Below are 57671 nucleotides of genomic sequence, written 5' to 3'. Positions count from 1 at the left end.
AAGCAGATTTAATAATCGGACGAGATAAAGAAAAGGCAGAGCTTCAACGTTGTATAGACTCAGATCGCTCTGAACTTGTTATCGTTTATGGTAGAAGACGTGTCGGCAAGACTTATCTAGTAGATGAATTCTTTGGTCGGAAGTACGACTTCACTTTCGTTGGAGGACACAATCTCCCCCAACGCACCCAATTGCGCAGTTTTGCCAAAGCATTAAAACACGCCATGGGCGAGACATCAGCTCGCAAATTATCAGATTGGTTTGATGCCTTTGATGTTTTGGAAGAATATCTGTCATCCTTGCCAGAAGACCGCAAAAAGATAATCTTTGTAGACGAAATGCCTTGGATAGATTCCTTGCGTTCCGACTTCACCCCAGCATTTGAAAACTTTTGGAATGGATGGGCAGCCCGTCGTCGCGATATAGTTTTCATCGCTAGCGGTTCTGCCACATCATGGATGGTAGACAAGCTCATAGAAAACCAAGGAGGTCTGCATGCTCGCATCACTTGCCAGATATATTTACGCCCATTTACTTTGTATGAGACAGAACTATACCTAAAATCGCGGGGATGCTCTTGGGATCGCTTCCAGATAGCCCAATGCTATATGTTCTTTGGAGGCATTCCTTTTTATCTGAGTTTAATAGATCCAAGTCTTAGCCTTGTACAGAATGTTGATGCCCTGTGCTTTAACAAGGGAGGGGCACTAAGACAAGAATTTGACGAATTATATGGAGCCTTATTTACTCATGCAGACAATTACATCAAGGTGGTCAGGCTCTTGGCTAATCATAAAGGCGGCATGACAAATGCAGAAATTTCTAAAGCAGCCAAACTGGACGGAAAGAAGTTGTGCCAGATATTAAAGAATCTGGAGAGATGTGACTTCATCATGAAGTTCAGATATTATGGCAAGAAGACGCAAAACCGCCTATATAAGTTGACAGACTTTTATACCTTATTTTATTTAAAGTATATAGAGCCCAATATCGACTCCTTTGATGAGCAATGGTGGAGCAAGCATTATCTCTCTCACAGTGTTGAGGCATGGCAAGGTTTAACTTTCGAATTACTCTGTTTGTTCCATATCAGCCAAATACGCAATGCATTGAATATTGGTGGCGTGGCTAGCGAGGCTTACATTTGGTTTGACAAGGCTGACAAAACCAAGAATCAGAGAGGAGCCCAAATAGATCTCATCATAGAGCGTGCCGACCGAGTCATCAACCTCTGCGAGATGAAATTTAGTCAAGCCCAATACAAAATTTCAGCAGATTATGAGATAAAGCTGCGCAATAGGATGGAATTATTCAGAGACCGAACCCATTGCACAAAATCATTGGTAAATACCTTTGTCACAACATTTGGTGTTGCCAATGGCATCCATTCAAGTATAGTAAACAGCGAAGTCACACTAGACAATCTCTTTCAAGAATGACACATAGGAGAAAGAGAATATTTTCATCATTAAAAAAATGCAAAAAGGTTGACCGTGTCATCACAACACAGCCAACCTTTATATTTCTTTACTTACATAGGAATTTTTCAACCATAGTCAACAGTTGTTTCTCTGTAAGATTAGCGATTCCGAGACTCTCTATAAGGGAAAACTCATTCTTGTTTTTGCTTATCACAAACTTCTTTTCCCTGCCATCTATCTTTGCACATAAATGAAAGTTGCCCTTGTAGGCTTGCTCTATATGTACATCAGTCACTTGATGACCATTAATCTCTACAGATAACGTCGGTTTATCATCTTCATACTCACCCCATTCTTTCAGATGAGAAAGGATGGTAGCCTCCACTCTGCCTATCCATTTTTCATCCACTGCATATTTTACAGCCACAGTCCTAAATTGCAACAAAGCATTCTTTACATCACCTATAATACTCTCTGGCTTTCGAATACCATTATCGAATGCAAATTGCAAGACATCCTCTTTTGAAATATTACGCAGTTTGGACCTGATAAACATACAGTGGTCTTGATTGGGCTGCACTCCACCCATATTGAGGATATAGGTAAGATCATAAGCAGGTGATAACCGCCAATTACCCATCCTATCCATCATGAAGGAGAAGTTTTTGTTGTGATCATCAGTATTGTTTGCCAGCACGTTGAATATCATTCTTCTATAAACCTCTTCACAATCAGCCTCTGGCAAATGGAGCGACCTGCAAACAGAAATAAGTTGCTCATAACTATTTGCCTCAGGATACATAGCTGCCAAAGTTTGAGTATGAAGCTTCTTCCCATCTTTTCTATCAAATCTCTGCGTCATGAAGTGCTTGCTGCCATCAACCGTCAAGAGTTCAGAATGCATCATATTGATGCCAGCCTTGATGGCAAGATCGTAGTATGTCATTTCTAGTTCGGCAGAGTTGAAATCAGCATTTCCAAACTTCAACAAGTAGTAATCATATCCATCAAGATCCGAGATTTGTCCACTTCTTATCTCACCATCAGCCGAATTGATAGCAATAACAGCCTTAGGCTGCCTGCCACCAGCAGAAGTTCCCACAGTCAAGAGCGACTGCATGGTAAGAGATTCCTCTGGTAAAATCTGAGCCTCCTCTCGTTCAGTAAATATGCGTTCAGCAAGTGCAACCAAGGAATTGACATCAATCCTCTCTGATTTCTTACTCCTCTCATACTCTGGGACAAACTCCAAAGCACCCATTCCTCTTCTACCGATAAATGACAACTTATCAAGAGGAGAAATTTCCGTATTGGAGAGATGATTCTGCTGTCTCCAAAGATCAAACAACTGATTGCCCCAAGAATCAGGCAATGAGTCAGCCAGGAAAGCAGGAAGTTTTTGATAAATTCTCTGTTCCTCTCCCCAAATAGGCATAAGTCCTCGATTGTTGTGTATGGATGCCCATAGAGGAGATATATCAATACCCCTATGCACAAAAGTTGGATTATAAGTGAAGTAGGACATTTGCCTTTTGTCGTCCCACGACAACCTACCAACTTCCTCATCCCACAAGATTACTTTTAAAGTCTTAACCATAAATCATTCGCTATTATCAGTGTCTAATTCTTTGTACCTTTTTATCTCCCTTGGTCATCAAGTAAGGGGATGGTGGCAATTCGGGCATTAAGTTATCAAGCGCATTGATCTGTCCCACCACCTTGAGCAAGAGAATCAATGTAGAAAGTGATATGTTTCTAGCACATCCATTCTCAAACTTGTGGATAGTAGTCATACCAATGCCTGTCAGTTCTGCCACTTCCTTCTGTGTCAAATTGCATCGCATTCTGTATTCCCTAAAGCGATTTCCCAGCAATCTCACCAGTTCCGGAGTAGAATATTCATACAAATCTTTCATATACTTAACTATCATTTAAGTGAACATTAAGCCATAAAATAGCCATTATATATCAGTATAGTGATATTTAAGCGCAAAGATACAAAAAAGAAGTGATACAACCTCAAAAATCAGAATTATTTTTTATTTACTGACTCACATTTAACATATTGCAAGACAAATGTTACAAAGCAAAAAGGTTGACCGTGTCATCACAACACAGCCAACCTTAACGACTAACATCTTTTTTCGGTTAATCTTTGTATGATAAACCTAAAACTAATGTCTTTTAGAGTAATTACTTGGCTTCCTTCCAATATTCTGGAGCACCAAGACCTACAGCGAAACCTGCATAGGTATGCTTGCGGAGATAGTTGCTATCCCAAAGACCTGTAGGGCAACCTGCACGCCAACCTGAATCCTTAGGAGAATCAGTAGCACACCACTGAGTGATACCATACTGCTGAGCCTGTGGAATCAGCTCGAAGTACTTCTGGATGATGAATGTATAGAAGCTACGCATCTGCTTGTGCTGCTCCTCAGTCATCTTGTCGAAGGTAACAGAAGTACCAGCCTCATCCTCATAAGCCATATCAAGCTCAGAAATCTTGATGAGCTTACCAGTCTTAGCCAGCGACTTAAACATCTCTTCGATGTCGCTCTTAAGCTTAGCCTGCTTAGTTTCATCACCATAGCATGTTACGTGCATCTGTGTACCAATACCATCGATAACAACAGGCTCCTCTGCATTAGGATCTTCCCACAGACCAATCCAGTGGATCAAGCTATTCAGCTTAGCGTGCTGATCCCAGTAACCTTCCAAGTTGTAGTCATTGATAAAGAGCTTCAACTTAGATGGATCACCATTGTGCTCAGCAAAGCTCTTACGTGCATCTCTTACGGCTGTACGAACATAGTCGATATCACCGAGATAATCCTGCCAGTAGAAGCTATTGGCTACATCAGAAGCAGGAGCATTAGTTGCATGCTGCAACTCATTGAATCCATCAGCACCTTTCTTACCAGAGATCGCCTCGTTCACAACATCCCAAGATGTAACATAACCATTAGTAGCCTCCATCATACCATCAATCCACTTGCCCATTGCATCAGTAAGAAGAGATTTCTTCTCTTCATCCGTAAGAGGAATGGAATTAGCAGACTTCGTGTAGTAAACTTCAAAATCATCAATATAGAGGGTACCCGCATATTTACCGATATTCAGCAGCAGGCGCAAGGCATTGTCACCATTACATTTGGTAGTCACATCAACTTCCTTCCAATCAGTTGTAACCTTGATGGTAGGGAAGTCACCACAGCCTTTGTATCCGTCAGGATTCTGGAATCCAGCACCAAATTCACCAGCTACAGAACCCTTGATTTTCATCTTCAAGTGATAGGTTGTACCATTCTCGAAAGCGAAACCTGGTTCATAGTTAACCTGTGCATTCCAGGGGTCTGCCTTGGCTGCGTTGTTACCAACCTCACAAACACCATTTACAATCTTTGGCGTATTATCCATACCCCAACCACCGAGGTTGTTATCGTCATCGAAGGTAAGATGACCAACCGTAACAGGAATCTCCATGACTGGAGCCTCAGAATGAGTTACCTTTACCCACTTACAAGAAATGTCTCCTGCAAAAGTTCCTGGTTGGAAAACGACAAAAGCTTTTTCTGTTGTTATTCCACTAAATGTTACAGATTGCTCTTTCCACTGTGTAGAAACAGACATTTTCTGGGATGTTGTTGCTCCCCAGTTACCCGTCTGCACATCAATCTGTCCATCTTCTGAAGCCTTGATCATAGCTGTTACCTTATATTCTCTCTTGGCATCAACATCTACAGGATAATTGTCAACTACAAAATACTGATACCAATCTCCAGGATATTTGCTAATCAAAATTCCATCTTTGATTTCAGGAGTATAGCCCATTACATAAAAAGGGAAACTATTCATGGTAGAAAAGTCGGTATAAGCATCTTCCTTATCAACTTTCTGACTAGGGTCTACCTGAATTTCCTTATCTGCAATAAGTTTACTAAGATACTTCTTGTTCTGCTGAGAATGCCAAGCAAGCGTATGACCATAGATGGTCAAACCTGCATCCTGTGCATTTGTAACGAAATCCTTAACAGTATTAAAGTCAAAGGTTCCATCATTTTTTACACAAGAAGCATACTTCATGGCGTTGCCTGCTGTCATCTCCTCGAAGTTGCTACCAGCCAAGCAATATACAAGCTCCTGTTTGTTGAAGTCGGGCGCAGCCAATGCAATACCCAACTTAAAGTCGGGATTGCACTTGCCAGAAGCCTTCATGTCTTCGACATATTTCTTCAAAGGCTCGTAGTTGTTAAGATACTGATATTCCTTCAAGTTCTTGGTCATATCAGTTCTGTACTCCGAGAACTTGTCATCAGCACATGATGACAAAGCCAAGAGAGCTACCAAGCCTAAACCAAAATTAATATTTTTCAATTTCATAATAATCTACCTATTATTAGATGATACTTAATTGATAATTACCGCAGCTTACTTTACGATATACTGAGTATCGAAAAGTAATATACCATTGGTATTACCACGAGTTTGAGCTACAAACTGGTCGGTTGTCTCTACCTTGACAGCACCGAAGTCTACGGTATACTGGAGAGTCAGGATGTCACGATCCTTGTTGCCCCAAGCCAGCTTAGCGCCCTTCTCCACAAACTTACCTGTACCAGTAGCAGTTACGCCCTCAGTCTCGGAAGAAACAGAGCAAGTACCATCGTTAGCAAAGGTAAGCTTCAAGTTGCAAGTATAAGACTTGAGGATATCCTTACCCTCAGCATCCTTGCCCACAACTCTCTTGACTGTGAGAGGATAGATAGCCTCTGTAAGGCTCTTGGTAGTAATCTGGCAAACCTCGTCCTTCTCAATAGTTGCACCCTCACGCTTCTCTTCTGTGGTCTGACCATTCTCAGTAATCCTATCTGTACCACGGCGCAGATAGAATCCAGCCCAAGGGTTCATGTATTTCACACAATAGAGCACATAGTTCTGAGGCAATATCTTCCACGCATCGCTATTGGTCAGCGCAGGAGTTTCACCCTCCTGGAAAGGAGTACCCGTCAAGATCTTGCCAGCACCCTTCTGATCTTTGATGATCAGAGGGATGACATAAGTATTCTTTACAGAGGCAGGATCAGCGAAGAAAGCATCGTTGAGCTTCACCTGTAATTTTCCCTGCAAGTTGCCACCATAAGAGATGGTGTTACCTGCCAAGGTGTAATACTCTGCAGGCATAGGCTTTACAGGAGATACGCCATCAGAGAAATAGAGGTTGTCACAAAGCGAATTATCTACAGCCACATCCAGTGTGATGTCCTTACCATTGTAAGCACCACCCATGGTAGACACGATGTTGATAATATGCTCGTTGTCCTTGGTATTGTCACGATTCTCGTCATTGCCCAACACCAATATACGCTCCACGTTTTGGTGGGCGAAGTAGACTGATGTGCCACCCTCGTAGTCGTCAAACTCAGGCGTGCCGTTCTCACAAGAGCCGAGAGTCAGAGCCAAGGCTCCGAGTGCAGCCATTGAGAAATATTTATTCATCTTCATAGTTTTCATCATTATAAAATGTTAGTCGTTTGTAATTTCCATCCTGCATTCTGCTTCAGCTGATCCCACTTGAGGATTTCAGTCTGTGGCACAGGACCGTAATACATATAGTCGTCGTATTTTCTTTCCTCTACTGTGATATCCTTGAACTGTGGAATACCAGCCTCTGTAGAAATCTCCACGCCATGAACAGCCTCATTGATAGGAGCCTTCCAGCGGCGGAGGTCATTGAAGCGCTTGTTCTCGAAGCAGAGCTCAATACGACGCTCATTGCGAATCAACTCACGCATCTTAACCTGGTCGTTAGCGCACTCATCAAGATAAGAATCATTTGTGATGCCTGCACGATGACGTATAGCCTTGATCACATCGTATGCAGAATAAGCATGTGTGCCATTGCCCTTAGGTCCCCAAGCCTCATTGGCAGCCTCAGCATAATCCAAGAAGATCTCGGTATAGCGGATATACACAGGATAGTGATACTGTGCGTTCTTGGCATTTGGATTAGGATTACAATCCTCACGAAGAAGCTTCTTCATATAGTAACCAGTACGCGTAGAGTTACCAATCTTATTCAGTCCATTGTCATTGTTGGCAGTGGTGATGTCGGTATTGATGGTTGCACCCTTATACTTGCAGCCATTATAGATAATGTAGAGATCCAAGCGTGGATCACGCTTGCTGTAAGGATCCAAGTCATCATACTCACTGCGCTCATCTGTGATAGGATAACCATTGGCAGCAGGGAAAGCATCCACCAAGTTCTGGGTAGGATTGATACGTCCCTTACCATAGAGAGATGGAGGGAAGTTATCAGCCTCCTGGTTCAAACCGAGGTCCCAATCATCTGCACCATTAGTCTTATTACCACGCCAGATGATTTCCTTAGGACATTCACCAGACTGCAAATTATTAATCTCATTAGTCTGAGCATACCAAGAATTACCTGTTTTAGACAAGCCGCTTACGCCACCAATCAAGTCGAGCAAGCTGGCTGCATCATCAGCAGCACGCTTATAATCCACATTGGTACCTTTATTAAAAGCAGGGCTGGCAGCAAGGAGAGAAACCTGTGCACGGATAGCCTTGGCGATACGACCGCTCACACGACCACGCATCAGAGAACCCAATACACGGTTATAGTCCTGATAGTTGTCCACACCCATAGCAGTGTATTTTTCTGGCACAGGATCTGACTTAGTCAAATCATTGTAGTCCAAAGGCAGCAACTGCTCAGCCTGGTCCAAGTCGCTATAAATTTGATCCAAGCAAGCTTGGAATGTGGCACGTGGCTGATTGAAATCAGAAGAAGTATCCTCTGGCTTTGTCAAGTTTGGCACACCCAGGAGCTGACCATCCTCAGTCCAACCACCATGGTTCATCAAGAGATAATACATATTGAGAGCTCTCAAGGCATAAGCCTCACCCTTACGGCTCTCACAGAACATCTGCTGCGCACCCTTGTCCTTAGCCCAGTCTACCTTGTCCACTTCCTGAAGGAAGATGTTCAAGTACTGGATGCTAGCACGACAGCTAGCCCACTTGCTCATAGGGTCATCATAGGCAGCCCAAGAACCAGTAGCCATTTTCAGGTAGCTGTTAGACAAATCATTGCTTACAGCATCATCGGTTGCCACATCAGTTACACTTTTGGTATTATAAGGAAGCATGGCATAAGCATAGCCGAGAAGTCCCTGAGCATAAGTAGGCTCTTCGTAAATCTCGTCCAAGCTACGGTTGTTTTCCTGTGCAGGCTCAAAGAGATCTGAGCAAGACACCAACGAGAGTGACAATGCAGCTAATATAAATAACTTATTAATTTTCATTTCTGTATACATTTAATAATGATTAGAATGTAGCCTTCACACCTATATTATAATAGCGTGTCTGAGGAGCACTACCTATGTTCATCTCCAATAACTCACGGTTCTTAGAGATAGTGAGCAAGTTGGCACCGCTTACAAAAGCAGACAAGCCCTTAACCCAAGTCTTCTGGAAGAGCGTGCTAGGCAGGTCGTATGTAATCTGTACCTTAGCCAAGCGGAAAGCGTCTGTGCTGTACATCCAGAAGTCTGATGTCTGATAGTTGTTGCTACCTGAGAGTGTGGTAAGACGTGGATAAGTAGCAGTCTCCTTGGTTGCCTCAGTCCAGCGATTGCGAACCACAGCTGAGTACTTGCCGTCACCCTTTACCCACCAGTAAGAATTGTTCTTCAAGCCATAAGCACCGAAGTTGCCAGTACCGAGGGCGAAGAATGTGAAGTTCTTCCACTTAGCAGTGAGGTTTACACCCAATGTGAATGGAGAGCCATACCAACCACCCTTGCCCAGGAACACCTGGTCGTAAGTGTCGATCTTGCCATCACCGTTTACATCCACATACTTCATATCGCCAGGCTTCACGTCACTACCCAAGCGGCTCTGGTCTGGAGAGTTCTTGATTTCTTCCTCACTCTGGAAGAAGCCAGCAAACTTATAACCCCAGATACCATCGATAGCCTTGCCCTCACGGTTTTGGTAATCCCATACGTTCAACTCATCACGCTTGGTAGCCTTGGTGTTATAATAAGTACCTGTTACGCCGAGCTGCAAGTCTACATCACCCACCTTCTTATTGAAGTTAGCTGCGAAGTCGAAACCGATGCGGCGATTATTGTTAAAGTTGAGCACAGGCATGAATGAAGCATCAGGATAGCCTGGCTTAAAGTGAGAAGGATAGAACGTTGGAGTAGAAATCAGATAACCCTCCATCGAGTTAACGAAGAAGCTAGCATCCAATGTTACCATCTGCTGCCACAAGGAAGTCTTGAAGTTGACAGAAAGTTCCTTACGCTTGATGAAGTCGAGATCCTTGTTGGCAGAACGCTTAGAGAATGTGTACTTGCCAGCAGAACCATCATACCATCCATAACCATCAGCTGTCTGCCAGTTGGTGTCATAGAGATAGTATCTGTTGTCATTTACTGCCAAGTCAATATCCTCGTTGATGATGCTACCAGATACACTGATCATCATATCGTCTACCACCTTGCTGTTCTTCAAGAAGTTCTCGTTCTTGAGTCTCCAACCCAATGAAAGTGAAGGAGAGAAGCCTACACGATGACCTGGAGCCAACTGTGCAGAGTGGATAGCTGCCAAGCCGAAGTCTGCATAATAAGTCTTGGCGTAATCATAAGATGCATCCAAGGCAAGATTAGCACTTGATGTCTTGTGATACTCACCTGATTTAGACTGCTGATAGCCAGAGGCAATCAACATCGCAGAGAGGTTATGTACCTTATTAAATGTATTGGCGTAATTGAACTGAGCAGAGAAGAGCATGGTCTGATTGTCCACACTATTAGCGATGTTCTGTACACCAGACTTCTTATCCTCACCTTCCTTCTTCAAAGCTACGATCATATCCTTGCCGTCGATGTTTGACCATGTTGGGATATAGATGGCATAGCTATTATTGAAAGATGTGGTGTAAGAGGTAGCATAGTCTACTGCGAAACGAGTCTCGAAAGACAAGCCCTGCAACAACTTGTGCAGATTGATGTTAACACCTGTATCAAACTGGAACTGGCGGCTAGTATACTTGCTCTTACCAGCAGCATAGTAATCTGCGAAGATGTTAGAAGAGTTAGCCTGTGTACCAGCCAAGAAGTACTTGCCATCCACCAGCTTAGCCACACTCATCAAGTCCCAAGCAGCCTTGGCATTAGGAGCTATCATGTCTGTAGAGATCAATGGGCTAGCATTCTGTGGGAAGTTAGGACGCCAAGTAGCAGCTGCATTCCAATAATCACCAATAGCAGAATGTGAATCATAGAATGTGGCATTGGAGTTGACCCAAGCCTTGATGTCATCTGTGATGTTGACATCTACATTACCACGTACACTGAAACGCTGGGTATTATTGTTCTTAGCCTCACCAAACTTCAGGAAGTCGCCCTGGCGATAATAGTTGATGTTGCTATAGAAGTGAGCACGCTTACCACCACCGCTGATTTCTGCAGTAGCCTCATAACGGCTGTTCATCTTTCTGAGATAATCAGAAGAGTACATATCGAGATTAGGATAACGATATGGGTTGGTGCCCAAGCCATGATTGTAGATATCCTCAGCAGAGTAGAGAGGAGTCAAACCGTCATTGGCACGAGCCTCGTTGTAGAGAGTCATATACTCAGCAGAGCCCAGATACTCAGGGAATGACTTAGCCACATTGAGACCAGCGTTAGCCTGCACCTCAACCTTCAAGCCATCGTTCTTGCCACGCTTGGTGGTGATGAGCACAGCACCCTTAGCTGCCTTGCTACCATAGAGCACTACAGCTTGCGCACCCTTGAGGAATGTAATCTGGTCAATCTCGCTAGGCATCACGTTGGTTGCCTCACGAGGCACACCATCTACCAATACCAAGTATCCTGCATTGTCAGCATCCATACCCCAGAGAGAGTTGCCATTCCAACCACCCACGTAGCCCTGCATGTTGTCAAGGCTATAAGTGTGGTAGTTTTTCTTCATCAATCCCTCTACATCGACTACCGAAACGCCGCCCAAGATGTCACCCTTGGCTACCTTGCGATAAGCCACATTGACCATCTCCTTGTCGGCAGCAACGGTATCGGTTTCGTTCTCAGCAGCAGTTTTGGCATCGGCAGCCATAGGAGCCAATGACACAAGACCTGCCAACAGGAACTTTGAATTATATGATTTGAATTTTGAATTCATACTATCATTCTTATTTTAGTATTACTATATAATGTTATTTTACCAACCAGGATTCTGACTAAGCTCTTGATAGAGATAAACATCCTTGATAGGCAATGGGAACCAATAGTGCTTGGCTGTGAAGTGACGAGTCAAGATCGCTTCCTGGTGGAAGCCAGCCACCTGAGCATCAGCTGGGTCATTATTCTTGTAGAAATCGGCACCCTCCACACGGTCAAACTCATCAGAGTACTTTACATTGTAAGGAGCCTCGGTCAGGAGCAACCAGCGCTGCAAGTCGTTGAAACGGAAGCCCTCGAAAGCAAGTTCCACCTCACGCTCACGGCGAACCTCGTCCATGAACTTATGTGGCTCAGCTACATACTCTGGAGCCACATGACCAGCGCCACAACGATCACGAAGGGTATTGATGGCATCCTCAGCAGTCTTGCTAAAGTTAGTAGCCTTGCCAGAAGCACCACCAAACGCAGCACAAGCCTCAGCATACATCAGATAGATGTCAGCCAGACGCATATATGGCAAGTAACAGTGGAATGCTGAACCCCAATCGTAGTCGCGATCCACCTCATTACATGTATGAGGCACCAACTTCTGGATGAAGTAACCTGTACGGCTGCCATTAGCCACTGGACGCATATTGCCACCTGTATACAACTGGCAGTACTGCAAGTTAGCCCACTGACCAGGAGTACCATTCAGATACTTGAAGCCATCAAACACGATGTCGTGATAGAAGCGTGGGTCACGGTTCTTATATGGATGAGTAGGATCGAAACCACCTGCTATGTTAGGAACCAACTTGCCATTCTCTACGATGTAAGCGGGCTCACCATTAGCCATACCGTAAGCAGCTATCAAGTTAGCTGTAGGCTGGTGAATCACATTGTCATGTCCAACCACTTTGTCAACCTTAGGACCAAACACCTTAGAGGTATTCCAGTTAGAGCCGTTGAAGTCTGCAGATGGACCACGGAAGATAGCCTCAATAGATCCAGGCATTTTCCAGTTCTGCTTCTTGGTATAGAAGATATCAGAGAAGCAAGAGTTAGCATCGGCAGAACGCTCATGATTGTAGACGTCCTTATATTTGAACTCAGCCAACCCATACTGTGTCTGGCCACCCTCAACCAATGTGAGCAACTCACCGAAGACTTCAGCTGCCTTCTTGGCAAACTTCTCATCATAGTCGTATGTCTTGCCATTCTTGCTAGCTCCTACCTGTGCGCCATCCTTCATCAATGGGCTGGCAGCCCAGAGATAAGTCTTGCCCAGATAACCGAGTGCCATGATCTTGTTGATACGAAGGTCGTTCTTGCCCTGTGTGGCAGCACCATCATACTCATTGTCCCAGTTGATAGGCAACAAATCGGCAGCCTTGCGATAATCAGCAGCAGCCTTCTCTGCACACTCCTGATAAGAGAGACGAGGCAAATTGAGCTCTGAATTGAGATCCAAATAGGTATCAATGTATGGCAAACCACCAAAGTACTGCATCAACTCAGTGTGCCACCATGCACGGAAGAAGTAAAGCTGACCAGCAATGAGGTCTTTCTCTGCCTTGCTAGCTACCAACTTATCGAGATTAGCCAAGCCCTGGTTAGCCTTACGAATGCAATACCAAGCATGTGGCCAAAGTGAGTGGTTGAACTTATCTGTAGATGTAGGGTTGCTGCCATCCTTGTAAAGCCAGTTACCAGTGGTCTGCCAAGCACGGAAGTTGCCCAAGTCTACCTGGTGTGTCATACGGCCATCAGCCTCTGGGTTGAAGATTTCATCATCACCCCAGTTCCAAGAAGGACACCAGTTACATTTTTCCTTATCAGGGATACAGTTGTAAATTTCCTCTACGTAACCCTGAAAGTTACGGAAGTTTACAAATGCGTCATTTTCTGAGACTGTAGAATCGGCCTCCTTGTCAAGATAGTCCTGGCAAGAGTTGAGCGAAGTGCCGAGAGCCAGCGAGACGCATCCCATCAACAAAAAATTCTTTATCTTATTTTTCATTTGAATGTTCATTTTAATATTACAATGAGAATTTAACACCTAAGTTGAAGCGGCGTACTGTAGGATATGCTCCAAGGAAACCGCCACCACCGAGGTTAGCCTCACGGTCATCAGGCATACGAGTCCAAAGCCAGAGGTTGTTACCATTCAAGTATACCTTGAGGTAGTTCATACCGAGAGCCTTGATCCATCCCTTGGTCCAAGTATAAGCAATCTCTACGTTCTTCAGACGGATGTATGAACCATCATAGAGGAACTGAGTACCATTGCTGTAATCAGACTGGGTAGCACCCCAGCGAGGAATGATAGATTCTGGAGAAGACTCATTCTTGTCCCACCAAGTACCAGTGTCATAAACATTGTCCAACTTATTGCCAAAGCTTGTCAAGGTTACGTCACGAGTTACATTGGTTACACCATAGAACTGAGCGAAAGCAGAGAAGCCCTTATACTCGATACCGATAGTGGCATTGTATGTATTCTGAGGGCTTGAGCTATAACCTACTGGAGCTGAGTCCTTGCTATCTACCACACCATCACCATTGAAGTCTACGATGTAGTAATCGCCTACCAAGCGGTGGTTGTCGTTAGACTCATGAGCTGGAGAACCTATCAAGTCATCGATGTCGTTGATAAAGCCACGATCAATGTATGAGTGATACTGACCCATAGAGTAGCCTGCCTCCTTCTGATAGTTAGGAGTGAGCTGAGCGTCATCCTTCAAAATTACCTTATTCTTGGCATGGGTCATATTGATGTTACCCCAGAGGCGGATGCCATTGGCAAATTTCTTGTTGAGCTTCAACTCCAACTCGTAACCACTGGTACGAACCTTACCCTTATTGATAGTAGGAGCTGTAGTACCAAAGTAAGATGGGATGGAGCGGTTATCACCAAAGATCAAAATGTCGTTACGACGGTCGCAGAAGAAATCGAGCGAACCGGTAATCAAACCACCCAAGAAACCATAATCAATACCGAAGTTGGTCTTCTTCACAGTCTCCCACTTCACATCTTTATTACCCAATGTATTCTGGCGATACCATGTGTAGATACTGTTGGTATGGTCAAGATCCATCACTGTGTTGCCTCCGTATGCCCACTGGTTCATGTAAAGCCAACGACGAGAAGAGTCGAATGGATCGCCCAGGTTATCATCACCAATCTCACCGTAAGATGCACGGAACTTCAACATATCAATGATGTGCTTGTCACGAAGATACTTCATGAAGTTTTCCTCAGTGATGGTCCAACCGATAGCTCCAGAATTGAAGAAGGCGAAGCGATTGTCCTTGCTAAACTTTTCTGATCCGTTGTAAGCACCGTTATACTCGATGTTGTAACGACCAGCATAGCTATAAGTAGCACGGAACGCCCAGTCCTCACGGTAAGTAGGCATCACACTACCACGTGCATTCTCCTGACGAGAGAACAAGCCCATGGCTGTAACATCATGCTGTCCGAACTTGCGAGCCCAGTTGAGCTGCAACTGATAGTAAAGATTGCGAACAGTCTGGTTGTTATCAACCGAACCACCTGAAGTACTCCAGTTAACGCCCTGTTTCCAGTCGAACTTATTGTTTGACTCATATACCTGACCATATGTTATATTGCCAGTCTCCGGATCAACATACTTGGTCTGAGCTGTATTGTTCAAGTCATTGATACCACGGCTCGTCTCAACAAACACGTTGTCCCAAGAAACGGTACCACGCAAGTTCAAGCCCTTGGTGATGAAGTCGAGTTTCTGCTCCAAGGTAAAGTCGGTATTGATACGAGTAGTAGTAGCCTGCGCTGTACCACCGATGGCGAGATTCTGAGCAGAGTTACTTACGTTAGACGCATTTGGATAATAACCCCAAGAGCCATCGCTATACTGAGGCAAGAATACATCTGGAGCGATGTTATAAGCACCAGCCCACTGCTGTCCTATCTGCCACTCGCTATTGCTCATGTTGCTCCAAGGAGCTTTTCTTACGCCATTGCTACCAGCCACATTTACCTTCAAAGTAGTGCTACTTGTGATGGCAAAGTCCAAGTTACTACGAACATTGATACGATTGTATCCATAGCCAGAGTTGTAGTTACGACCATTGTCATACTCACGGAAGAGGTCACCCTCGTGTACAAAGTCGGCAGAAGCAAAATACTTCACGAAGCTTGTACCACCGCTCACATTGACATTGGCATTATATGACATGGCGCTCTTCTTGAAGAGGGCATCCTGCCAATCCACGTTAGCATAACGCTCACGCTGCTCATCCGTAGTCTGGTTACGATAGTTCTCAATAAATGATTGAGGACGGATGTAAGACCAAGATTCAGGAGAAACACCCAACTCATGCTCCACTGCCCTGTTGCGGAACATCAAGGCATCGTATGAATCATACTTGTTAGGCAACTTAGAAGGAGCCTTCAATGTAGCGTTGAAGCCTACATCAATCTTAGCCTTGCCTTCCTTACCACGCTTGGTAGTAATCAAGATGACACCATTGGCACCCTTCACACCATAAACGGCAGTGGCAGATGCATCCTTCAATACGGAGATGCTCTCTACAGAACCAATGTCTACACTACTCATAGGACGCTCGATACCATCGACTAGGACGAGAGGGTCACTGTTGTTCCAAGAACTAGCACCACGAATGATGATCTGTGGCTCCTCCTCACCAGGCATACCATTGCCCTGAACAGTTACCACACCAGGAAGGTTACCAGTTAAGGCAGCACCAATGTCGCTGACACCGGCAGCACGTTCCAGCACCTCACCTGTGGTCTGTGCAATAGAACCTACGACAGAAGCCTTCTTCTGCTGACCATAACCAACGACTACAACTTCGCCGATGGCATTGTCGTCTTCCATTGAGAGTTTGAAATCTCTCTTCTTACCAATCTTTACTTCCTTGGTCTTCATACCTACGTATGTAAATACGAGGATAGAATTCTCTGAAGGAACACTGATACTGAAATTACCATCAAAGTCGGTGACCGCACCGACGCTGGCATTACCTTTCACTTTTACAGTGGCACCTATCAGAGGCTCACCTGTACCGTCAACAAGATTACCCTTGACCTGGATATTCTGTGCCTGAGCATTCAGGCTGCAGAAAGCTCCCACCAAGCATAAGGCTGCTGTCCGTTTCATTGTTAACACTTGTTCAATCATGTTCTATTCATTTTTGATTTATGCTTTAAAAATTTAGGCGTGCGCTAAAACTGTTTATTCACGGCGGCAAAGGTATGGATTTCTTTCGAAACAAACTTTGCGTGGTGTAACAGAAAGTTTATCATTTTAGAAAAACCTTGCGAGAACGTATTTTTCCATTACTTAACAGTTGTTTTATTATATAAACACCTGCAGTTGGCTTTTCAACCTCTTTTCCTTCTATATTATAATATAAGGTGGAAACCACGTCTGCCGGGGTTTCTAATTGTTTAATTTCTGTTGTATTTTGTTTCAAATACCACTCTTTATACCAGTTCATACAGGCATAGCCGCAACATTCTTCGAACAATCCGTGTTTCTTGGCATTCTGGAAACCAGGAATCACCTTGCCCGTTCTAAGATATTCATCAATATCGTAATATTCCTGTGGATGGGTAAGGGTCATACCGATATTGCCAAAGTGGTCGTGAACTGCTTTCCATGCCAATCCCCATTTCGAGGTAGATGCTGTTGCCCAGCTTCCCAAGTTAGGTTGTGTCCACTGTCCCCACTCATTGTAGTGACCTTCGCTCGCCTTGTCAGGATCTTCCGGACTCCAGTCTATCTCCGTTACCATGATAGGCTTCGTCTCTACCATCGGCACCTGATTTTTGAAGTTGCGGATGAAAGTATCGTGATCGTAATTCTTATCGGTCATATTTCCATACCATCCGGAATAAACATGTACTGCATAAGAGAAGTTGTCCTCGCTATCGGTGATAGGATACTTGACGTAATTCTGATATTGGCTCTGATAACCTGCACCCGGAACCCAGATAATACCCTTGAAGCCAGTGGCACGAATCTCATCTACCACAGGCTGGAAGAAATCATGGAGAGCCTTGTCTGATTTAGAGCCATTTGCCAGCAACACATTAATAGGCTCATTGGCTAGCTCGATGCTCACCTGTCCAGCATTCTTCTGGATGGTGGCATTGGAAGCGAAGAGTTTCCACACCTTCTTAAGATATGCCTGATATTCATCTCCCACCTTGATATTCTGTGGACAAACGCCAGGAGGGCGAACGATTACATATAGTCCATGAGCCAAGGCTTTCTCCACAAGCTTGACATAAAGTCTGCTCAAGAATATCTTGTATCGAGCCTCACTAAAATACTGGATATTGTTTTCACCCGTTCCTACTGGCGCATCATAGTTGGTCCAGCATGGGTCCATGTGCAGACGGAAGATGGTGCAATAAGCTCCCTGCTCCTTATCAGTGATGGCGGTAAACATCTTCTCGAAATAATTGAGACAAGGTGTAATGTCGGGGACATTGTATCCGCCCGTACCCCAACGATTGCCGTTGAAGTAGCGGTTTGGCGTATCCATCACACCATGCAAGACAACAATCTTACCATTGGCATCCACCAGGTTCTTACCCTGCACACGGAGTGCCGGCAGATTATCTGCAGCCAGCCCCGCCATTGACAGCATAGTCATAGCGAGTGATATTAACAATTTCTTTCTTTTCATTGTTATAATTATTTTTAGATTTATCATTTATTGTCAGTCACCTTATTATATTATGAAGGATTGCCAGGTTCCAGTTTACAGAAAAGGATGCTGGTCTTTTAAAATAGAATGGCGCGTAATCACTACGCACCATTCCCGAAAACCAATTAATCATGATTCTATATAAAAACCATAATATCTAAATCCTTTGAAAATCTTAAACCTAATTTCATAAACCTATTTATAAACCTAACTAACCTACATAATCAAAACTGTTAAAAAACAACCTAATTAAAAACGATGCAAAGATACTCCTAATCTTTCATATACACTTTATGATAAGTAACCAATACTTTTGCTGCCGTATCACACGTAGCATTAACTTTACCCTACGTAACATTTTAACATCTTTTTTGATACATTCTCGTAAAAAACTTACTCTTCCATGCATTATTCTCCCATTTATTTTGTATTTTTGCAAACGAATATAAAAAAATCGAAAGACAATGAAACCAAAAATCATGATGATTTCCATGAAATCAAACCTCAGAATAGTGAGATACATCGCTCTTTTACTGATGTTTATCTTCTGTCTCACTGCACAGAACATGATGGCGCAGAGAGGAAAATTTTTCAATTCAGACAACCAGCTTTCGAGCAACCTTGCCACTCAGGTGTTCCAGGATTCAAATGGTTTCATTTGGATTGCCACCCGTAACGGCTTGAATATCTATGATGGCTATAACTTTATGGTCGTCAGAAAAGCCTACAACAACTGTAACGGGCTCAACAGCAACTATATCAACTGTATAACACAGGATGAAAAGGGGCGTATTGTGCTGGGAACAAATAAGTCGCTACTTATACTTAATGGTAAAAGGTTCTGCAACGTACCTATGCTCGATTCAAGAAATAAGCCTATAAGCACTTACGTTACCCAGGTAAGCCGTTTGCACAATGGCGATATTGCTGTCGTTACCTCCGGTTACGGCATCATGACCAAGAAAATAGATGCAGACGCCTGTTACACCATGAAAGGAGAAGTGGAGAACCTGAAATACATACATAAGATTCTGGAAGACAAACAAGAAAGGCTCTGGATTATCCTGGAAAACGGAAAGCTGTTACGGAAAGAAAAGAACGGCAAGCTTGTTTCACGCATCATGGGAACAGAGCAACTTAACACACAAGATATCAGGCAAGACGACAAGGGCAACATCTATCTTGCTACCAAGAATGATGGTATTTACCTTCTCAAGGCAGGTTCAACCATCTTCACCAAGATAGCCGGCATAGGCAATCTTCCTATTGACAACATCTATATCAGCCGCGACCAGCGCTTGTTTATCGGTTGCGATGGTATGGGTATCTTCGTGTATAATCCTGTAACAGGATTCTTGCAAAATAATCCTCTGTTCAGCCGTGAAGTAAATCTTGCCAAGAGCAAGATTAACAGCATTATAGAAGATTTTACGGGAAACATCTGGGTGAGTATGCTCCAGAAGGGCGTATTCATGCAATCGCAGGCTCAATGCGATTTCAACTATATGGGCTACCGTTTGGGCAACCGCAACGTGATAGGCGAAAACAGCATCACAAGCCTGTGTGTCAACCAGGGCGATCAAGTCTGGGTAGGCACCGACAAGGATGGTCTTTACCTCTTTGACATAAAAACCGGTAGTATCAACAGCCATTTATTAAGCAACACCACGGTACTGTCACTCTGCAAAGACCAGAAGGACAGAACATGGGTAGGAACCTATACTGACGGTATCGGATTTATAGATGCGGGGGGATCTTTCCATCCATTCAGCCTAGGCATTGGCAACCAGGCGGGCATCTTCGATATCCAGGAAGACCCGCAGGGCAATATATGGTTTGCTACCATGGGCAAAGGACTTTTCCGCCTTTCTCCAGATGGAAGCATCAAGCAATGGAAAAAACAAGATGGTGCCGACAACAACCCGAAAAAGAATAGCATTCCTAATGATTACCTCGTAAAACTTAGCATCTCAAAAGATGGTAAGCGGGTTTTCGTAGCCACTTCTGTGGGTCTGGCTTGCTATGACCAGCAAAAAAACAGCTGGACTTCCACTTTCGGTGGCGTCAACTGTCTGAGCAAGGGCAGTTTCTCACATTGCGTTTATTCTGACAGCAAGAACCGCGTATGGTTTGGCACTGAAGACGGCGCAATCTGCTATGATCCGAAGAACGGATATGCTCATCCGAAGATCTATAACACAGAACTTGGACTTTCAGACAACAGCGTAGCCAGCATCATAGAAGATTACAAGGGCAGAATCTGGATAGGAACTACCTGTGGCTTAAACCAGGTAGATACAGAAAAAGGTACCATCAACAAGTACTACTCAGACAATGGCTTGCAGAGCAATGAGTTCAGCGATGCAGCAGCCTGCACGCTCTGGGGAGGAAAGATGCTGGCGATGGGCGGAACCGGTGGTATCAACTGGTTTGATACGGACAAGGTGAAACAGCATCCTTGGCAGGCAAAAGTTACCATATCAGGACTTCTTGTGGGCAACAAACCTGTATACCAGGATATGAAATCGGGCATCTATACTATCACCGACAAAGACGCCTACAACAGCGACGAGTTCTCCTTATCTCATGAAGACAACACCTTCACCATCCACCTGTCTACTCTTACATATAATAATGTAGAGCAGATCAGTTACGCCTACAGCATCAATGGTGAGGATTGGCGAACCATACAGTCTGGCATGAACGAGCTGTCATTCTCACACATGCCAGCAGGTACCTATAAGTTCCGTGTCAAGGCCATCTGCAACGGATACGAAACCCCTGTCAAGGAGTTCTCCATTATCGTTCACCCAGCCTGGTACGCCAGCATCTGGGCAAGACTCTGCTATCTGCTTGCCTTCCTGGCGCTCTGTCTGCTCTACATCAAGCACCGCAAACGCAAGATGGAAGACCAGCTTATATTGCAGCAGCATATCCATGCGGAAGAGATGGGCGAAGCAAAACTGAAATTCTTCATGAACATCAGCCACGAAATCCGTACCCCATTGACCCTTATCCTCACTCCGCTGTTCACGCTGATTAAGGAAGACAAAGACGCTCACCGACAGGGCATCTACGATATGATGCGTAAGAACTCGGAACGAATCCTGCACCTGATTAACCAGATGATGGACCTGAGAAAGATTGACAAGGGACAAATGGTGATGCACATGAGCGAAACTGATATGGTTGCCTTTATTGGCGATGAATACAAACTCTTCTGCCAGCAGGCGATAGCCAAGAGTATCCAATTCACCTTTGAGCACGAAGACGAGACCCTCCCGGTATGGATAGACCGCGACAACTTTGACAAGGTATTGATGAATGTCCTGTCAAACGCTTTCAAGTTTACACCGACAGGCGGCAGAATCCGTATCACCCTCTCCCACTCGCCTCATCATGTCCGCATCGCCATCAAGGACAGCGGCAAGGGCATTCAGGAGGAAAAGCTCGAAACGATTTTCCAGCGCTTCTATCAGAGTACCACCACTTCTACTGACCGGAATGTAGGTACGGGAATCGGTCTCGACCTGACGCGCTCGCTCGTGGAACTGCACTACGGAACCATTACAGCCGCCAACAACAAGACACTTGATGAAGCCGACTGGAAGGAAGGAAGCCAGTTCCTCATCACGCTGCCTCTGGGCAACGAGCATCTGAAACCGGAAGAAATGATAGATGCACCGGAGCCACAGGCTGCTGAAGACATCAGGGAACTGGAAGAAAACATGGAGGAAGGAAAAAAGGAGAATAGTGCCGATACAGCCAATGACGCCGAAGAAGATTTCATAAGCAAGGCAAAGAGCACCATCGCTGTGGTAGAAGACGATGAGGCAATACGTAATTTCCTGAAGACCCAACTACAGGAGACCTACAATATCCTTACCTTCTGCAACGGAAAGGAGGCGCTGCCGGAGATTATCAAGCAGAAGCCAAACCTCGTTATCACAGACATCATGATGCCAGAGATGGACGGCAATACGCTCTGTACCAAGATCAAGAACAATGTGAACACCAACCACATTCCGGTGATTCTGCTCACAGCGATGAGCAGAGAGGAAGACCAGCTGACCGGTTTGCAGTCGGGTGCCGATGCCTATTTGGTGAAGCCGTTCAATATGGACATTCTGCGCCGCACCATCATCAACCTGCTTAACGTGCGCCGTACTTTGAAAAACAAGTTTATGGGCAACGAGAGCCAGAGCGACAGGCAGATCGCGATAGAAAAAGGTCTGTCGCCAAAAGACCAGCTGATGGAACAGGTGATGAAGGTAATCAATGATAACATGGATAATGAGGACCTGAGTGTGGATATGATTGCCCGCGAAGTAGGACTGAGCCGTGTGCATCTGCACCGCCGAATGAAGGAACTGACCAACCAGACTCCACATGCCTTCATCCGCAATACCCGTCTGCAATATGCCGAAAAGTTGCTGAGCCACTCTAACAAGACGATATCAGACATCATGTTTACCTGCGGTTTCTCCAACCCAGCAAGCTTCAGCACCATGTTCAAGAACTTCTATGGCTCTTCGCCTCGCGATTATATGCAGGCTCACCGGAAAATCTAGCCTTTTCACTGCAGAAAAGGCCAGATGTTTCCAAAAATAAAGTATTTGTTACAAATAGAGATATTTATGATACGCCTCGCAAAGTGTTGGTAACATGCTGTGGGGGTATATTTAAAAGGAAAGCGGTAACTTTGCAGCAGTAATCTGAATACATGTTTCAGCCATGAGTTCAGATACTCATTCTGTAAATTTTAATCCTATAATAAAATGAAGAAAATTGCAATCTTATCGCTTTCCCTGACGCTTGCAGCCGCTGCACAGGCGCAGACAGCTGAGTTTGACTATTTCAAGTATGCGGGAAATGACGCTCGCTTCAATGTTGAAATCGACAAGACTCACCAGTATTACAACCCGGTACTGGCTGGTTTCTATCCAGACCCATCCCTCTGTCGCGTGGGCGACACCTACTATCTGGTAAACTCTTCGTTTACCTTCTTCCCAGGTGTGCCTCTCTCAACCAGTAAAGACCTGGTCAACTGGCAGCCTGCCGGTCATGTTCTCGACCGCACATCACAGGTTCCATTGAAGGGCCAGCAGGTATCAGCCGGTATCTTCGCACCAGCCATCAGCTATAACAAGAAGAACAAAACCTTCTATATGATTACCACCAATGTGGGAGCCGGCAACTTCTTTGTGAAATCAAAAGATCCTTCCAAAGGCTGGAGCGAGCCTATCTATCTGAAGAAGATTGACGGCATCGACCCTAGCTTCTTCTTCGATGACAACGGAAAGGGATATATCGTGCATAACGGTCCGGTAGTTGGCGGTGCCGACTATGAGGGTCAGCGTGCTATCCGCTGCTTCGAATTCGACGTGAAGGGCGACAGCATCAAGGGCGACTTCAAGGAGATTCTGCGTGGCGGAACCCATGTAGAGGCTCGTCCTATCTGGATTGAAGGTCCTCACCTCTTCAAGAAGGGCAAGTTCTATTATCTGATGTGCGCCGAAGGTGGTACAGGCGGATGGCACAGCGAGGTTATCCTGCGTGCCAAGAAACCGATGGGACCATGGGAGGAATGCCCTAACAACCCTATTCTTACCCAGCGTACCGGTCTCGACCCTAACCGCAAGGACCCAGTATCAAGTGCCGGTCATGCAGACATCGTAGAAGATGGCAAGGGTAACTGGTGGGCTGTATTCCTGGCTTGCCGTCCTTATGAAGAGGATATGTACAACACAGGTCGCGATACTTATCTCCTGCCTGTAACCTGGAAAAACGGATGGCCAGAGATTCTTGCCAAGAATACTCCTATCTCTACCGTTGGAGAGAAGGCTGGTTTGAAGCCTGCAAAGAAGAATGAGTTCTCAGGCAATTTCTCTTATGTGGATAACTTCGATGCAGATAACAATAAGGTGGGTCTGAAAGAGTTGAATCCACGCTGGATGTTCCTCCGCGACTTCGTTGACTGTTACAAGGTAGAAAACGGCAAATTGAAGTTCAACCTCCTGCCAGGCAATATCTACAAGCGTGAGCCGATGTCTGCCATCTGGGCACGTCAGCAGCACGGCACCTTCACAGCTGAGACAGAAATCAACTTTACTCCTCGCAACGACAAGGATATCGCAGGCTTGGCACTTCTCCAGAAGGAAGACCACAACTTCGTATTGGGTAAGACCATGAAGAATGGCAAGCTGATGATTACCCTGACCCGTGCCGAGAAGAACAACGTAACTATTGCCTCTGCTCCTATCAAGGGAGGTAAGCTGAAGCTGAAGGTAGAAGGTCATGACAGATATTATGATTTCTATTATGCTGAAGAAGGCGGCAACTGGCAGCTTCTTGCCAAGGGTGTAGATGCCTCTAACCTGAGCACCCAGAAAAGCGGCGGCTTCATCGGTGCCTGCATCGGTCTCTATGCTTCTTCCAACAAGGAATAAGGATTTGAGAAAAGATTAATATTTTAGGAATAGATAATAAAAGAAAAGGTTGATACCTCGCGTTTTGCCTGGTATCAACCTTCTTCTTTAGTATTGACTTCACTTTAAAAAGTGGAATCAACTTTTTTTTTACCAGAAAAGTTTCACAATAGAAAAAGGAGGTATGAAACATGGATTAGAGCTGACGTAATTCAAAAAAATCTGTGTAAATCTGTGAAATCCGTGGGACATAAAAAAATCCCACAGATTACACAGATTTACACAGATTCTTTATTGTTTACTTTATTAAAGTGGGCTCAGTATTATTATTTGATTTATTAAAACCGTTTATCTTATAGTTGTACCTTTACTGCCTTCCCGTCATATTCCACGCTCTTGCTTGCCTGCATAGGCTGATCGCCTGTTCCGCTATCAGCTCCCACCAGCACGATGTGGAATCTGCGATGCTTGAGCATTCCCTTATAACTACCCTTACGGGAGGCGATGCTCAGGGTTCTTCCTGCTTCATCCCACACAAACTTGATTTCAGAGAATTTACCCTTTTCGTAGTTATAGTTGTCGCCCTCGTCCTCATAGAGCGTAAACGTTCCATTGGCACCAGGATAGACACGGATTTCAAGCTCATCCCAAGGTTTCTCAGAACTGTATTGTACATCAGGACCGAATGGCAGAATGGTACCAGCCTTGATGAATACAGGCATGATGTCGATAGGACAAAGGCGCTGGATATCCTGGCCACCCTCATACAGAGCATTGCTCCAGAAATCATACCATTTATTACCCTTTGGCAAGTAAACATTCACAGGCGCAGCTGCCTTCCTTACATCAGGATAGATGGTATGGCCCTTCTTCTCCTTATCCTTCCAGGTGTATAAAGGATCGGTTACCGGCTTCACCAGAATGTTGCGGCCGAAGAGATACTCATCGTTCAGGCGGGAAGCCTTTTTGTCTGCCGCATAGTCCATCACCAGGGCACGCATCATGCTTCCGCTATTCTGCACGCAGTCGCCTGCTGTACTGTAAATATAAGGAAGGAGACGATAGCGCAGCTTGATGCTCTTAATCATGGCATCATAAGCCCAGTCGCCAGGCTTTCCGAATTCATACAGTTCGCTTACCATCGGTGCAGAACAGTGGTTGCGCATCAATGGCATGAAGGTTCCCCATTGCATCCAACGGGTCTGCAATTCCTGAACAGCAGGATTCTTAGGATTCTGTTCAAACTCCCAGTAGAAGAAACCACCCAGGTCGGTATTCCAGAAAGGAATGCCACAGAGCGAGAAGTTCAAACCCGATGGAATCTGATTCTTCATCTCGTTCCAGGAAGCTAACACATCGCCGCTCCAGCAGAGAGTGCCATAATGCTGTATACCAAAACTGCCGCTTCGGGTCATCTGGAGCGAACGCTTTTCGTTACCCTTCATCGCTCTCTGATGCTCATAGATGCTCTTGTTATGCAATAATGGGAAGGCGTTTTTCACTCCAAGCCATGAACCGTCGTAGGTCTGGTAGTTCTCATCACCCGGCTTCTCAAAATGGTCTGGTTCCGTAGAATCGGTCCACCAGGCATCGAATCCCATTTGGTAGAGATGAGAAAGATATTTCCAATAGAGGTCGCGAGCCTTCGGATTGAAAACATCGTATGGCATCACGCCATTGTTTCTTGGCCAGGTATCGAAAGGAAGGAGAGCATTCATCTTCTTCAGCTCACGATACTGTTCGGTCCAAGGACCAAAACTTGACCAAATGGAAATCATCAGGTGGGCATCGTTCTTATGAACATACTTCACCATCTCCTCCGGACTCTTCAGTCGAGGCTCTCCCTGTGCCTTCATCTGCTTCATATCAGTAGGAAGATACTTGGCATAAGCTGGGTCGCCCACCTTATTAATATAATATGGGTTCTGGAACTTCATCGCATTCCAGTTGGAATCGCATCCCCAATATTGCCAATCCTGCACGATGGCATCAGTAGGAATCTTCAGTTCACGATACTTGTCCAATACGCCTGCCAGTTCATCGCTGGTCTTATAGCGCTCGCGGCATTGCCAGAAGCCCATTGCCCATTTCGGGAACATCGTAGCCTGTCCGGTGAGTTCACGGATGCTGGCGATGACTCCATCCTGCGTACCATCCTTGTACATGAAATAGTAGTCAGCGCAGGTTCCCACTTCGCTGGTAAAGGAAGTGCATGATGGCTGGTTGCTATTGTTCCTGGATGCTACCACATCATTGAAATAGGTTTTTCCCGCATTGTCCCAGTAAAGACCATAGCCTTTCTCGCTGGTGAAATAAGGGATAGCAATGTAAGTGTTATGATTCCAGAGTTCAATATTCTGGCGGCCACGCTGATTCATGTAAACATCACGCAGCTGTCCCAAGCCATAGATGGCCTCGTCGTCGGCAAGACGGAAGTCCTGCTCTATGCGGTACTTACCCTTGTTGGCTTCATCCTTGCGGGCTTCCAGACGGGTCTTCGTATCGGTAAGAAGCAGTTTTCCATCCTTCGAAAGGAAACGGATTTCGCCTGTCTGCTGATTCAGTTCGACGGAAATGAAACTAGACTTAATATTTACAATATCCCCGTTTTCCTGTATTTGAATACCCTTCATCTGCTGAGGTTTCAAGATGACAGAATAGCTTTTCTTCTGAACGGAAGCACCAACACCGGCATCTGATTTCAAGATACGGACGATGGATGGTGAATAGAATTCGATGGTTACATTCTGCTGAGCCACCTGACGGGTGATGGACTTGGCAGCCGCACCTTTCTGGGTGCTTGCCACCTTTACGCTCTTGGCGCTGAGTTCACTTGGAACACCAACGGCAGCGATGCCCAAAAGGGCAATGAGAGATAAATTTCTTAGCATACTTTTGTTTATTTTATTAGAGGGTTTATGATTTATCCAATTCCAAATACATAGGATTGGATTTCTGCTGCAAAGGTAATGCTAAATGTTAGAAAAGGGATAAAACAAATGATGATTCGAGTGATACATTTGTTGAATCATACCGAAAAAGCCCCTTCCAAGGCTATTCCGGCACGATTTATCTATATTCTGAAGGCAATACGCCAAATTCCTTCTTAAAACACTTTGTGAAATAACTGGGCGAACTGAAGCCCGTCCTCTCCGCAATTTCATTCACGGTGAGTTTGCCTTCCTGAAGCAAAGAAGCTGCACGATGAAGGCGGATACTGCGGATAAATGCAACAGGTGTAGTATCGATCAGAGCCGTCAGCTTTTTATAAAGTCCCGTCCGCTCCATGCAGAGGTCCCTCGCCAGTTGCTCTACACCATATTCGCCATCTTCAAGATGCTGTTCTACCAGAGCACGCACCTGAAGTATCAGCTCGGGCTCCTGATTAAGAGTTTCGGCTGTTTCCTGCTGCTGGCTATCCGCTGGCAATAAAGGAACTTCATCTTTAATAGAATCAGTATTTATTACATTTATCCTCTTTCTTCTACGAAGATAAAGAGTGATAATGCCCACCAAAGTCGCAAGGAAGACAACAAAGCCAGCTATCGCCCATCCCGACTTCCACCAGGGCTGGTCTATCGTAAAAAAGAGACCCAACATAGGCGAAACATAGATTAAACCATCGTGATAGGTTCCCAGCCAGATGGCTCCTTCCTTATCCCGATAAACTGTATTGATGCCCGTGGTGAGCGATTTTCCATCAGGTAAAGACAATTCCCTTACCTCGCGTGGAGTAGTTCCCAACTTGAAGTCGAACATCAGATAACCATGCTGACTGCTGATCAAAGCCTGATTGTCTGATGACATATTCAATGTATGCAAGATGTAATCGCATGCGAATATCCTGGCAAACTTCCGGGTTTCCGGATTAAAATGCAGGAAAATGGAAGCATCCGCCTTGTTCTTCTCACCACGTCCGGTCCTAATCTGGTAAAACTGTCCGCTCAGCGTCTGAATAGTGAGCGAGGTATTCCGATAATGCTGAGCTTCGGCTGTTGAATAGGCAGAAGCGGCATAAACAAGCTTATCTTTCTGAAAAACCGCCACGATTCCCGAATCCATGAAAGCATAAACCTGTTTGCCATCGGTATCCAAATCCTGCAGATACCCCCATTCCTTCTTCAAATGAATCAGATTACCATCCTGCGTATTGAGCAGCGAATCACCCATAACAACCCAGACATTCTTCCTGCTATCTACAAACAGGTCCTGAATAGCATTCCCAGTAGGAGTGTTTGGGATTATCCTCATCTTATTCTCTTTTCCATTTTCTGGCAGAGAATCAAGGGGATGCTCCTGAAGTCTGCCCTCTGCAAGCTGAATACAGAATATCTTCTGATATTCCTTTACCCAAAGTCTATCCTGGCTATCAGCATAAAGATGCGTCTGCCCCTTGTATTTCGTGATGCTTTCTGCCTTTTCTGCAGGAAGAGGGATAAAGGTGAAACGCCTTCCATTGTAGAGATTGATGCCCTTGCGAGTTCTCACTGCCAACCTGCCATCTGCCAACTGTATCATCTGTAGGATACAATTATCAGAAAGGCCCTGTTGGGTATTGAGCACATAGAAATAATCGTTTGTCTCTACCTTCTGGGCTGAACCGGTAAGTATCCAGCCCCAAAAGCAGAGGAAAACGATGCATAGTTTGATGATATATGGTTTATAACTTCTCATGGATTCTTAAGAAGGCTGACACCTCGCGTTTTGCCAGGTATCTACCTTCTTCTTTTATTTATTCTTTACGATATCCAAAGTCATCTTGCCAACCCAGATAGCGCTCTTGCCGTTCTGGTCGATTGGCACCGGTTTGCCATCGAGATTATTCAGATACTCCAACTGCTTGAAGTAGGTATGGCTATGACCGCCCAGTATCAGGTCGATGTCACGGGTGGCTGGGGCTACCTCAGAATCGTCGATGCCATCTATCTTCCAGCCCAGGTGGGAGATGCAGATGATGACATCACACTTCTCTTTCTTCTTCAATATCTCTGTCATTTCCTTTGCCTTGGCGATAGGATCGAGATACTTGATGCAGCCATAGTTGGCTTCAATTACCAGACCGGCAAGTTCCGGACACAAGCCGAAAACGCCAATCTTCAGTCCCTTGCGCTTGATAATGGTGTAAGGCTTTACGATATTTGCCAGTTCGGTACCGGTGAAATCATAGTTGGAGCAGACGATAGGAAACTTCGCCATCTTGAAGATGCGCACCATGTTGTCGATTCCGAAATCAAACTCATGATTTCCGATGGTAGCAGCATCATATTTCATCTCGTTCATCAATCCTACTTCCACATCTCCCTTGAAGAGAGAGTAATAAGGTGAACCCTGTGAGAAATCGCCACTGTCAAAGAGCAGCAAGTCGGGATTCGCCTTACGTTCCTGACTGATCATCGCCACCCTACGGAGGAAACCGCCACGATTGGCGGTTGCCGTATCTGCGAGATTCGGATTGATGGGCATCACGCATGAATGCGTATCGTTGGTATGGAGCACTACGAGCTGCTTTACCACCTTTGCCTCTTTCTTAGTTTTAGCCTGAACGGCTGCCGGCTGCATCATGAAGGATGCCAGAGCCAGACCTATATATAATAATGTATGTTTCATCAGAATTATCAACTATAAACTATTAACTATCAACTATTCTACCACGCAGCGGCCTTCAATCTTAGATTCCACCACCTTGCCCTGTGCCTGCATCTCACGGAAATAATTCATGATGATGTAGCGCACATTGTTCTCTTTCTGCTTAGGAGCAAAGACATCGGTTCCGCTCTTGAAGGCTACGAGCTGGTCATTACCTTCGGCAAGATAATCGAGGGTTGCAACACGGTAACTCTTCTCCGGATCAACTGGTTCACCGTTCAGCGTAACGCTCTTCAACTTGCCATCCTTGGTGATAACCATTCTTACAGCATGGCTCAAGCCTTCGCCGCCACGATGAGCTATCTGCTGGAAAAGCTCCAGAACCTTATCGCCCTTCAGGGTCAGGAAACAGATTTTGTTCTCGAAAGGAGCCATATCGTTCACATCGCCTACAGTAACCTTACCCTTGGCAAGATTAGAACGGATGCCACCCATATTGTAAACAGCGAAAACCGGCTGTTCTTCAAACTGCTTGCCACCCCATACCAGGATGTCACAGAGCAAGTTACTGAGTTCGCTCTCCGGACGGTGACGGGTCATATCATGAGCAATATGACCAACAACAGGGCCCATGATACTATCTACCTTACTCTTATAAGGAGCGATAAACCTGGCAGCCTCAGCATCAGGCTGTGCATCCCATTTCTGATCAACCAATATTCGGGTTCTCTCCACCTTCGCCACCTTGTATTTCTGGGCGAAAGCCGGACTTGCCATCAGCAGCATCACCGTTGATGCAAGTGCCACCTTCATACCATTCTTTTTCTTCATATTTATTGTTATCTTAATGTTTTGGAGTGCAAAAATACAAAATAAATCTGTGAAATCCGTGAAATCTGTGGGAAAAGACGCTGACCAGAAAGAAAAATAGTTAAATCTGCGAGAAAAAAGAAAGAAAGTGTCTGAAAATTTGCGAGATACAAGAAAAAGTAGTAACTTTGCACCCGCTTTTCGGCGTAACCGCTGTTGTCTGGGCAGAAGTGTTGTCCAAGTCCATGTTGCGTTGGAACGACAAACAATTTTTAATTTTATACAAAAAATGGATTTGATTAAAGTTGCTGAAGAAGCATTTGCAACCGGCAAGAAGTTCCCTGAGTTCAAGGCAGGTGATACTATCACAGTCGCTTACAAAATCGTCGAGGGTACTAAGGAGCGTATCCAGCTCTATCGTGGTGTTGTTATCAAGATCTCTGGTCATGGTGACAAGAAGCGTTTCACAGTTCGCAAGATGTCTGGTACTGTAGGTGTTGAGCGTATCTTCCCTATCGAGTCACCAGCTATCGATTCTATCGAGGTGAACAAGCGTGGTAAGGTTCGTCGCGCTAAGTTGTATTACTTGCGTAAGCTTACTGGTAAGAAGGCTCGTATCGCTGAGAAGAAGACTGTAGCTAAGGGTGCAGAATAATTTTTCTTAGGAGACCTAATCAGAAAAAAATAAAGGGAATCCAGTCTCACGACCGGATTCCCTTTTTTATATCTACAATCTTATACCGAAAAACAACTATTCTTTACAATAAAATAAATCATGGCAGCCTACTAAACCAACCATGCTCCATTCTTTTATTTTTCGCCCGCATCATAATTCACGAGCCCATCCTCCGTGCCGTGTAAAGCACCTTGGAAATCATCCCAACTCTGGAATCCGGCAAGCAGCGCCAGCTTGTCCAAAGTCTGGCGGGAAGGCTTCTCCTTCCCTTTCAAAACATCCCACATTTTGTGGAAAACATGCGCCTTGCCAACCTTCTTTTCTATGTGTTCAGCAAGGACTTTCAAATCCTGTTTCATAACAATCCTCTCATATTTACTAACTGGGAACAAAAGTACTGAAAAAGAATGAAACTGAGTACATTTTTCCCGACTTTTTTATGTTTTGGGGTAAAAAAAGTGCTTTATATCATAAAAATGCTGTTTTTTAGGGCTTTTTACGAAACAGAAGTCCAATATCTCAATCATTTTTTGTAACTTTGCGCCAAATTCCAAAATACATTTCTTAGAAGATGAAAGAATTAGCACTTAAGTACGGATGTAATCCAAATCAGAAACCTTCTCGCATCTATATGGATGACGGAAGGGAGCTTCCTATCGAAGTGATCAACGGCCGTCCTGGCTACATCAACTTCCTGGATGCCTTCAATTCCTGGCAATTGGTCAAGGAGCTCAAGGCTGCTACAGGAATGCCTGCTGCCGCTAGTTTCAAACACGTTTCTCCTGCCGGTGCAGCTATCGGCTTGCCTCTGAGCGACACATTGAAGAAGATTTACTTCGTTGATGATGTCAAGTTTGAGCTCTCTCCATTGGCTTGTGCCTATGCTCGTGCCCGTGGCGCTGACCGCATGTGCTCTTATGGCGACTTTGTTGCGCTGAGCGATGTATGCGACGAGGCTACAGCCCTCCTCATCAAGCGTGAGGTGAGCGATGGTGTCATTGCTCCAGGCTATACTCCTGAGGCTATCGAGGTTCTGAAGGAAAAGCGCAAGGGTACCTACTGCGTTATCAAGATTGATCCTGACTATGTGCCAGCTCCTGTCGAGCACAAGCAGGTGTTCGGTGTTACCTTCGAACAGGGACGCAACGAGGTGAAGCTCGATGATCCTGCTCTCTTCGAGGATGTTCCTACCAAGAACAAGACTTTCACTCCTGAGGCTAAGCGCGATCTGATTATCTCGCTCATCACCCTGAAGTATACTCAGAGTAACTCTGTATGCTACGTAAAGGATGGTCAGGCTATCGGTATCGGTGCCGGTCAGCAGAGCCGTATCCACTGTACCCGTCTGGCTGGTTCTAAGGCTGATGAATGGTGGTTGCGCCAGTGTCCTAAGGTGATGAACCTGCCTTTCAAGGAGAAGATCCGTCGTGCCGACCGCGACAACACCATCAATGTCTATATCTCTGATGAGTGGGAGGATGTATTGCAGGACGGCGTTTGGGAGCAGTTCTTTACTGAGAAGCCTGAGCCATTGACCCGCGAGGAGAAGAAGGCTTGGATTGCACAGAACAAGGGTGTATCATTAGGTAGTGATGCTTTCTTCCCATTCGGCGACAATATTGAGCGTGCTCACAAGAGTGGTGTTGAATACATAGCAGAAGCAGGCGGTAGTATCCGTGACGATAACGTTATTGATACCTGCGACAAGTACGGCATCGCTATGGCGTTTACTCACGTTCGCCTATTCCATCACTAATTTATTATATAATTAAGGTATATGAGTGACATTGACGATATTATCATGGGCGGTATGGTCTTCAAGGGCGGTGGTGGTCCTAAGAAGGATGACGACGACAAGGTGAAGACCAAAGCCAAGAAGAAAAAGTACATAACGGGTGCTCACGGTAGTGGCTCTGCCCGTCAGAAGGCAAAGTATCGCCAGCAGAGAGCCAATCGTAAATCCCAGAAGAAGAAATAATACTTCTCTATCATAAATACATGTTTCGCCCGTGTGCTGTATGATAACAGCGCACGGGCGAACTGTTTTCTGATAGCAGGAGCCATGAATAGAGTACTGGCAAGCGAAAGACAGGATACTAGTATTCGAAGAACAGCCCACTAGCTACATAGACGCTAGTGGGCTGTTCTTCTTAAACAGTCATCAAATTCCAGGGGAAGAGTAAAACGGTTACTGGTTCTTTACACTCTTAACGCCCCTGCCCTTCGTTAGATGAAGGGTTACAGGCTTCAATTGATGCTTGCCGTGGTCATAAATGATGGCTGGGTCCAGTCGTCTACCATCAAAGCTAACCTCGAAATGAAGGTGCTCTGTGGTTGCCCTACCGGTGCGGCCCGTCAAACCGATTACCTGACCAGCCTTTACCTTATCGCCCTTCTTCACCTTGTTCCTACTCTGATGGCTGTAGAGCGTCTCGAAACCATAAGCATGCCTGATACGGATGCAGTTGCCGTAACCATAGTAGGGACCTGATGCAACAACCGTACCGTCAAAGGCAGCCACAATCTCATCATTCGGGCACGTCTTGAGGTCAACCCCAGAATGGCGGCGCTTGCCACCATAAGGACTGATTACCTTGGCACCCGGCAAAGGATAAGCCCAGGCTGTCTTTTCTATCTTCTCCAAATCAAGCTCGAAAGTATTGGTAATGGTAAACGGATCATGAACCTCATCAGGGTCGAGCGTCATTCCATCTCCTATTCTACCCTTTTTCTTGCCAGATGCCTCCTTGTCAGCCTCAGCATTTCTTCCTACAGAAGAATCCTTGCCACCGATAACCGAAGCGATGACACGGGCACCATGCTTGCGGAACTGCACCGTCTGGCGGCGCAACTTATGTGATTTCAACTCTACGAAAGTTTCAGGATTCAACCTACCGCCATTCACCATAATAGAGAAGTCGCAATAAGTTTCACCCTCCTTAGAGCCAACAATGGCAATCGTCTGTCCGGCATCCACATGCTGTCCTACCTTAACCAGGTTCTCGGCATTGTTGGCATAAACGGTTTCCAGACCGCAATCGTGGCGGACCACGATGACATTACCCATTGATTCCGACTTTCTGGAAAGTCGCACATAACCTTCGAGCATCGCCTTGACAGCATCGCCTTTAGAGGTAGAGATACGCAACACATGATTGTTCAGAAGGGTTGCTTTGCCCACAGGAAGCGGGAAGGAATATTCCTTAGCACGGAATATCTCAAAGTCTACATTAAATGCCTGACTCTGGGCAAAGAGACCGGGTGTTGCAATACTCACCTGCTGCTGTTCGGCTGCCGTGAATACATTTTTAGCGGGCATAAAACTGCTCAGCGAGAACACCATGAGTCCTGCCACAGCCAATAGCCGCAATCCTTTTTTCATTCTTTTCATTATTTACTTTTTCTTTCGGATTTTCAAAATATTCTATAAACTATAAACTATTAACTGAAAAACATCCATTTCTCCCTCTCCGTTCTTACAGAAAAGGAAAAATGGATGTTATCTTGAAAACTATCTGATACTTACCAGCTACCAGGCTTTTACTTCAACAAGATGCCTGTATAGATTCTGCCACTCTCTGTACCCAGCTTTCTGGCAGAGAAGTACTCATCGCTGTGGGCAAAGGTACAGATGCCACAATCCTGGATATTCTCTTCGGCCACTCCACAATGCAGAAGTATCTGTCTGTTGCAGAGCGGAAGATTGAGATGCCATTTCAGCGGCTGCACGATATTACCCTCAGCAGCCAGGCGCTCACGCTCAGCAGGATCAACCGAGAAGGCGGCATTAGGACGCTGTTCGGCAATCTCTTCCATAGGGAAAGCTGCCTGCTCGAACGCCTCGTAAACTTCATCGCCCACCTCGAAATGGTCGAGCGAAATGCCCGGACCTATCACCGCCTTCAACTTATTCGGGTCGGTATGATAGGTAAACGCCATCTCCTGAATGGTTTTATGCACGATGCGGGCCAGCGTACCACGCCAGCCGGCATGGATGGCAGCCACAGCATGATGCTCCTCATCATAAAGAAGCACAGGGATGCAATCGGCAGTAGAAACACCGATACATACACCTTTCTGGTCAGTCATCACGGCATCTACACCTTCGAGCACCATCTTGCGGATATTCTCAGGCATGGTGAGAAACTCACCGGCAATATTGCGCACCTCTACTCCATGCACCTGATGGGGCATGATGATATGGGCTGTATCAATACCCAACTCTGTGGCAAGACGCTTGCGGTTTTCAGCCACATGTTCTGCATTGTCACCGCAAAACTCATTGATATTAAATTCGCCATAGTTGCCCTGGCTTACTCCTCCCTTGCGGGTAGTAGAGAAAGCCATGACGCCAGCGGCTACCTGATATTCTTTGATCATAACATTTACTCGTATTCGAAATCATCGAGGTCGTCAACATCCTCGATTTCATCCTCATCAATATATTCTACTACATCCTCGCCCTCTGCAGCCAGTTCCTGCTGGAAGCGAGACATATCCTTGTCACGGTGAACAAGCGTATCTTCGGCAGTAATCTCCTGAAGCTTGTTGCTCTCTGAATTGAGTTCCTTCCAGAGCACGTCCTTCAGTTCCTGGATACCCTGTCCGGTAACAGACGAGATGAAGACCACCGGAAGATCGGTAGGCAAGGTTTCCTTGAGCATTTCAATCAGTTCTTCGTCGAGCAGATCGCACTTGGTGATAGCCAGCACGCGATGCTTGTCGAGCATCTCCGGATTGAAGTTCTTCAGTTCGCCCAGCAATACTTCATATTCTTTCTTGATGTCGTCAGTATCGCCCGGAACCATGAAGAGCAGCAGAGAGTTACGCTCAATATGGCGGAGGAATCGCAAGCCCAAACCTTTTCCTTCGCTCGCGCCCTCGATGATGCCAGGAATATCAGCCATGACAAAACTCTGGTGATCGCGATAATCTACGATACCCAGCGATGGTTCGAGCGTAGTAAACGGATAGTTTGCAATCTTAGGACGGGCACTTGATACGGCACTCAGCAAAGTTGACTTACCGGCATTAGGGAAACCTACCAGACCTACATCGGCAAGGAGCTTGAGCTCCATGATGATGGTCATCTCCTGCATAGGTTCGCCCGGCTGTGCATAGCGAGGAGCCTGGTTGGTAGAGGTACGGAACTGGAAGTTTCCCAATCCGCCACGACCGCCCTTGAGGAGCAGAACTTCCTGCCCGTCATAAGCCACATCGCATACAAACTTGCCTGTTTCGGCATTATAAACCACGGTACCGCAAGGCACATCGATATAAATATCCTTGCCATCGGTTCCATGACACTTATCACGGCCACCATTTCCACCATGCTCGGCAAAGAAGTGGCGCTGATACTTGAGGTGCAGCAACGTCCAGTAGTTATGGTTGCCGCGGAGATAGATGCTTCCTCCACGTCCGCCGTCGCCACCGTCAGGACCGCCGTTAGGCTGGTACTTTACGTGGCGCAGGTGCATGGAGCCCTTGCCACCCTTACCAGAGCGGCATTGTATCTTTACGTAGTCTACGAAATTGGATTCAGCCATTTATTCTTTTCTTTTTATTTATTTAATGAATAAATCTTCCCCACCATAGCGGGGAAGATTCTTTATCTTGATTACAAGTTGTCGATTACATTGCAAACACGAGCGAAGATCTCATCTACAGTACCGAGGCCCTCGATGTGGTGATGAATGCCTTCCTTCTCATACCAGTCGATGAGCGGAGCAGTCTGTGTATGATAAACATTGAGACGCTTCTTGATAGTCTCCTCATTATCATCAGAACGGCCGCTTTCCTTACCGCGGTTAATCAGGCGAGCCATCAGCTCATCCTCAGGAACAGCCAACTCAATCATCGCAGCAATCTTATGACCACGCTCAGAAAGCATCTTCTTCAGAGCCTCAGCCTGTGGAGTGGTACGTGGGAAACCGTCGAAGATTACACCAGCGTGATCCTTACCGAAGCTATCGTATACACTTGCGAGGATGTCAATCATCAACTCGTCTGGAATCAACTGACCATTGTCGATATAACCCTTAGCTGTCTTACCAAGTTCTGTACCGTTCTTGATTTCGTTACGAAGTACATCACCTGTAGAAATGTGACCGAGACCATACTTCTCGATCATCTTGTCGCTCTGTGTGCCTTTACCTGCACCTGGAGCGCCGAAAATTACGATATTTTTCATTTTTACCTTAATATATATATAAAATATTTATGTTGTGTCAGAAACTTAACTATATTTATTAACCCACTTCTGCCCCTTTGGAGACAAAAGAACTGCAAAAACAATTCCAAAGAGAACTGTTACAACGCCTAAGAAAAATAATGCATCCATTTTATGTCCCCCTATTCTTCTACAATGGTGTAGATGTCGCGGAGGTTTCTGCCTTCTTGGTCATAATCCAATCCATATCCTACGATGAAATCGTTAGGGATTTCCATAACAGCATAGTTGATATCAAGATCAACCTTCAAGTTGCCTGGTTTCACGAGGAGGGAACAAACCTCAACGCTGGCTGGGTTCATCTTCTTCAGGTCTTCAATCATGTGAGCCATGGTGAAACCGGAATCTACGATGTCCTCTACGATAACCACGTGGCGGCCTGCCAAATCCTGGTTCAAACCCATCAGGGTCTTCATGCTGCCCGTAGAGGAGGTACCCTCGTAAGAAGCATACTTCACGAATGAAATCTCGCTTGGCACGGTAATCATTCGCATCAAGTCGGCTGCAAAGATAAATGCGCCGTTCAATACTGCCAGGAAGACAGGTTTCTTGCCTGCATAATCCTTGTTCAGACGGTCTGCTACGACCTGTACTTTCTTCAGAATCTCAGCCTCAGGAATCGATGTCTTGAAGCTCTTATCCTTGATCTTTACTATGCTCATAGTCTGTTCTATAATAATATTTTCTGCAAAATTACGAAAAAAACATGAAACTTCGTGCTTTCATCAACTATTTTTTGTACTTTTGCATGAAAATAACCGTTTATCTGCATGAGTTGACAAATTATCACGACAGTTCGCGCAGATAATACTAAGATTATCAGATAATATGAAGATTTTCACAAGCGCTCAGATTCATGAGTTGGATAAATACACCATTGAGCACGAACCTATCAGTTCGCTCAACCTGATGGAACGTGCAGCCAAAGCGCTGACACGCGCCATAGAAGAGGAATGGTCTAACCGCACTCCAGTAGTTGTTTTCGCCGGTCCGGGAAATAACGGCGGCGATGCACTTGCTGTGGCGAGAATGCTCAGCGAGGATGGATATGATGTAAGTGTATACCTCTTTAATGTACAGAATAAACTGTCGGCAGACTGTCTTGCCAACAAGAAACGTCTGCTGGATGCAAAGAGAGTGAAATTTACTGAGATTACCACCAACCTGGACCCTCCTAAGCTCAATGCAGAAACGCTGGTGGTGGACGGACTCTTTGGAAGCGGACTCAACAAACCATTGGCTGGCGGATTCGCCGCGATGGTGAAATATATCAACCAGAGTCCTGCCAAGGTAGTAAGCATCGATATCCCTTCGGGACTGATGACCGAGGACAATTCCTATAATATTCATGCCAACATCATCCGTGCCAGTCTGACCCTTACCCTACAGCAGAAGAAACTGTCGATGCTGATGGCGGATAACCAGCAGTACCTAGGCAGACTGCGCGTTCTCGACATCCGACTTTCCCAGGAATTCATCCAAAATACGGAGTGCCGGTGCCGCATACTCGAAGAGAACGACATCCGTCCGCTCCTGAAATCGCGCAGCGACTTTGCTCATAAAGGCAGCATGGGTAATGCGCTGCTCATAGCGGGAAGTTACGGCATGAGCGGTGCTTCGGTATTAGCCACCAAGGCTTGTCTGAGAACCGGTGCGGGCAAGGTAACAGCCCATACCCCAAAGCGGAATTATGAAATCATGCAGATTTCGGTACCTGAAGCGGTACTGCAGATGGATGCTGAAGAAACCATATTCAGCGAACCGGTAGATACAGAGATGTTCGATGCGCTGGGCGTAGGTCCCGGATTGGGACAGAACGAGACAACAGCCATCGCCCTCATCGCCCAACTGCGCCGTGCTACCTGTCCGCTCGTCATTGATGCCGATGCGCTCAATATTCTTTCCAGCCACAGGGCGTGGATGCAGCAGTTGCCAAAGAATATCATCATGACACCTCATCCGAAGGAGTTCGACCGGCTTGCCGGCAATGCGAGCAGCAGCTGTACCGAAAGACTGATGAAGGCAAGCGAACTGGCTGAACGCCTCCAGGCATACATTATTTTAAAGGGACATTATTCTGCACTCTGCCACCCTGACGGAAAGATAGACTTCTGCAGTACGGGCAACAGCGGTATGGCTACAGCAGGCAGCGGTGATGTACTGACAGGCATCATCACCGGTCTTCTGGCTAGAGGATACAAACAGGAAGATGCCTGTAGCCTGGGTATGCATCTTCATGGTCTGGCTGGCGATCTTGCAGCCAAAGATCTGGGTAAAGAGAGCCTCATCGCCAGCGACATTATACAGTATCTTCCGAAAGCATTTCTCAGATTGGAAGAATAATGATCAAGAAATAAGAATATCCATAAAAGTCAGGAGTTCTCGGCTTCTGACTTTTTTACTTGTTTCTGCGCATCATAGAACCTTACTTCCAAGGTTCGCCTCAAATCGTCGCGACGGTCCATATTCAACTTTTTGCGGATATGGCAACGCTGGCTGGTGATATTTGATTCACTCTTATTGAGTTCTGCACAAATTTCCTTTAAAGTATGCCCCTGAAGAATCAGCTTGCATATTTCCTTTTCGCTGAACGTAAGCCCATCACAAACCTGATCCCATGCCACTCTATTCAATTCTTCATTATCCTTAATTCCGCAACACTATAATTTAATATTTTTTATAAGCACCTGAGCAACAAAAAGTTGCTCAGGATTTTGCCATGTCAGAAATTTCACTTATCTTAGTGTTGCAAATAAAAAACAAATAAAACTCTGAATGACATGGCAAAAGTACAAATAAAATCTGAGAAACTCACTCCTTTTGGAGGAATTTTTTCTATTATGGAGCAATTTGATGCTCTTTTAGCTCAAACCATAGATTCCACCTTGGGATTGAGATGCACTATGTTTGGTTATCAATATAGCGAAATTCTACGCTCTCTGATGTGCGTATATCTTTGTGGCGGCTCATGTATTGAGGATGTTACAACTCACTTGATGAAACATTTGTCTCTTCATCCAACTCTTCGCACTTGCAGCGCAGACACCATATTGCGTGCTATCGAAGAACTGACTTGTAAGAACATCACCTATAAATCTGCTTCTGGCAACTCCTATGATTTCAATACTGCAGACAAGATGAACTGCTTATTGATCAAAGCCCTGCTTGCTACTGGTCAATTGAAATCCGGTCAAGAGTATGATTTTGACTTTGACCATCAGTTCATTGAAACAGAGAAGCATGATGCAAAACCAACCTACAAGAAGTTCCTGGGCTATAGTCCAGGTGTGGCAGTCATTAACGACATGATTGTCGGTATTGAAAATAGAGACGGCAACACAAACGTGCGCTTCAACCAAAGAGAGACTTTGGAAAGAATCTTCAAGCGACTGGAGGCATCAGAAGTATATATATCCCGTGCCCGCATGGATTGCGGCTCATGCTCGGAGGAAATCGTAGATATGGTAGAGGCCCATTGCAGGCATTTTTATATTCGTGCCAACAGATGCTCTTCCTTCTACGATTCCATGTTTGCCTTGACTGGATGGAAAACTGTTGAAATCAACGGTATTGAATTTGAGCTGAATTCCATCCTTGTTGAGAAATGGAAAGGAAAACCGTATCGTCTTGTCATACAGAGACAAAGGCGAATAGAGGGAGACCTTGACATTTGGGAAGGCGAATATACCTACAGATGTATACTGACTAACGATTACAAGTCGAGTGCAAGAGACATTGTGGAATTCTACAATCTTCGTGGTGGCAAGGAACGCATCTTCGATGACATGAACAATGGCTTTGGCTGGAATCGGTTGCCAAAATCGTTCATGGCACAGAATACTGTATTCCTGCTTATGACAGCTTTCATCAGAAACTTCTACAAAGCTATTATGCAGAGATTGAAAACCCATGAATTTGGATTGCGTGCCACCAGCAGAATCAAGACCTTTGTGTTCAAGTTCATCTCTGTTCCTGCAAAATGGATTAAGACGTCACGTAGGCATGTATTGAACATTTATTCAGACAACTATGCTTATGCCAACCTGTTCAAGACAGACTTTGGTTAAAGGCCATGCTTTTCTGGTTAAACCGGCGTATTACCTCAAGTCGCTTTATGGGGTAAGGGAATTTTGTGTTTACGACGTTTCTGTTATGCCCAAGGAATATGTACAATAAAAGAATTTTTGTCGTTTTACAAGTAAATTCCCACGAAACCCTATAGGTTGCGGATTTGAGGATTATACAGATGTTCAGAAGCATGGGTAATAATCTTCTGCCGGACATCAGGAGTCAGACGCTTCATCAGGCTTTCTGCTGCTTCCGGTTCATTATCCTTCAAATCGGCAAGCATATTCAACGCCTTGTTTTCAACCCGAGCCATCCGTTTCGGCTGGCGCAACCCCTTGGTTACAATACTCATATTATATACTGCCACATAAACCAGCATCATGAAACCCAGGAAAACAGTCTTCAGACTGAACAGAGCTGGCATAAGCGGAGTGCTGAACAGGTATATCAGCAACATCGGTATCATACCTACCGTGATGATGATGCAAGTCTTATACAAGGTTTGGCTCAACGCTGTAATAGCCAGGATAAAGACGACAAACAGGTTGCAGATAACGCTCAAATCATCATTAGCAAAACCGAAATTGATGCAAAATACGCTATCAAGAGCCAGTTTGGCGAACATCAGAAGGTAAAGAGAAGAGATACCCTTCACGAAAGCTATCTTCCGTTTCCAAATCAGGAACTGCAGGATACAGAACACGAATGTATGCAAGCCACAGAGGCTTAAACCATAAGGTTCTTTCACCAGCAGAAAGAGCATAATATGATAAGGTATGATAATCAGCTCGCTTATCGTCAGAAGTAGAAAGGCGATAACGCGTCGGCGGTCTACCACGCCACAATATTGTGGGCATAAATGATGCTCTACCCTCACAATCAGGTTTACAATGTCATTCTTCAGTTTCATTTCGTTTTGGTTATTTTCTTAAATCTTGCTTATGCTTTCGTAAGTCAAACGGCTCTTTTTCTTGGAAATTGCCATTTTTTTAGGGATTTATTGATTCCAGCTGCAAAATTACAAATAATATCAGAAATCCTTGTTCTATTATCAGAAAATCGTACAATTTTAACGATTTTAAGCATAAATCAGCGTACTATTTTTATATAAAAAACCTTGCGACTTTCAATTTAATTTTGTAATTTTGCACCCGTTAGTAATATCATTAATTCCAATATAAAGATGATGGCAAGATTCATATTCCTCAGTTTCTTCATGCTGGCTGGAGCCTTAGCCCCAACCAAGGCTCAGAACAGTTTCCCATACCCTGCTCTGCCAGACAGTCTGCGCAGCGTAGAGCAACGTGCTGCATACCTGAGCGAGCACTATTGGGACAACTTCAACTTTTCCGACACCCTGGAACTGGCAAACAAGGAGATGGCAGAACAAGGTTTTGTCAACTTCATCGACATTCTGGCACGTTTCGACCAGGAAATAGCCCAGAAGGGGATTACAGCCTTTACAGCCAAAGCTTACCAGCAGAAGCCATCTAAGGAGAAGTTTGAAAGCCTCATCGAGCATTATTATGAGAACCCTGAGTCGCCCATGCGCAACGACAGGGTATATGCCCTATTTCTGGAAGACATGGCTAAATCGCCATACTTCGATGTAACCGAGAAAGAAAGAATAGGATTTAAACTGAAACAGGCAAGAAAGAACTTGCCTGGCACACAGGCTACCAATATCAGTTTTATGCTGGAAGACGGCAAGCCTCATCAGTTGAGCGATTACCGGGAAAAGAAGGTTATCTTATATTTCTACGATCCTGACTGCGAGAACTGCCACAAGATATCTGCATGGCTCGACAAACAGACAATACCAGCCGGCTTCAGTCTGCTCCGCATCGTAGCAGATAACCGCTTGAGCACGATTTACGGGCTCAAAGCCATGCCAACCATTTACCTGTTGGATAAAGAGAATAAGGTGATATTAAAAGACTGTACACCTGAACAGCTCATGGAAACGCTAAGGGGAAATGAAAACAACAGATAGTATAATCGCGAAAAAAAGATAAAACAAAAGCGGGAACCCTTTCGGATTCCCGCTCATATCTTGTGTTGTAAAATCTCGAAGATTAGTCGAGGTTAGCCAACTTATTGTCAGAATGAAGAACATCCTTGATCTTGTGGCTATAGAGGTCAACCATGTACTCACGAGCCTTACCGCAGTACTGACGTGGGTCGAAGTACTCTGGGTGAAGAGCCAATGTCTCACGAACACCTGCTGTGAAAGCAAGACGAGAGTCAGAGTCGATGTTGATCTTGCAAACAGCGCTCTCAGAAGCCTTAGTCAACTGCTCCTCTGGGATACCAACTGCATCTGGCAACTTGCCACCGAACTTGTTGATGATATCAACATACTCCTGAGGAACTGAAGAAGAACCGTGGAGAACGATAGGGAAACCAGGAAGCTGCTCCTCAACTGCTGCCAATACGTCGAATGCCAATGGAGGAGGAACGAGGTGACCAGTCTTAGGGTCACGTGTGCACTGCTCTGGCTTGAACTTGTAAGCACCGTGAGAAGTACCGATAGAGATAGCCAATGAATCAACACCTGTACGTGTAGCGAAATCTACAACCTCCTCAGGCTTTGTATAGTGAGACTCCTCAGCTACTACGTCATCCTCAACACCAGCGAGGACACCGAGCTCACCTTCTACAGTTACACCGAACTGATGAGCGTAATCAACAACCTTCTTTGTCAATGCAATGTTCTCCTCGTATGGAAGTGCAGAACCGTCGATCATTACAGAAGAGAAGCCGAAATCTACACAGCTCTTACATGTCTCGAAGCTATCACCGTGATCGAGGTGAAGAACGATCTCAGGATGGTTGCAACCCAACTCCTTTGCATACTCTACAGCACCCTCTGCCAAGTAGCGGAGCAATGTAGGGTTAGCATACTTACGAGCACCCTTAGATACCTGAAGGATAACTGGTGACTTCAAGTTTGAAGAAGCCTGGATGATAGCCTGGAGCTGCTCCAAGTTATTGAAGTTGAAAGCAGGAACGGCCCAACCGCCCTTGATAGCTCTTGCGAACATGTCCTTAGTGTTCACAAGACCGATTTTCTTGTAATCTACTGCCATAATTTTACTTAATTTATTGTTTAATGAAACATTCTTTTTTTTCTTATATATAATAAGGTGTAGAACTTATGAGGCTCTTTCCTTACCGAGTGCAAATTTACCTTTTTCTTTTGAGACAACAAAATGATAATTCGATTTTTCGTGTTGCAATCGAGTTAAAAAAGTTAATTCCGCACCAATACCCTACAAAACACAAAGCTTTTGCTAAACGCAGTTAGCAATTTAACATCTTTATATTTACATCTTTCTGCCCAACCGCCAGTTACTTCTTGGTAAGTTTATATTCACGAGCCGCATAAGCCAGAACGATGACAAATCCTACGAGCGGTACCAGGAAAGGAAGCGTGAAATGAGTACGGTCGGCGATGAGTCCCATCAACAGGAAACCGCAACCTCCTATTGGCGTCATCATCAGAAGCGAAGAGGCTGTCTTGGTAAGATTGCCCAAACCCGTGAGGGCGATACTGAAGATGGTAGGGAACATGATGGCCTCGAACATATAGTTGCAAAGCAGGGCTACCAGCGATAGCTTACCCAGATTTGACAGGACTAAAAGTATACAGACAACACACCCCACAGCGCAGATCAGCAACATCGTTGTTGCCTTGATTCGGCGCATAATCCAGGAACCGAGAAATCTGCCTACCATAAAGAATGCCAGCGCACAAGTCAGGGCTACGGAAGCCGTGCGGTCGTCCATCCATTTCATGCCCGTAACGAAATTGATGAAGTAGGAATTGATTGAAATCTCTGCCACTTCATAGCTCAGCAAAGCCAGAAGTCCAAACACGAACATCTTGTGATGGGAAAAGAGTTTGCTGATATTAGAACCGGCTGCCTCATCTTCTGCTGTAGCCACATGACTGATTTCCGGTAAATCTACACGTGAGAAGACCAGAGCTATCACCAAAACCAGAATACCCAGAATGGTATAAGGCACCACCACATTGCCGCCCTCTTCGGTCTGGTTGAAGAGGAACTGACCGATGCAAAGTGTGGCGAAAATGCCACCCAATCCATTAAACGACTGCGATAAGTTCAGTCGGCTGGTAGCTGTTTCCTTGGCACCCAGTTCGGTAACATAGGGATTGGCGGCTGTTTCCAGGAACACCAAACCGCACCCGATAATGAAAAGGCAGAGCAGGAATGCTGAGAAACTGCCCACCGCAGCACCCGGGATAAAGAGCAAGGCGCCAATACCAAAGAGGAGCAGACCGAAGACTACTCCACGGCGATAACCATACCGGTTGATAAAAAAGCCAGCAGGTATTGCCATCAGGAAATAACCCAGATAGGTGGTAACCTGAATAAGGGCGGAATGAGTAATACTGATGTGCAGAGCATTCTGGAAGTGCTTGTTGAGCACATCCAGAATGGCACGAGCGAAGCCCCACAAAAAGAAGAGCGACGTAATGAGAATGAACGGGACAAGATATTTCCTGTCGCTTGTCTGATTTGTTTCTGTCTGTTGTTCTGTTAACATATTCATAAGGCATTCATTTTAGCTGGGAACAAAGGTAAGGCTTTCCGATGGAAATTCCAAACTTTCCCAGGATTATTTGTTGTTTATATCAAATATAATTGTCTTTACTATCAGATGAAATCTCCGTTCATCGACGCTGAACGGCGGTTCAACGTCTTTGAACGGCGGTTCAACGTCGCTGAACGGACATTCAACGTCGATGAACGAAGATTTTATTCTACTGTAAATACATCTTTAACTAGAAATAGAACGTTTCTGATGTCTATTCAGAGACAACTCTTCCCGTCATTCCTTCGGAATCAAGACGGCTCCTTCCTGCTTTTTACCATCCATCAGAATTCTCATCGGGTGCTCAAAGCGCACATGACGGACATATTGCGTCTCCTCTACAGCCGGCATGGCATCCAGGATTTCCTTATTTACAAAGCCGCCTTCACCGGTATTTGTATCTACTGTAAAGTATCCCACGCCAAAAGAGGTGAGGTTCTGGAAGAAGTGAGTACCCTGACTAGGATCGATATTGTAATTCTTCAGAGCCACCTCTACGATAACCCGGGCTGCGCTGATATGCGGCCACTTTACAGGTACACCCAGATAATGGTCGCTGGAGCCCCAACGGCCAGGACCTATCAGCACATAGTTCTTGCCGTCAGCAAGGAACTTACGGTTGATTCGTTCTATATCATCGGCTACATAAAAATTATTCATCGCAGAGAAGTGGTCATCATACTTCACATAAACCACATCAACCACATCTTCGCTGATTCCATGACCCAGCGAATTGTGCGAACGCAACAGGCAGTCGGAATCAGGGATAGCCTTCACATCTTCATCAAGCATCTCCTTGGCATCAACGATAGGACGAATCTGAAGAAGATAGAATTCGCAAGTCCTGTCATTATTGATATTGCAGGCAAACTCTATCTCCACAGGTCTGCGCATAGCCCCTGCTCCATACTTCATCGACATCTGCAGTATCTCTGGCAAAGGCACCACTCCATGCTGGAGCACACTTGAGAAGGTTATCAGTTTGCGGCCATTCTCATAGACTCCATCATTGATGACCTGATCGTATGGATCAAAAGTAGATGCGATATAGGTAAGACTCTGGTCTTCTACGGCATCCTTCACCCGAAGTTTGAGAATATTAAAGCCATCGTCTACCTTGAAATCATTGCCCACATGCTTCATATCCAGCGCATAGAACTGGGTCTGGGTGTCGCGCAGAGCCAGCTCAGTTTCCGATGTCTGGAGCACCTGATTCGGATGGTAAGGACAAACACGAAGGGTCTGACCTCCATCTACGATATATTTACCCAAGCCCAAGGCAAGACTGGCTATACCCTCTTCAGCCTCTTCATCACCTATCGGATAATAATTGAGCGAACGGAGCACACCACTCATGGTAGGATAAAACCTTGTACCATAGTCTTTGCCCACAACCTGCTGCAAGATAACAGCCATTTTTTCCTGATCGATGACATTGCTCGTTGCGGTCATGTAAGCCTTCGAGTCGCGATAAAACACAGAAGCATAGACACCCTTGATGGCACAGGCGAGCATCTGCAGCATCTGATACTTATCCTCCAGATACGGAATCATATAGGTAGAATAAATACCGGCAAACGGCTGATAGTGGGCATCCTCAAGAAGCGAACTGGATCGGATGGCGATAGGACTTCTGGTTGCCTCAAAGAAGGTGAAGAAGTCGGCTATCAGCGAATCGGGCAGCTGGGCATGCAGGAAGTGCTTCAGAATCTCATCGTCGCTAGCATCACTCAAAGCTATCGGATAGAGATTGTTGCTCATCATGAACTCGTCGAAGATATCGGTACAGAGCACCACGGTCTTCGGAATCTGCACGGTGGCATTCTCATACTGGTTGAACTCAGGATGGCGCTTGATGATGTTGTCCAGGAATGCAAGACCTCTACCCTTTCCGCCCAGGGAGCCTTCTCCGATACGGGCAAAGTGGGCATACTTGTCAAACTTCATGCGGTCGAAAACAGCCACTACACCGATGTTTTTCATGTGACGATACTGCACGATGGCATCGAAGATAATCTGTCGGTGAGCATCTACATCCTGCAATTTCTCCCAGGTAACATGCTTCAGGAAAGCTGATACAGGGAAGATGGCACGAGCACAAAGCCAACGGCTCATATGGTTGCGGCTGATATGATAAAGCATGGAATCGTTAGGAATATTGAAGATGTTATCCTGCAATTCCTTCAAACTATGAATGCGCATAATCTCCTCATGAGTCTTAGGATCACGGAATATGAAATCGCCAAAGCCCATGTGCTCTTCCATCAGACGGCGAAGATCTACGCTCATCTTCTTCGAGTTCTTGTCAACAAAGCGGAAACCTTCAGCCTCTGCCTTCGCACGGTTCTCACTTTCAGAACTTTCTATGATAAGCGGAACGAAAGGATCGTTCTTCCTGATATAACGGAAGAGTTGCAAACCAGCATCCGGACACTTCTCGCGACCGAAAGTATCTGTACGATGCTTAGGCTTCTCTTCAGGCATCACCTCATTACCAAAAGCTTTGGCAGCACTCTTTAACGGGAAACGTGCATCGCTGATTACACCCAACGTGTTATCAGAATACTTATCATACAGTTTCTGGGCTTCCTCGTAAGTACGAGCCAAGACCACCTTAGGACGGCCACGCATACGCATGGTAGCCGCATGCCGGTTCAGAGCCTCCTGAGAAAAGTTCTTGCTCTGCTCCAATATATAATTATAGAGATTAGGCAATATAGAACTATAGAAACGGATAGAATCTTCTACCAGCAGAATCATCTGCACGCCTGCTTCCTGTATGTCATGCTCAAGATTCATCTTATCCTCTATCAGCTTGATGATAGAAAGAATAAGATTGGTGTTGCCAAGCCAGCAGAAGACATAATCGAAGATACTCAAGTCTTCATTCTGCATACGCTTGGTAATACCATGAGAGAAAGGCGTAAGAACTACACAATGGATATTAGGAAACTTACCCTTGATGTCGCGCGCTACATCGAAGGCATCATTATCAGCATTGCCAGGCATGCAAATCACCAGATCAATGACGGTAGAACGCAGCACAGCAGCAGCCTCTTCGGTAGTAGAAACCTGAGTAAAGGTTGGCGGATAGCGGAGCCCCAGCTCCATATATTCATTATATATCTTCTCTTCGATACGTCCATCATCTTCAAGCATGAACGCATCGTAAGGATTGGCTACAATCAGTACATTGTAGATACGGCGCATCATCAGATTCACAAACGATACGTCTTTCAAGTAGAATTTATTCCACTCCTGAGGTATATTATTTTCCATAAATGAAGTTAAAGTTTGTGCAAAGATACTGATTTTCTGAGATTTACTTGCATCTTTCAGCATTTTTTTTTATATTTGCGCTATAAAATAAGAAGATATGGTCACAAAATCTTTCATCACAGCCATCTTGGCTATATTCAGCCTGGTTCCATGCTACGGACAAAAGCACCAGCACGGCAAGGCATCATATTACTCTAAAAGAGCAACAGGTGCCCGTTCTGCAAGCGGCCAGAGAATACATCATGACAGTTTAACATGTGCACATCGGTTTTATCCCTTCGGAACGCACCTCAAGGTTACAAACCTTAGCAATGGCAAGAGTACTATCGTAAAAGTCATCGACAGAGGTCCGTTTGGAAGAGGCAGAATCATTGACCTATCATGGAAGGCTGCAAAAGAAATTGGTATGATAGCACAAGGTGTTGCAACCGTAAAAGTTGAAATGGTGGAAAACCCGATTCCTTACAAGCCAGAAGACACAAAATTGCCTAAGATTGATTTCGAAGTGGCTGAAACGGAATACGAATTTCCAAACAAGTGGGGAACTACTGACAGGAATAAGGAAAATCATCACAGCAGTAAAAAAGAAACAAATAAAATTACTTCAAAGGTAATAAATAAAACAGAGCACCATAAAAGCAAAGAGGTGACCAAGGCTGATTTTAAAAAGCGCAATACAGATAAAGCAAAAAGTAAAGGCGAGAATCATCATTGATTCTCGCCTTTACCTTTTTATATATAACAGAATCCTAAAATAAGATACTATCATACAAATTCATTATCATCCAGGAATCTTATCTGGATTTTGTCGGAATATCAAACTGATTAACCTTGGAAATCGTCTTACCGCCTTGTATAACTGAAACACAGAAACAAGCAGTACCATTCTTCAAACGGTTATCAGCCTTGACCATTGCCGTATATCGAATCACATGGGCAGGAGCAATACTTTCTACATGAACACTTGGAGATATGAAAATATGCTTATTGCCGGTAGTCTCAATAACGGTTGGAACTACATCATACAACGTGTGAGCTCCGTTATTTCGGATTTCAAAAATAACCTTGGCTGTTTCATTCCGATTCAAAGTATTGTCCTCATTTGAATCAACAAAACGAGCATTCATTATTTCCAAAGAGGATGAATAAGCATAATTCTGACCAAGTTCTTCCAGTGTAGAACTAGGAATAGTGGCAACAGGCTGCTGAGCACTGTAACTTCCGGTATAATCCCTATCATTGAAATCATAAATCCTATCATCTCCCGAATTAGTTGAATCAAAGATTTCGTCATTGGAATAAACAGGTGAAGATTGCTGATAAACTCCATCCTGATAAGAGTGATGATCACGGTGTGATCTATCTCGATAAACAGATTCTCTTTGCTGCTGGGATTTCTGGTCAGCCTGACTACCAATGGCCGCTCCAACGGCAGCACCACCAGCCATGCCAATGATAGTACCCATATCAGAACCTCTAGGACCACCAGACAAGCCACCGATAGCAGAACCAAGAATAGAACCAAATGTGGCACCAGCATAAGCACCACTTCCCGTATAAGTATCGCAGCTACTCAACAGCAAAGAAGAGCAAGCTACAAAAAGCATAATCTTTTTCATCTTCATTAAGCTTTAAATTTCTGCTGCAAAGATACAAAGAACTAAAAGAATAAAAGCAAAAAAATCCCTAATAATGATTAGGAAAAACCCTAAAAAGGCAAATAGTTTTGATTAGAGACAAAAAAAGCGCCCTTGTCAAGACAAGGACGCTAAATTTATCTGAGATGATTGAAAATTATTCAGCCTTTGGAGCCTCCTCAGTTGCAGGAGCCTCAGTCTCAGCTACAGGTGCCTCTTCAGCCTTTGTTGCCTTACGACTACGACGAGTCTTCTTAGCAGCAGCCTTCTGAGTCTTAGCCATATTCTCATCAAAGTCAACGAGCTCGATGAAAGCAATCTCAGCTGCATCACCCTGACGGGTACCCAACTTGATTACGCGAGTGTAACCACCTGGACGGTTAGCTACCTTCTCAGCTACCTCACCGAAGAGAGCCTTAACAGCATACTTATTCTGAAGATAACGGAAAACTACACGACGTGAAGTTGTTGTATCGTTCTTAGAACGAGTAATCAATGGCTCAACATACTTCTTAAGAGCCTTTGCCTTTGCGAGGGTCGTAGTGATTCTTTTGTGCTCGCTCAAGATAAGTGATGAAGCCATGTTAGCCAACATCGCGTTACGATGAGAAGCAGTACGACCTAAATGGTTGAATTTCTTATTATGTCTCATTTTTTGTTTTTGCTTTTTGGACTACGAACCTTTAAGATTCCTTGTCTAATTTATACTTTGAAATATCAGTTCCAAAAGACAGATTCAGACTCTCGAGCAAATCATCAAGCTCTGAGAGCGATTTCTTACCAAAGTTACGGAACTTCAAGAGGTCAGTCTTGTTAAACTGAACCAAATCACCAAGAGTCTCAACATCAGCTGCCTTCAAGCAGTTGAGGGCACGAACACTAAGATTCATGTCTACGAGACGAGTCTTAAGCAACTGGCGCATATGAAGAACCTCTTCATCAAACTCCTGATTGCTCTCCTGATCCTGAGTCTCAAGAGTAATCTTCTCATCAGAGAAGAGCATGAAGTGATAAATAAGAATCTTCGCTGCCTCTTTCAGTGCATCCTTTGGACTAATGGAACCATCTGTTGTAATTTCAAGTACGAGCTTATCATAGTCGGTCTTTTGCTCAACACGATATGGTTCTACAGAGTACTTTACATTACGAATAGGGGTGTAGATGGAATCGATTGGGAGAACGTTAACGTCAGTGCAGAATTGACGATTCTCATCAGCAGGAACATAACCGCGTCCCTTATTAATAGTCAAATCGATCTGCATCGAAGCTTTGGCATCTAAATGACAAATCACCAAATCAGGGTTTAACACTTCAAATCCAGTCAGATACTTACCGATATCACCTGCTTTGAATTCTGTAGAATTCTCAACGGTGATACTAACTTTCTCATTCTCGAATTCTTCTACTACTTGCTTGAATCGAACTTGTTTGAGATTCAAGATAATGTTAGTAACATCTTCCTTTACACCAGGAACTGAAGAGAACTCATGCTCAACACCCGCAATGCGGATCGTGTTAACAGCATAACCCTCCAATGATGAAAGGAGAATGCGGCGCAAGGCGTTACCAATGGTAACACCGAAGCCAGGCTCCAAAGGACGGAATTCAAACTTTCCGAACTTGTTATCAGCCTCTAACATTACTACTTTATCAGGTTTTTGAAATGCTAATATCGCCATTAATGTAATGATTTATTTAGAGTACAACTCAACGATTAACTGCTCCTTAATATTCTCTGGAATGTCGGCACGCTCTGGCTTGTGCAAGAACTTACCGCTCTTTGAATTATCGTCCCACTCAATCCATGGGTACTTGCTATGATTGAAACCTGCAAGAGCTGCTTCGATAACCTCGAGAGACTTAGACTTCTCACGAACACCAACAACCATACCAGGCTTAACTGCGAATGAAGGGATATTAACTACCTTACCATCAACAACGATGTGCTTGTGACCAACCAACTGACGCGCAGCAGCACGTGTTGGAGCGATACCAAGACGGAATACAACGTTATCAAGACGGCACTCGAGATTCTGAAGAAGAACCTCACCAGTAATACCATCAGCCTTAGCAGCCTTATCAAACATATTACGGAACTGACGCTCTAATACACCATAAGTGTACTTAGCTTTCTGCTTCTCTGCCAACATGACACCGTACTCAGACATCTTACGACGACGGTTGTTGCCATGCTGTCCAGGAGGGAAGTTTCTCTTGGACAAAACTTTGTCAGCGCCGAAGATTGGCTCACCAAAACGACGCGCAATTTTAGATTTCGGACCTATATATCTAGCCATAATATTATATAAATGCTATATTGTTTGTATCTTAATTAATAATGCTAACCTCAAGCGTTATACACGACGACGCTTTGGAGGACGGCAACCATTGTGTGGTAATGGAGTTACGTCAACGATTTCAGTAACCTCGATACCTGCACCGTGAATAGCACGGATAGCAGACTCACGACCATTACCTGGACCCTTAACATAAGCCTTAACCTTACGAAGACCAAGATCAAAAGCGACCTTTGCACAATCCTCTGCAGCCATCTGAGCAGCATAAGGAGTGTTCTTCTTAGAACCACGGAAACCCATCTTACCAGCAGAAGACCAAGAAATGATCTGACCCTCATTGTTAGCAAGAGATACAATAATGTTATTGAATGAGCTATGAACGTGAAGCTGACCGATAGCGTCAACGCGTACATTTCTCTTCTTAGATGTTGCTTTTTGCTTTGCCATAATTAATTTCCTCCTTCAGAATTACTTAGTAGCCTTCTTCTTATTAGCAACAGTCTTCTTCTTACCCTTACGTGTACGAGCATTATTCTTTGTGCTCTGACCGCGAACTGGAAGACCATTACGATGTCTAACTCCACGATAGCAACCAATATCCATCAGTCGCTTAATGTTCATCTGGATCTCTGAACGGAGATCACCTTCAACTTTGAACTCAGCGCCGATAATTTCACGGATCTTAGCTGCCTGGTCATCAGACCACTCGCTAACCTTCAGGTCACGGTTTACACCGGCCTTATCCAATATCTTTGCTGAACTACTTCGACCAATACCGTAGATATAGGTCAATGCGATTTCGCCACGCTTATTCTGGGGCAAATCTACTCCAACAATTCTTATTGCCATTGTTTAAATAAATAATTAAAAAATTAATACCTTTCGTTTAAAGCGGTGCAAAAGTACAACTATTTTTTGAAATAACGGCACTTTTACAATACTTTAACATTAACCCTGACGTAATTTCATCTTAGGGTTCTTCTTGTTGATAACGAACAGACGACCTTTACGACGAACGATCTTACAGTCAGCTGAACGCTTCTTTAATGATGCTCTTGTCTTCATAACCTTATATATGATTATTATTTGTATCTAAAAACAATTCTACCTTTGGTAAGGTCATATGGACTCATCTCCACCTTTACCTTATCACCAGGTAAAATCTTGATGTAATGCATTCTCATCTTACCAGAGATATGAGCTGTGATGTCAACTCCATTCTCTAATTCTACTCGGAACATCGCATTTGACAATGCTTCTACAATTGTTCCATCTTGCTCAATAGCGGCTTGTTTTGCCATAATATAAATATTTGTCCTTCTTAATGTTAAACTTCTACGAATGAAGATAAAATTGTGCTTTATCTTTTCGAGCAACTTTGTGCCATCACTATCAGATAAAAATCATAATTAGATGACATATTAGCGGGAAAAGGCTCTCCAAGTGGATGAGGAATTACCTATCCAAATGGAGAGTCGTCTCACATAATATAGTAAATTCAAGTCAGCTTTACTTGAAGATGAAGTAAAACTGCACTCTGAATAATTTCATCTTCTGTCTTCAGAAATTTCTCATTTCAAAAGAAAAAGATTAATATGCAGCAACACCACCCTGACGCGTATGGCCTGAATTCAAAAGACCATCATAGTGGCGCATAAGCAAATGACTCTCGATTTGTTGTAAAGTGTCAATGACAACACCAACCAAAATCAATAGAGATGTACCTCCAAAGAATTGAGAGAAAGCTTGCTGTACATCGAGAAGTCCTGCTAATGCAGGCATGATTGCAATAAACGCAATAAATAACGAACCTGGTAAAGTAATACGAGACATTACGGTATCAATGTACTCAGCTGTATCCTTTCCTGGTTTTACGCCAGGAATGAAACCATTGTTACGTTTCATATCCTCAGCCATCTGAGTAGGATTCAATGTAATAGCTGTATAGAAATAAGTAAATGCAATAACCAAGATTACATAAACAACATTATATAGCAAGCTACGATTATCCATCAACTGCTGAACAACACTACTAGCATTTTCAGACTGATAGCGAACTATTGCCAATGGAATAAACATTAAAGCCTGTGCAAAGATGATAGGCATTACGTTAGCAGCAAAAAGCTTCAAAGGAATGTACTGACGTGCACCACCATATTGCTTATTTCCAACCAAGCGTTTAGCATACTGAACAGGAATCTTACGTGTACCTTGCACCAAAAGAATTGATGCACAAACTACAGCATAAAGGATAAGAATCTCTACAATGAACATGATAAGACCACCACCAGAAATTGCCTGCAAACGAGAAGTTACCTCCTGAACGAAAGCCTGTGGCAAACGGGCGATAATGCCAATCATAATAATAAGAGAGATACCATTACCTACTCCCTTGTCAGTGATACGCTCACCTAACCAAAGGATAAACATACTACCTGCAGCCAAGATAATTGTTGCCGGTATCATGAATACCGTCCAACTAATACCTGTGGCTAGAGCATTGGCAGCCTGCATTTTCAAATTCAAAAGGTAACTAGGAGCCTGAAAGACCAAAATGGCCACAGTCAGGACTCTAGTATACCATTGTATTTTTTTGCGGCCGCTCTCGCCCTCGCGCTGCATCTTCTGGAAATAAGGTACAGCAACAGCAAGAAGCTGCATAACGATTGAAGCTGAGATATAAGGCATAATTCCGAGTGCAAAGATAGATGCATTGGAAAATGCACCACCAGAGAACATGTCCAATAGCGACATAAGACCGCCAGAGGTCTGCGACTGAAGTTTTTCCAACATGCCCGGATTGATACCTGGAAGTACCACAAACGAGCCAAAACGGTAAATAGCCGTAAACAGAAGAGTAATGAGGAGTCTCTGACGGAGATCCTCTATCTTCCAACAGTTCTTTAGTGTCTCAATAAACTTTTTCATTTACTTAGATTATAGTTGCGTTACCACCTACTGCCTTGATTGCTTCTTCGGCAGTCTTTGAGAAAGCATTAGCTTCAACTTCCAATTTTGCTTTAAGTTCACCGTTACCGAGAACCTTTACAAGCTCCTTGCCGTTTGTGAGGCCAGCAGCCTTAAGTTCCTCAATACCGATTTTAGTAAGGTTCTTTGCTTCTGCAAGAGCCTGAAGAGTTGAAAGGTTTACTGCGAAGTACTCCTTATGGTTGATATTCTTAAAACCAGCCTTTGGAATACGACGCTGCAATGGCATCTGACCACCTTCGAAACCAATCTTTCTCTTATAACCAGAACGAGCCTTGGCACCCTTATGACCACGTGTAGAAGTACCACCGAGACCAGAACCTGGACCACGACCAATACGACGACGTGAATGGGTAGAACCTGCAGCAGGTTTCAAATTATTTAATTTCATAATCGTTCCTAATTTAAAAAGATTAATTAATCAACTACACTTACGAGGTGATGAACCTTACGGATCATACCACGGTTGCTAGGAGTATCCTCTACCTCAACAACCTGAGAAATCTTGTTGAGACCAAGACAAGCGAGAGTACGCTTCTGATCTACTGGAGCACCGATTTTACTCTTAATCTGCTTGATTTTAATTGTTGCCATATTCGATTTTTCCTAATTAACCGTTAAATACTTTATCCATACTGATACCACGCTCACCTGCTACAGTATAAGCATCACGCATCTCTGCAAGAGCTGCGATAGTAGCCTTCACA

General features: G+C 44.7%; 46 protein-coding genes (2 of these 46 running past the window's edge). 10 read left to right on the top strand and 36 right to left on the bottom strand.

Going from position 1 to position 57671, the window contains the following annotated elements; all coding sequences use genetic code 11:
* Window positions 1–1439, top strand: the 3' portion of a protein-coding gene (locus KUA46_RS15140; protein WP_218487367.1) for an AAA family ATPase. The gene continues 4 nt to the left of window position 1, outside the view; the window shows 1439 of its 1443 coding nt (coding positions 5–1443); its start codon lies beyond the left edge, outside the window; the stop codon is at window positions 1437–1439.
* Window positions 1440–1527: 88 nt separating this feature from the next.
* Here the strand turns inward: KUA46_RS15140 and KUA46_RS15135 are convergent, their stop codons facing one another.
* The 9 genes from KUA46_RS15135 to KUA46_RS15095 all read right to left on the bottom strand — a co-directional run bounded on the left by KUA46_RS15135 (window position 1528) and on the right by KUA46_RS15095 (window position 18325).
* Entirely contained in the window at window positions 1528–3018 is a 1491-nt protein-coding gene (locus tag KUA46_RS15135; protein WP_218487366.1) for a type II toxin-antitoxin system HipA family toxin, read from the bottom strand.
* Window positions 3019–3034: 16 nt separating this feature from the next.
* Window positions 3035–3337, bottom strand: a complete 303-nt coding sequence (locus KUA46_RS15130; RefSeq protein ID WP_117695549.1) for a helix-turn-helix domain-containing protein — start codon at window positions 3335–3337, stop codon at window positions 3035–3037.
* Between the two features lie 277 nt (window positions 3338–3614).
* Window positions 3615–5801 carry an endo-1,4-beta-xylanase gene (locus KUA46_RS15125; RefSeq protein WP_218487365.1) on the bottom strand — a complete coding sequence of 729 codons (2187 nt, stop codon included), beginning with the start codon at window positions 5799–5801 and terminating at the stop codon, window positions 3615–3617.
* A 48-nt stretch (window positions 5802–5849) separates the two neighbouring features.
* Window positions 5850–6923: a DUF5627 domain-containing protein gene (locus tag KUA46_RS15120; RefSeq protein WP_218487364.1), complete on the bottom strand. Its 1074-nt coding sequence runs from the start codon at window positions 6921–6923 to the stop codon at window positions 5850–5852.
* 11 nt (window positions 6924–6934) lie between these two features.
* The gene (locus tag KUA46_RS15115) at window positions 6935–8749 is read right to left on the bottom strand and encodes a RagB/SusD family nutrient uptake outer membrane protein (protein ID WP_218487363.1); all 1815 of its coding nucleotides are present in this window, start codon (window positions 8747–8749) and stop codon (window positions 6935–6937) included.
* 22 nt (window positions 8750–8771) lie between these two features.
* Window positions 8772–11639, bottom strand: a complete 2868-nt coding sequence (locus KUA46_RS15110) for a SusC/RagA family TonB-linked outer membrane protein (protein WP_218487362.1) — start codon at window positions 11637–11639, stop codon at window positions 8772–8774.
* Between the two features lie 39 nt (window positions 11640–11678).
* A complete protein-coding gene (locus KUA46_RS15105; protein WP_420377695.1) occupies window positions 11679–13643 on the bottom strand; it encodes a RagB/SusD family nutrient uptake outer membrane protein in 1965 nt (654 codons plus the stop codon).
* 19 nt (window positions 13644–13662) lie between these two features.
* Window positions 13663–16809: a SusC/RagA family TonB-linked outer membrane protein gene (locus KUA46_RS15100; RefSeq protein ID WP_217744054.1), complete on the bottom strand. Its 3147-nt coding sequence runs from the start codon at window positions 16807–16809 to the stop codon at window positions 13663–13665.
* Window positions 16810–16930: 121 nt separating this feature from the next.
* Window positions 16931–18325 (bottom strand): cellulase family glycosylhydrolase, encoded by a 1395-nt coding sequence (locus tag KUA46_RS15095; RefSeq protein ID WP_218487361.1) that lies wholly within the window; start codon window positions 18323–18325, stop codon window positions 16931–16933.
* 485 nt (window positions 18326–18810) lie between these two features.
* Between KUA46_RS15095 and KUA46_RS15090 the strand changes: the two genes are divergently transcribed.
* Both KUA46_RS15090 and KUA46_RS15085 read left to right on the top strand, forming a co-directional pair.
* The gene (locus tag KUA46_RS15090) at window positions 18811–22917 is read left to right on the top strand and encodes a hybrid sensor histidine kinase/response regulator transcription factor (RefSeq protein ID WP_256625060.1); all 4107 of its coding nucleotides are present in this window, start codon (window positions 18811–18813) and stop codon (window positions 22915–22917) included.
* 207 nt (window positions 22918–23124) lie between these two features.
* Window positions 23125–24795: a glycoside hydrolase family 43 protein gene (locus tag KUA46_RS15085; RefSeq protein ID WP_218487360.1), complete on the top strand. Its 1671-nt coding sequence runs from the start codon at window positions 23125–23127 to the stop codon at window positions 24793–24795.
* 332 nt (window positions 24796–25127) lie between these two features.
* On the opposite strand, the gene KUA46_RS15080 is transcribed toward KUA46_RS15085, so the two are convergent.
* From KUA46_RS15080 to KUA46_RS15065, 4 genes are all read right to left on the bottom strand, one after another.
* Complete coding sequence (locus KUA46_RS15080; protein ID WP_218487359.1) at window positions 25128–27665, bottom strand: glycoside hydrolase family 31 protein; 2538 nt, start codon at window positions 27663–27665, stop codon at window positions 25128–25130.
* A 178-nt stretch (window positions 27666–27843) separates the two neighbouring features.
* Window positions 27844–29448, bottom strand: coding sequence for a helix-turn-helix domain-containing protein (locus tag KUA46_RS15075; RefSeq protein ID WP_218487358.1), 1605 nt, complete (start codon window positions 29446–29448; stop codon window positions 27844–27846).
* A gap of 54 nt (window positions 29449–29502) precedes the next feature.
* Window positions 29503–30336 (bottom strand): bifunctional metallophosphatase/5'-nucleotidase, encoded by an 834-nt coding sequence (locus KUA46_RS15070; protein ID WP_420377697.1) that lies wholly within the window; start codon window positions 30334–30336, stop codon window positions 29503–29505.
* 78 nt (window positions 30337–30414) lie between these two features.
* Complete coding sequence (locus KUA46_RS15065) at window positions 30415–31191, bottom strand: 5'-nucleotidase C-terminal domain-containing protein (RefSeq protein ID WP_373122585.1); 777 nt, start codon at window positions 31189–31191, stop codon at window positions 30415–30417.
* Between the two features lie 268 nt (window positions 31192–31459).
* Between KUA46_RS15065 and rplS the strand changes: the two genes are divergently transcribed.
* Complete coding sequence (rplS, locus tag KUA46_RS15060) at window positions 31460–31825, top strand: 50S ribosomal protein L19 (RefSeq protein ID WP_117695693.1); 366 nt, start codon at window positions 31460–31462, stop codon at window positions 31823–31825.
* A gap of 155 nt (window positions 31826–31980) precedes the next feature.
* On the opposite strand, the gene KUA46_RS15055 is transcribed toward rplS, so the two are convergent.
* Window positions 31981–32205 carry a hypothetical protein gene (locus tag KUA46_RS15055; RefSeq protein ID WP_022122172.1) on the bottom strand — a complete coding sequence of 75 codons (225 nt, stop codon included), beginning with the start codon at window positions 32203–32205 and terminating at the stop codon, window positions 31981–31983.
* A gap of 212 nt (window positions 32206–32417) precedes the next feature.
* On the opposite strand from KUA46_RS15055, the gene KUA46_RS15050 reads away from it, so the two are divergent.
* The gene (locus KUA46_RS15050; protein ID WP_022122171.1) at window positions 32418–33602 is read left to right on the top strand and encodes a phosphoribosylaminoimidazolecarboxamide formyltransferase; all 1185 of its coding nucleotides are present in this window, start codon (window positions 32418–32420) and stop codon (window positions 33600–33602) included.
* A 21-nt stretch (window positions 33603–33623) separates the two neighbouring features.
* Complete coding sequence (locus tag KUA46_RS15045) at window positions 33624–33824, top strand: hypothetical protein (RefSeq protein WP_006848784.1); 201 nt, start codon at window positions 33624–33626, stop codon at window positions 33822–33824.
* A 210-nt stretch (window positions 33825–34034) separates the two neighbouring features.
* Here KUA46_RS15045 and KUA46_RS15040 read toward each other — a convergent pair whose 3' ends face one another.
* The 5 genes from KUA46_RS15040 to hpt form a co-directional block, all read right to left on the bottom strand.
* Entirely contained in the window at window positions 34035–35228 is a 1194-nt protein-coding gene (locus KUA46_RS15040; protein ID WP_153138210.1) for a peptidoglycan DD-metalloendopeptidase family protein, read from the bottom strand.
* Window positions 35229–35386: 158 nt separating this feature from the next.
* The gene (gene pgeF, locus KUA46_RS15035; protein ID WP_218487356.1) at window positions 35387–36226 is read right to left on the bottom strand and encodes a peptidoglycan editing factor PgeF; all 840 of its coding nucleotides are present in this window, start codon (window positions 36224–36226) and stop codon (window positions 35387–35389) included.
* A gap of 5 nt (window positions 36227–36231) precedes the next feature.
* On the bottom strand, window positions 36232–37392 hold the full coding sequence (gene obgE, locus KUA46_RS15030) for a GTPase ObgE (RefSeq protein ID WP_006848787.1): 1161 nt from the start codon (window positions 37390–37392) through the stop codon (window positions 36232–36234).
* A gap of 71 nt (window positions 37393–37463) precedes the next feature.
* Window positions 37464–38036 (bottom strand): adenylate kinase, encoded by a 573-nt coding sequence (locus KUA46_RS15025; RefSeq protein WP_022122168.1) that lies wholly within the window; start codon window positions 38034–38036, stop codon window positions 37464–37466.
* Window positions 38037–38197: 161 nt separating this feature from the next.
* Window positions 38198–38737, bottom strand: a complete 540-nt coding sequence (gene hpt, locus KUA46_RS15020; RefSeq protein ID WP_022122167.1) for a hypoxanthine phosphoribosyltransferase — start codon at window positions 38735–38737, stop codon at window positions 38198–38200.
* Between the two features lie 166 nt (window positions 38738–38903).
* On the opposite strand from hpt, the gene KUA46_RS15015 reads away from it, so the two are divergent.
* Entirely contained in the window at window positions 38904–40418 is a 1515-nt protein-coding gene (locus KUA46_RS15015) for an NAD(P)H-hydrate dehydratase (protein ID WP_153093132.1), read from the top strand.
* A 29-nt stretch (window positions 40419–40447) separates the two neighbouring features.
* Here the strand turns inward: KUA46_RS15015 and KUA46_RS15010 are convergent, their stop codons facing one another.
* Window positions 40448–40699, bottom strand: coding sequence for a helix-turn-helix transcriptional regulator (locus KUA46_RS15010; RefSeq protein ID WP_218487355.1), 252 nt, complete (start codon window positions 40697–40699; stop codon window positions 40448–40450).
* 156 nt (window positions 40700–40855) lie between these two features.
* On the opposite strand from KUA46_RS15010, the gene KUA46_RS15005 reads away from it, so the two are divergent.
* Complete coding sequence (locus KUA46_RS15005; protein WP_434725798.1) at window positions 40856–42142, top strand: IS1380 family transposase; 1287 nt, start codon at window positions 40856–40858, stop codon at window positions 42140–42142.
* Window positions 42143–42291: 149 nt separating this feature from the next.
* On the opposite strand, the gene KUA46_RS15000 is transcribed toward KUA46_RS15005, so the two are convergent.
* A complete protein-coding gene (locus KUA46_RS15000) occupies window positions 42292–43053 on the bottom strand; it encodes a hypothetical protein (RefSeq protein ID WP_218487299.1) in 762 nt (253 codons plus the stop codon).
* 273 nt (window positions 43054–43326) lie between these two features.
* On the opposite strand from KUA46_RS15000, the gene KUA46_RS14995 reads away from it, so the two are divergent.
* Window positions 43327–44136 carry a DUF5106 domain-containing protein gene (locus KUA46_RS14995; RefSeq protein WP_218487298.1) on the top strand — a complete coding sequence of 270 codons (810 nt, stop codon included), beginning with the start codon at window positions 43327–43329 and terminating at the stop codon, window positions 44134–44136.
* Window positions 44137–44218: 82 nt separating this feature from the next.
* On the opposite strand, the gene KUA46_RS14990 is transcribed toward KUA46_RS14995, so the two are convergent.
* From KUA46_RS14990 to KUA46_RS14980, 3 genes are all read right to left on the bottom strand, one after another.
* Window positions 44219–45232 (bottom strand): class II fructose-bisphosphate aldolase, encoded by a 1014-nt coding sequence (locus KUA46_RS14990; protein WP_022122161.1) that lies wholly within the window; start codon window positions 45230–45232, stop codon window positions 44219–44221.
* Window positions 45233–45494: 262 nt separating this feature from the next.
* A complete protein-coding gene (locus KUA46_RS14985) occupies window positions 45495–46721 on the bottom strand; it encodes a sugar MFS transporter (RefSeq protein ID WP_218487297.1) in 1227 nt (408 codons plus the stop codon).
* 279 nt (window positions 46722–47000) lie between these two features.
* Window positions 47001–50042, bottom strand: coding sequence for a PEP/pyruvate-binding domain-containing protein (locus KUA46_RS14980; protein WP_153085995.1), 3042 nt, complete (start codon window positions 50040–50042; stop codon window positions 47001–47003).
* 97 nt (window positions 50043–50139) lie between these two features.
* On the opposite strand from KUA46_RS14980, the gene KUA46_RS14975 reads away from it, so the two are divergent.
* Window positions 50140–50757 (top strand): septal ring lytic transglycosylase RlpA family protein, encoded by a 618-nt coding sequence (locus KUA46_RS14975; RefSeq protein WP_218487296.1) that lies wholly within the window; start codon window positions 50140–50142, stop codon window positions 50755–50757.
* A 79-nt stretch (window positions 50758–50836) separates the two neighbouring features.
* On the opposite strand, the gene KUA46_RS14970 is transcribed toward KUA46_RS14975, so the two are convergent.
* The 12 genes from KUA46_RS14970 to rpsE all read right to left on the bottom strand — a co-directional run.
* A complete protein-coding gene (locus tag KUA46_RS14970) occupies window positions 50837–51661 on the bottom strand; it encodes a glycine zipper family protein (protein ID WP_218487295.1) in 825 nt (274 codons plus the stop codon).
* 175 nt (window positions 51662–51836) lie between these two features.
* Window positions 51837–52331 (bottom strand): 50S ribosomal protein L17, encoded by a 495-nt coding sequence (gene rplQ / locus KUA46_RS14965; RefSeq protein WP_022122155.1) that lies wholly within the window; start codon window positions 52329–52331, stop codon window positions 51837–51839.
* A gap of 31 nt (window positions 52332–52362) precedes the next feature.
* A complete protein-coding gene (locus KUA46_RS14960; RefSeq protein WP_118064547.1) occupies window positions 52363–53358 on the bottom strand; it encodes a DNA-directed RNA polymerase subunit alpha in 996 nt (331 codons plus the stop codon).
* 12 nt (window positions 53359–53370) lie between these two features.
* Complete coding sequence (gene rpsD / locus KUA46_RS14955) at window positions 53371–53976, bottom strand: 30S ribosomal protein S4 (protein ID WP_006848811.1); 606 nt, start codon at window positions 53974–53976, stop codon at window positions 53371–53373.
* 57 nt (window positions 53977–54033) lie between these two features.
* Complete coding sequence (rpsK, locus tag KUA46_RS14950; protein ID WP_022122153.1) at window positions 54034–54423, bottom strand: 30S ribosomal protein S11; 390 nt, start codon at window positions 54421–54423, stop codon at window positions 54034–54036.
* Window positions 54424–54444: 21 nt separating this feature from the next.
* Window positions 54445–54825 carry a 30S ribosomal protein S13 gene (rpsM, locus tag KUA46_RS14945; RefSeq protein WP_006848813.1) on the bottom strand — a complete coding sequence of 127 codons (381 nt, stop codon included), beginning with the start codon at window positions 54823–54825 and terminating at the stop codon, window positions 54445–54447.
* Between the two features lie 99 nt (window positions 54826–54924).
* Window positions 54925–55041 carry a 50S ribosomal protein L36 gene (gene rpmJ / locus KUA46_RS14940; protein ID WP_006848814.1) on the bottom strand — a complete coding sequence of 39 codons (117 nt, stop codon included), beginning with the start codon at window positions 55039–55041 and terminating at the stop codon, window positions 54925–54927.
* Window positions 55042–55058: 17 nt separating this feature from the next.
* On the bottom strand, window positions 55059–55277 hold the full coding sequence (gene infA, locus KUA46_RS14935) for a translation initiation factor IF-1 (protein WP_006848815.1): 219 nt from the start codon (window positions 55275–55277) through the stop codon (window positions 55059–55061).
* 289 nt (window positions 55278–55566) lie between these two features.
* Window positions 55567–56904 carry a preprotein translocase subunit SecY gene (secY, locus tag KUA46_RS14930; RefSeq protein WP_006848816.1) on the bottom strand — a complete coding sequence of 446 codons (1338 nt, stop codon included), beginning with the start codon at window positions 56902–56904 and terminating at the stop codon, window positions 55567–55569.
* A 4-nt stretch (window positions 56905–56908) separates the two neighbouring features.
* Window positions 56909–57355 (bottom strand): 50S ribosomal protein L15, encoded by a 447-nt coding sequence (gene rplO, locus KUA46_RS14925; RefSeq protein ID WP_218487294.1) that lies wholly within the window; start codon window positions 57353–57355, stop codon window positions 56909–56911.
* 26 nt (window positions 57356–57381) lie between these two features.
* A complete protein-coding gene (gene rpmD / locus KUA46_RS14920; protein WP_218487293.1) occupies window positions 57382–57558 on the bottom strand; it encodes a 50S ribosomal protein L30 in 177 nt (58 codons plus the stop codon).
* Window positions 57559–57574: 16 nt separating this feature from the next.
* Window positions 57575–57671 carry the 3' end of a 30S ribosomal protein S5 gene (gene rpsE / locus KUA46_RS14915; protein WP_006848819.1) on the bottom strand. The gene runs 416 nt beyond the window's last position, so the window shows 97 of its 513 coding nt (coding positions 417–513); its start codon lies off the right edge, out of view — the gene reads right to left on this strand; the stop codon is at window positions 57575–57577.

This window comes from Segatella copri, assembly GCF_019249765.2.
GTDB lineage: Bacteria > Bacteroidota > Bacteroidia > Bacteroidales > Bacteroidaceae > Prevotella > Prevotella copri_K.
The sequence above is the reverse complement of the archived record's forward strand: the minus strand, read 5'-3'. Positions and strand labels throughout refer to the sequence as shown.

Coding starts and splice junctions, on each gene's coding strand:
- KUA46_RS15135 (WP_218487366.1), bottom strand. CDS start 3,018: ATGGTTAAGACTTTAAAAGTAATCTTGTGGGATGAGGAAGTTGGTAGG.
- KUA46_RS15130 (WP_117695549.1), bottom strand. CDS start 3,337: ATGAAAGATTTGTATGAATATTCTACTCCGGAACTGGTGAGATTGCTG.
- KUA46_RS15125 (WP_218487365.1), bottom strand. CDS start 5,801: ATGAAATTGAAAAATATTAATTTTGGTTTAGGCTTGGTAGCTCTCTTG.
- KUA46_RS15120 (WP_218487364.1), bottom strand. CDS start 6,923: ATGAAGATGAATAAATATTTCTCAATGGCTGCACTCGGAGCCTTGGCT.
- KUA46_RS15115 (WP_218487363.1), bottom strand. CDS start 8,749: ATGAAAATTAATAAGTTATTTATATTAGCTGCATTGTCACTCTCGTTG.
- KUA46_RS15110 (WP_218487362.1), bottom strand. CDS start 11,639: ATGAATTCAAAATTCAAATCATATAATTCAAAGTTCCTGTTGGCAGGT.
- KUA46_RS15105 (WP_420377695.1), bottom strand. CDS start 13,643: ATGAAAAATAAGATAAAGAATTTTTTGTTGATGGGATGCGTCTCGCTG.
- KUA46_RS15100 (WP_217744054.1), bottom strand. CDS start 16,809: ATGATTGAACAAGTGTTAACAATGAAACGGACAGCAGCCTTATGCTTG.
- KUA46_RS15095 (WP_218487361.1), bottom strand. CDS start 18,325: ATGAAAAGAAAGAAATTGTTAATATCACTCGCTATGACTATGCTGTCA.
- KUA46_RS15090 (WP_256625060.1), top strand. CDS start 18,811: ATGAAACCAAAAATCATGATGATTTCCATGAAATCAAACCTCAGAATA.
- KUA46_RS15085 (WP_218487360.1), top strand. CDS start 23,125: ATGAAGAAAATTGCAATCTTATCGCTTTCCCTGACGCTTGCAGCCGCT.
- KUA46_RS15080 (WP_218487359.1), bottom strand. CDS start 27,665: ATGCTAAGAAATTTATCTCTCATTGCCCTTTTGGGCATCGCTGCCGTT.
- KUA46_RS15075 (WP_218487358.1), bottom strand. CDS start 29,448: ATGAGAAGTTATAAACCATATATCATCAAACTATGCATCGTTTTCCTC.
- KUA46_RS15070 (WP_420377697.1), bottom strand. CDS start 30,336: ATGATGCAGCCGGCAGCCGTTCAGGCTAAAACTAAGAAAGAGGCAAAG.
- KUA46_RS15065 (WP_373122585.1), bottom strand. CDS start 31,191: ATGAAGAAAAAGAATGGTATGAAGGTGGCACTTGCATCAACGGTGATG.
- rplS (WP_117695693.1), top strand. CDS start 31,460: ATGGATTTGATTAAAGTTGCTGAAGAAGCATTTGCAACCGGCAAGAAG.
- KUA46_RS15055 (WP_022122172.1), bottom strand. CDS start 32,205: ATGAAACAGGATTTGAAAGTCCTTGCTGAACACATAGAAAAGAAGGTT.
- KUA46_RS15050 (WP_022122171.1), top strand. CDS start 32,418: ATGAAAGAATTAGCACTTAAGTACGGATGTAATCCAAATCAGAAACCT.
- KUA46_RS15045 (WP_006848784.1), top strand. CDS start 33,624: ATGAGTGACATTGACGATATTATCATGGGCGGTATGGTCTTCAAGGGC.
- KUA46_RS15040 (WP_153138210.1), bottom strand. CDS start 35,228: ATGAAAAAAGGATTGCGGCTATTGGCTGTGGCAGGACTCATGGTGTTC.
- pgeF (WP_218487356.1), bottom strand. CDS start 36,226: ATGATCAAAGAATATCAGGTAGCCGCTGGCGTCATGGCTTTCTCTACT.
- obgE (WP_006848787.1), bottom strand. CDS start 37,392: ATGGCTGAATCCAATTTCGTAGACTACGTAAAGATACAATGCCGCTCT.
- KUA46_RS15025 (WP_022122168.1), bottom strand. CDS start 38,036: ATGAAAAATATCGTAATTTTCGGCGCTCCAGGTGCAGGTAAAGGCACA.
- hpt (WP_022122167.1), bottom strand. CDS start 38,737: ATGAGCATAGTAAAGATCAAGGATAAGAGCTTCAAGACATCGATTCCT.
- KUA46_RS15015 (WP_153093132.1), top strand. CDS start 38,904: ATGAAGATTTTCACAAGCGCTCAGATTCATGAGTTGGATAAATACACC.
- KUA46_RS15005 (WP_434725798.1), top strand. CDS start 40,856: ATGGCAAAAGTACAAATAAAATCTGAGAAACTCACTCCTTTTGGAGGA.
- KUA46_RS15000 (WP_218487299.1), bottom strand. CDS start 43,053: ATGAAACTGAAGAATGACATTGTAAACCTGATTGTGAGGGTAGAGCAT.
- KUA46_RS14995 (WP_218487298.1), top strand. CDS start 43,327: ATGATGGCAAGATTCATATTCCTCAGTTTCTTCATGCTGGCTGGAGCC.
- KUA46_RS14990 (WP_022122161.1), bottom strand. CDS start 45,232: ATGGCAGTAGATTACAAGAAAATCGGTCTTGTGAACACTAAGGACATG.
- KUA46_RS14985 (WP_218487297.1), bottom strand. CDS start 46,721: ATGAATATGTTAACAGAACAACAGACAGAAACAAATCAGACAAGCGAC.
- KUA46_RS14980 (WP_153085995.1), bottom strand. CDS start 50,042: ATGGAAAATAATATACCTCAGGAGTGGAATAAATTCTACTTGAAAGAC.
- KUA46_RS14975 (WP_218487296.1), top strand. CDS start 50,140: ATGGTCACAAAATCTTTCATCACAGCCATCTTGGCTATATTCAGCCTG.
- KUA46_RS14970 (WP_218487295.1), bottom strand. CDS start 51,661: ATGAAAAAGATTATGCTTTTTGTAGCTTGCTCTTCTTTGCTGTTGAGT.
- rplQ (WP_022122155.1), bottom strand. CDS start 52,331: ATGAGACATAATAAGAAATTCAACCATTTAGGTCGTACTGCTTCTCAT.
- KUA46_RS14960 (WP_118064547.1), bottom strand. CDS start 53,358: ATGGCGATATTAGCATTTCAAAAACCTGATAAAGTAGTAATGTTAGAG.
- rpsD (WP_006848811.1), bottom strand. CDS start 53,976: ATGGCTAGATATATAGGTCCGAAATCTAAAATTGCGCGTCGTTTTGGT.
- rpsK (WP_022122153.1), bottom strand. CDS start 54,423: ATGGCAAAGCAAAAAGCAACATCTAAGAAGAGAAATGTACGCGTTGAC.
- rpsM (WP_006848813.1), bottom strand. CDS start 54,825: ATGGCAATAAGAATTGTTGGAGTAGATTTGCCCCAGAATAAGCGTGGC.
- rpmJ (WP_006848814.1), bottom strand. CDS start 55,041: ATGAAGACAAGAGCATCATTAAAGAAGCGTTCAGCTGACTGTAAGATC.
- infA (WP_006848815.1), bottom strand. CDS start 55,277: ATGGCAAAACAAGCCGCTATTGAGCAAGATGGAACAATTGTAGAAGCA.
- secY (WP_006848816.1), bottom strand. CDS start 56,904: ATGAAAAAGTTTATTGAGACACTAAAGAACTGTTGGAAGATAGAGGAT.
- rplO (WP_218487294.1), bottom strand. CDS start 57,355: ATGAAATTAAATAATTTGAAACCTGCTGCAGGTTCTACCCATTCACGT.
- rpmD (WP_218487293.1), bottom strand. CDS start 57,558: ATGGCAACAATTAAAATCAAGCAGATTAAGAGTAAAATCGGTGCTCCA.